This is a genomic window from Nonomuraea insulae, assembly GCF_042656245.1.
The window spans coordinates 158,523-216,193 of record NZ_JBHSPA010000073.1 but is presented as its reverse complement, the minus strand read 5'-3'; the positions used below and the strand labels follow the sequence as shown (position 1 = coordinate 216,193).

44 protein-coding genes (1 of these 44 only partly in view) are annotated in these 57,671 nt (G+C 72.2%); 28 read left to right on the top strand and 16 right to left on the bottom strand.

Annotated features, from left to right (window positions below; translation table 11 throughout):
* A protein-coding gene (locus tag ACFPZ3_RS50770) for an efflux RND transporter periplasmic adaptor subunit (protein ID WP_379521638.1) crosses the window boundary here: on the bottom strand, positions 1-859 show its 5' portion. It extends 284 nt beyond the left edge of the window; only the first 859 of its 1,143 coding nucleotides appear in the window; the start codon lies at positions 857-859; the stop codon falls past the left edge of the window.
* Positions 860-1,005: 146 nt separating this feature from the next.
* Here ACFPZ3_RS50770 and ACFPZ3_RS50765 point away from each other — a divergent pair, with 146 nt between their 5' ends.
* Positions 1,006-3,036 carry an efflux RND transporter periplasmic adaptor subunit gene (locus ACFPZ3_RS50765; protein ID WP_379521637.1) on the top strand — a complete coding sequence of 677 codons (2,031 nt, stop codon included), beginning with the start codon at positions 1,006-1,008 and terminating at the stop codon, positions 3,034-3,036.
* Between the two features lie 180 nt (positions 3,037-3,216).
* On the opposite strand, the gene ACFPZ3_RS50760 is transcribed toward ACFPZ3_RS50765, so the two are convergent.
* From ACFPZ3_RS50760 to ACFPZ3_RS50750, 3 genes are all read right to left on the bottom strand, one after another.
* Positions 3,217-4,770 (bottom strand): alkaline phosphatase D family protein, encoded by a 1,554-nt coding sequence (locus ACFPZ3_RS50760; RefSeq protein ID WP_379521636.1) that lies wholly within the window; start codon positions 4,768-4,770, stop codon positions 3,217-3,219.
* 89 nt (positions 4,771-4,859) lie between these two features.
* Positions 4,860-5,444 carry an HAD family hydrolase gene (locus tag ACFPZ3_RS50755; protein ID WP_379521635.1) on the bottom strand — a complete coding sequence of 195 codons (585 nt, stop codon included), beginning with the start codon at positions 5,442-5,444 and terminating at the stop codon, positions 4,860-4,862.
* Positions 5,441-6,271 carry a hypothetical protein gene (locus tag ACFPZ3_RS50750; protein WP_379521634.1) on the bottom strand — a complete coding sequence of 277 codons (831 nt, stop codon included), beginning with the start codon at positions 6,269-6,271 and terminating at the stop codon, positions 5,441-5,443. Before ACFPZ3_RS50750 ends, ACFPZ3_RS50755 begins: the two co-directional genes overlap by 4 nt.
* A 162-nt stretch (positions 6,272-6,433) precedes the next feature.
* On the opposite strand from ACFPZ3_RS50750, the gene arfB reads away from it, so the two are divergent.
* Positions 6,434-6,841 (top strand): alternative ribosome rescue aminoacyl-tRNA hydrolase ArfB, encoded by a 408-nt coding sequence (arfB, locus tag ACFPZ3_RS50745; RefSeq protein WP_379521633.1) that lies wholly within the window; start codon positions 6,434-6,436, stop codon positions 6,839-6,841.
* Between the two features lie 4 nt (positions 6,842-6,845).
* On the opposite strand, the gene ACFPZ3_RS50740 is transcribed toward arfB, so the two are convergent.
* Positions 6,846-7,286, bottom strand: coding sequence for an NUDIX hydrolase (locus ACFPZ3_RS50740; protein ID WP_379521632.1), 441 nt, complete (start codon positions 7,284-7,286; stop codon positions 6,846-6,848).
* A gap of 77 nt (positions 7,287-7,363) precedes the next feature.
* Here ACFPZ3_RS50740 and ACFPZ3_RS50735 point away from each other — a divergent pair, with 77 nt between their 5' ends.
* Both ACFPZ3_RS50735 and ACFPZ3_RS50730 read left to right on the top strand, forming a co-directional pair.
* Positions 7,364-8,293, top strand: a complete 930-nt coding sequence (locus tag ACFPZ3_RS50735; protein ID WP_379521631.1) for an acyl-ACP desaturase — start codon at positions 7,364-7,366, stop codon at positions 8,291-8,293.
* Positions 8,294-8,518: 225 nt separating this feature from the next.
* The gene (locus tag ACFPZ3_RS50730; RefSeq protein ID WP_379521630.1) at positions 8,519-9,061 is read left to right on the top strand and encodes an NADPH-dependent FMN reductase; all 543 of its coding nucleotides are present in this window, start codon (positions 8,519-8,521) and stop codon (positions 9,059-9,061) included.
* 84 nt (positions 9,062-9,145) lie between these two features.
* On the opposite strand, the gene ACFPZ3_RS50725 is transcribed toward ACFPZ3_RS50730, so the two are convergent.
* From ACFPZ3_RS50725 to ACFPZ3_RS50715, 3 genes are all read right to left on the bottom strand, one after another.
* A complete protein-coding gene (locus ACFPZ3_RS50725; protein ID WP_379521629.1) occupies positions 9,146-9,565 on the bottom strand; it encodes a hypothetical protein in 420 nt (139 codons plus the stop codon).
* Between the two features lie 187 nt (positions 9,566-9,752).
* Positions 9,753-10,436: a hypothetical protein gene (locus ACFPZ3_RS50720; protein WP_379521628.1), complete on the bottom strand. Its 684-nt coding sequence runs from the start codon at positions 10,434-10,436 to the stop codon at positions 9,753-9,755.
* 42 nt (positions 10,437-10,478) lie between these two features.
* Positions 10,479-11,258, bottom strand: coding sequence for an HAD-IIA family hydrolase (locus ACFPZ3_RS50715; RefSeq protein ID WP_379521627.1), 780 nt, complete (start codon positions 11,256-11,258; stop codon positions 10,479-10,481).
* 61 nt (positions 11,259-11,319) lie between these two features.
* Here ACFPZ3_RS50715 and ACFPZ3_RS50710 point away from each other — a divergent pair, with 61 nt between their 5' ends.
* The 8 genes from ACFPZ3_RS50710 to ACFPZ3_RS50675 all read left to right on the top strand — a co-directional run bounded on the left by ACFPZ3_RS50710 (position 11,320) and on the right by ACFPZ3_RS50675 (position 20,213).
* A complete protein-coding gene (locus tag ACFPZ3_RS50710) occupies positions 11,320-12,507 on the top strand; it encodes a M20 metallopeptidase family protein (RefSeq protein ID WP_379521626.1) in 1,188 nt (395 codons plus the stop codon).
* 1 nt (position 12,508) lies between these two features.
* Entirely contained in the window at positions 12,509-13,474 is a 966-nt protein-coding gene (locus tag ACFPZ3_RS50705; protein WP_379521625.1) for a zinc-dependent alcohol dehydrogenase family protein, read from the top strand.
* Between the two features lie 146 nt (positions 13,475-13,620).
* Positions 13,621-15,453 (top strand): ABC transporter substrate-binding protein, encoded by a 1,833-nt coding sequence (locus ACFPZ3_RS50700; RefSeq protein ID WP_379521624.1) that lies wholly within the window; start codon positions 13,621-13,623, stop codon positions 15,451-15,453.
* Between the two features lie 3 nt (positions 15,454-15,456).
* Complete coding sequence (locus ACFPZ3_RS50695; protein ID WP_379521623.1) at positions 15,457-16,464, top strand: ABC transporter permease; 1,008 nt, start codon at positions 15,457-15,459, stop codon at positions 16,462-16,464.
* Complete coding sequence (locus ACFPZ3_RS50690) at positions 16,461-17,366, top strand: ABC transporter permease (RefSeq protein ID WP_379521622.1); 906 nt, start codon at positions 16,461-16,463, stop codon at positions 17,364-17,366. Before ACFPZ3_RS50695 ends, ACFPZ3_RS50690 begins: the two co-directional genes overlap by 4 nt.
* 2 nt (positions 17,367-17,368) lie before the next feature.
* The gene (locus tag ACFPZ3_RS50685; RefSeq protein ID WP_379521621.1) at positions 17,369-18,355 is read left to right on the top strand and encodes an ABC transporter ATP-binding protein; all 987 of its coding nucleotides are present in this window, start codon (positions 17,369-17,371) and stop codon (positions 18,353-18,355) included.
* Complete coding sequence (locus ACFPZ3_RS50680; protein WP_379521620.1) at positions 18,352-19,362, top strand: ABC transporter ATP-binding protein; 1,011 nt, start codon at positions 18,352-18,354, stop codon at positions 19,360-19,362. The genes ACFPZ3_RS50685 and ACFPZ3_RS50680 overlap by 4 nt, the downstream gene beginning before the upstream one ends.
* A complete protein-coding gene (locus ACFPZ3_RS50675; RefSeq protein ID WP_379521619.1) occupies positions 19,362-20,213 on the top strand; it encodes a GNAT family N-acetyltransferase in 852 nt (283 codons plus the stop codon). The genes ACFPZ3_RS50680 and ACFPZ3_RS50675 overlap by 1 nt, the downstream gene beginning before the upstream one ends.
* Positions 20,214-20,215: 2 nt before the next feature.
* Here the strand turns inward: ACFPZ3_RS50675 and ACFPZ3_RS50670 are convergent, their stop codons facing one another.
* A complete protein-coding gene (locus ACFPZ3_RS50670) occupies positions 20,216-21,328 on the bottom strand; it encodes an exo-beta-N-acetylmuramidase NamZ family protein (RefSeq protein WP_379521618.1) in 1,113 nt (370 codons plus the stop codon).
* Between the two features lie 57 nt (positions 21,329-21,385).
* On the opposite strand from ACFPZ3_RS50670, the gene murQ reads away from it, so the two are divergent.
* From murQ to ACFPZ3_RS50610, 12 genes are all read left to right on the top strand, one after another.
* On the top strand, positions 21,386-22,285 hold the full coding sequence (murQ, locus tag ACFPZ3_RS50665; protein WP_379521617.1) for an N-acetylmuramic acid 6-phosphate etherase: 900 nt from the start codon (positions 21,386-21,388) through the stop codon (positions 22,283-22,285).
* Between the two features lie 22 nt (positions 22,286-22,307).
* A complete protein-coding gene (locus ACFPZ3_RS50660) occupies positions 22,308-23,396 on the top strand; it encodes a serine hydrolase domain-containing protein (protein ID WP_379521616.1) in 1,089 nt (362 codons plus the stop codon).
* A gap of 189 nt (positions 23,397-23,585) precedes the next feature.
* Positions 23,586-24,887 carry an MFS transporter gene (locus ACFPZ3_RS50655; protein ID WP_379521615.1) on the top strand — a complete coding sequence of 434 codons (1,302 nt, stop codon included), beginning with the start codon at positions 23,586-23,588 and terminating at the stop codon, positions 24,885-24,887.
* A 2-nt stretch (positions 24,888-24,889) separates the two neighbouring features.
* The gene (locus ACFPZ3_RS50650; RefSeq protein ID WP_379521614.1) at positions 24,890-25,090 is read left to right on the top strand and encodes an MbtH family protein; all 201 of its coding nucleotides are present in this window, start codon (positions 24,890-24,892) and stop codon (positions 25,088-25,090) included.
* A 2-nt stretch (positions 25,091-25,092) separates the two neighbouring features.
* On the top strand, positions 25,093-28,416 hold the full coding sequence (locus ACFPZ3_RS50645; RefSeq protein WP_379521733.1) for a condensation domain-containing protein: 3,324 nt from the start codon (positions 25,093-25,095) through the stop codon (positions 28,414-28,416).
* Between the two features lie 17 nt (positions 28,417-28,433).
* The gene (locus tag ACFPZ3_RS50640) at positions 28,434-29,474 is read left to right on the top strand and encodes a MupA/Atu3671 family FMN-dependent luciferase-like monooxygenase (protein ID WP_379521613.1); all 1,041 of its coding nucleotides are present in this window, start codon (positions 28,434-28,436) and stop codon (positions 29,472-29,474) included.
* Positions 29,471-34,444: an amino acid adenylation domain-containing protein gene (locus ACFPZ3_RS50635; RefSeq protein ID WP_379521612.1), complete on the top strand. Its 4,974-nt coding sequence runs from the start codon at positions 29,471-29,473 to the stop codon at positions 34,442-34,444. The genes ACFPZ3_RS50640 and ACFPZ3_RS50635 overlap by 4 nt, the downstream gene beginning before the upstream one ends.
* Positions 34,441-38,118 (top strand): amino acid adenylation domain-containing protein, encoded by a 3,678-nt coding sequence (locus ACFPZ3_RS50630; protein WP_379521611.1) that lies wholly within the window; start codon positions 34,441-34,443, stop codon positions 38,116-38,118. Before ACFPZ3_RS50635 ends, ACFPZ3_RS50630 begins: the two co-directional genes overlap by 4 nt.
* On the top strand, positions 38,118-41,567 hold the full coding sequence (locus ACFPZ3_RS50625; protein WP_379521610.1) for a non-ribosomal peptide synthetase: 3,450 nt from the start codon (positions 38,118-38,120) through the stop codon (positions 41,565-41,567). Before ACFPZ3_RS50630 ends, ACFPZ3_RS50625 begins: the two co-directional genes overlap by 1 nt.
* On the top strand, positions 41,564-43,609 hold the full coding sequence (locus tag ACFPZ3_RS50620; RefSeq protein WP_379521609.1) for a beta-ketoacyl synthase N-terminal-like domain-containing protein: 2,046 nt from the start codon (positions 41,564-41,566) through the stop codon (positions 43,607-43,609). The genes ACFPZ3_RS50625 and ACFPZ3_RS50620 overlap by 4 nt, the downstream gene beginning before the upstream one ends.
* Entirely contained in the window at positions 43,606-44,808 is a 1,203-nt protein-coding gene (locus ACFPZ3_RS50615; RefSeq protein ID WP_379521608.1) for a cytochrome P450, read from the top strand. Before ACFPZ3_RS50620 ends, ACFPZ3_RS50615 begins: the two co-directional genes overlap by 4 nt.
* Positions 44,809-44,822: 14 nt before the next feature.
* A complete protein-coding gene (locus ACFPZ3_RS50610; RefSeq protein ID WP_379521607.1) occupies positions 44,823-45,212 on the top strand; it encodes a VOC family protein in 390 nt (129 codons plus the stop codon).
* Here the strand turns inward: ACFPZ3_RS50610 and ACFPZ3_RS50605 are convergent.
* Positions 45,209-46,096 carry a TIGR03619 family F420-dependent LLM class oxidoreductase gene (locus ACFPZ3_RS50605; protein WP_379521606.1) on the bottom strand — a complete coding sequence of 296 codons (888 nt, stop codon included), beginning with the start codon at positions 46,094-46,096 and terminating at the stop codon, positions 45,209-45,211. The genes ACFPZ3_RS50610 and ACFPZ3_RS50605 overlap by 4 nt on opposite strands.
* A gap of 18 nt (positions 46,097-46,114) precedes the next feature.
* Between ACFPZ3_RS50605 and ACFPZ3_RS50600 the strand changes: the two genes are divergently transcribed.
* The 3 genes from ACFPZ3_RS50600 (at position 46,115) to ACFPZ3_RS50590 (ending at position 48,131) form a co-directional block, all read left to right on the top strand.
* Positions 46,115-46,969: a phosphotransferase gene (locus ACFPZ3_RS50600; RefSeq protein WP_379521605.1), complete on the top strand. Its 855-nt coding sequence runs from the start codon at positions 46,115-46,117 to the stop codon at positions 46,967-46,969.
* A 58-nt stretch (positions 46,970-47,027) separates the two neighbouring features.
* Positions 47,028-47,297 (top strand): TFIIB-type zinc ribbon-containing protein, encoded by a 270-nt coding sequence (locus ACFPZ3_RS50595; protein ID WP_379521604.1) that lies wholly within the window; start codon positions 47,028-47,030, stop codon positions 47,295-47,297.
* Between the two features lie 87 nt (positions 47,298-47,384).
* Positions 47,385-48,131 (top strand): class I SAM-dependent methyltransferase, encoded by a 747-nt coding sequence (locus tag ACFPZ3_RS50590; protein WP_379521603.1) that lies wholly within the window; start codon positions 47,385-47,387, stop codon positions 48,129-48,131.
* Positions 48,132-48,134: 3 nt separating this feature from the next.
* Here ACFPZ3_RS50590 and ACFPZ3_RS50585 read toward each other — a convergent pair whose 3' ends face one another.
* The 3 genes from ACFPZ3_RS50585 to ACFPZ3_RS50575 all read right to left on the bottom strand — a co-directional run bounded on the left by ACFPZ3_RS50585 (position 48,135) and on the right by ACFPZ3_RS50575 (position 51,544).
* Positions 48,135-49,127, bottom strand: coding sequence for a hypothetical protein (locus tag ACFPZ3_RS50585; protein ID WP_379521602.1), 993 nt, complete (start codon positions 49,125-49,127; stop codon positions 48,135-48,137).
* A gap of 37 nt (positions 49,128-49,164) precedes the next feature.
* Positions 49,165-50,778: an ABC-F family ATP-binding cassette domain-containing protein gene (locus tag ACFPZ3_RS50580; RefSeq protein WP_379521601.1), complete on the bottom strand. Its 1,614-nt coding sequence runs from the start codon at positions 50,776-50,778 to the stop codon at positions 49,165-49,167.
* Between the two features lie 244 nt (positions 50,779-51,022).
* Entirely contained in the window at positions 51,023-51,544 is a 522-nt protein-coding gene (locus tag ACFPZ3_RS50575; protein ID WP_379521600.1) for a CGNR zinc finger domain-containing protein, read from the bottom strand.
* A gap of 250 nt (positions 51,545-51,794) precedes the next feature.
* On the opposite strand from ACFPZ3_RS50575, the gene ACFPZ3_RS50570 reads away from it, so the two are divergent.
* Positions 51,795-53,546 carry an AMP-dependent synthetase/ligase gene (locus tag ACFPZ3_RS50570; protein WP_379521599.1) on the top strand — a complete coding sequence of 584 codons (1,752 nt, stop codon included), beginning with the start codon at positions 51,795-51,797 and terminating at the stop codon, positions 53,544-53,546.
* Positions 53,547-53,582: 36 nt separating this feature from the next.
* Here the strand turns inward: ACFPZ3_RS50570 and ACFPZ3_RS50565 are convergent, their stop codons facing one another.
* Genes ACFPZ3_RS50565 through ACFPZ3_RS50555 form a run of 3 tightly spaced genes read right to left on the bottom strand, consistent with a single transcriptional unit; the run spans position 53,583 to position 57,498 of the window.
* Entirely contained in the window at positions 53,583-54,662 is a 1,080-nt protein-coding gene (locus ACFPZ3_RS50565; RefSeq protein ID WP_379521598.1) for an acyltransferase family protein, read from the bottom strand.
* Positions 54,659-55,279: a TetR/AcrR family transcriptional regulator gene (locus ACFPZ3_RS50560; RefSeq protein ID WP_379521597.1), complete on the bottom strand. Its 621-nt coding sequence runs from the start codon at positions 55,277-55,279 to the stop codon at positions 54,659-54,661. The genes ACFPZ3_RS50565 and ACFPZ3_RS50560 overlap by 4 nt, the downstream gene beginning before the upstream one ends.
* A 44-nt stretch (positions 55,280-55,323) precedes the next feature.
* Positions 55,324-57,498 (bottom strand): CehA/McbA family metallohydrolase, encoded by a 2,175-nt coding sequence (locus ACFPZ3_RS50555; protein WP_379521596.1) that lies wholly within the window; start codon positions 57,496-57,498, stop codon positions 55,324-55,326.
* Between the last annotated feature and the right edge of the window lie 173 nt (positions 57,499-57,671).

Below are 57,671 nucleotides of genomic sequence, written 5' to 3'. Positions count from 1 at the left end.
CCTGGCCCACCACGACCTCGACCGTGGCGGTCTGGCCCAGCCTGACCTGGCTCGGGACCTTCTTGAAGGTGACCGTCACCGGGTACTGCACGACGTTGTTGCTGGTGGAGGCGACCGGCTCGATCTGGGTGACCTCACCGGTCGCGCTCACGCCCGGCAGCGCGTCGAAGGTGACCGTGGCGTCCTGGCCCTGCTTGAGCTTGCCGACGTCCGACTCGGTGAAGGTGCCGACGAGCTGCAGCTTGGTGGTGTCGGCCAGCTCGATGAAGCCGCTCGCGCTCGAAGTCGTGCTCGCCGTCGTGCTCTGCCCAGAGCCTTGGGTCGAACCCTGGCCGCCGCCGCCGGACCCCGAGCTCGTGCCGCCGACCGAGCCGTTCACCGCGGTGACCGTGCCCTTGAACGGCGCCTTCAGCACGGTGGCCGCGACCGTGCGCTGCGCCTCCCGGTAGGTGTTGCGGGCCTTGATGTAGGCGGCGTAGAGCTGGGCCGTGTCCGTCCCGTCGTCGAGCGCGCTCTGGTACGTGGCCTTGGCCGCCGACAGGCTCTCCTGGGCCGCGGCGTCGTCCAGCCGGGCCAGCAGGTCGCCCTTGGCCACCTTGTCGCCCGCCTTGACGTAGACCTTCTCCACGGTTCCGCTCGTACCGAACGAAAGCGCTCTGGACTGGGAGCTCTCGACCGCTCCCGATGCGGACACCGAGGCGGTCACGGAGCCGCGGCTCACGCTCACCGTGCGCACCGTGGTCTCCCCCGCGGCCTGGCCCGTGCCGAGCTGTGCGTAGGCGAGCCCGGCACCGCCCAGCAGGAGCACCGCGAGCACCCCGTTGGTAATCAGCGCTCTGCGCCTGATCGACACCTTCACGAGCGGTGACCCTCGCACACAATGCTGCGCCGCAGCCGCGAGCAAGCTGAACGTTACCTGTGTACTCGCGCGCGCTCCCGGACACACAGGTAACTCTGAGGATCTTGCCAGCCTGCCGCGACCCTGCTCGGCCATGATGGCCCCTCATGAGACCGACTTTCGCGCTGGGCGGGCTCGCCCTGGCCGTGCTCGTGGCCGGGACCGGCCTGGCACTGGCGCTGCGCGACGACGCCCCGACCATCGTTCAGGCCCGCCTGGCCGCCGCCCAGCGCGGTCAGGTGACGGCCTCGGTGAGCGCGGCGGGGAACACGGTGGACGGCTCGCGCAGGGACCTGGCGTTCGGCTCCTCGGGGACGCTGACGAAGGTGTACGTGAAGGTCGGCGCCAAGGTCAAGAAGGGGCAGGTGCTGGCCAGGATCGACGGGCGGGGGGCGCGGGAGGCGTACACGGCGGCCAAGGCGGACCTGGCTGCGGCCGAGGAAGCCGCCGAGGAGGCCACGTCCGCGTCCACGCCCTCTCCCTCGACAGGTGGTGGGGGCAGGACGACGGCGGCCTGCGTACCGGCCACCGGTACGACTCCGGCGACCGGCGCCACTCCGGCCCCGTCCGGCACCGCTCCCGTCCCGACCGGCAAAGCGACCGGCACCGCTCCCGTCCCGAGCGGCAAAGCGACCGGCACGTCCCGCAGCGCCGCTCCCACGCCCGGGAGCTCGGCGACCGGCACCCCAGGCGCGGTCAGCGGCACGACCGGGGGCGCGAGGAACGGCGCGACCGGCGGCCCGGTGAGCGGCGTTCCCGCAGGTGGCGTTGCCACTGCGCCCGCAGGGGCGCCGGCCACCCACGTATCGACCCCCACGCCGGGCGCTACCACGGCGAGAGTCGGTGCGGCCGGTGGCGTCTTCGGGCCGACGGCCGGGCCTGAGGGGAAGACCGGCTCGGACGCGGGCACGAGTTCCATGCCCAGCCTGACGCCGCACCCGACGGGCACGCCGACCTCCGAGCCCACCGGGCCCGACCCCACCGACCCTGAGCCCCAGCCCACGGTGACGGTCACCGTGACGGCCACCGCCACCGTCACGGCCGTCGTCACCAAGACCGTCACCGCCACCCCGACGGGCGGCGCGTCGAACGGCGGAACCGGCGGCACAGGCGGGACTGGCGGGAACGAGCAGGCCGGAGGACGTCCGTCCGCCACCGCCACCCCGTCCGCCACCTCCACCGCGAAACCGTCCGCCACGGCCAAGCCCACCACCAGCCGCAAGCCCACCACCGGTGCGAAGCCGTCGGCGAGCAAGAAGCCCACGGCCGGCACCGGCCGCCAGTCCCAGGGCTCCTGCGGGCAAACCGGAGGCACCGGTGCGACGCAGCAGACCGCCACCGGGACGGCTCAGCAGGCCGGGACCACGGCGCAAACCGGGACCGGGACGGCGCAGGCCGGGACCACCGCGCAGACTGGGACCGGGACGGCGCAGGCCGAGACCCCAGCGCAGGCCGGCACCGGGACGGGGCAGCAGTCCAAGGGCGGGGTCAGCGAGGAGCAGGCCGCCGCGAACGTGGACCGCGCGGAAGCCGCCGTCGAGGAGGCCGCCGACGCCGTACGGGCGACCCGGATCGTGGCCCCGGCGGCGGGCACGGTCCTGTCGGTCGCGGGCGGGACCGGCGACGCGGCGGGCACCAGCACGTTCATCAGCCTCGGCGACCTGAACGAGCTCCAGGTCCAGGCCATGGTCACCGAATCCGACGTGAACCGGCTCAAGCTCGGCCAGAAGGCGCAGATCACCCTGGCCACCCGGAGCGGCGAACGTTACGAGGGCACGGTGACGGCGATCGCGCCGACCGCGACCGTGGACGGTCAGCTCGTCCGCTACTCGGTCACCCTCGCCTTCGAGGAGCCGCCGACCGGGCTGATGCTCGGCCAGACCGCCTCGGTGACGGTCACCACGGACCAGGCGAAGGACACGGTCTTCGTTCCGGCCGCGGCGGTGCGCAGCAGGTCGGACGGCACCCAGGTGGTCACCGTGCGCTCCGGCGGCCGGGACGCCTCGAAGGTCGTACAGACCGGGGTGCGCGGCGACCAGTACGTCGAGGTCACCTCCGGGCTGAGCGCCAGCGACCAGGTGGTCATGTCGGGCGGCACGTCGGGGGAGTTCCCCGACGGAAGCTGGCCCGGCGCATGAGCTGACCGGTCCGGGCGGAAACCACCCGCCCGCCCGGGCCGGTCACCCCCGGCCGGACTCCGGCGAACCTGCCACCCCGGAGTCCGGCCGGACCTTCACCATGCGGCCGGACGGTTGAGCAGATCCTCAGCGGACTCCCAGCCAACCTTCAGCCAACGCGGAAAGGCGACACCCAGCCGTTCAGCCGATGCGAGGCGCCGCCTGGCCCGCGGCGGCCGCGGCGTCCGCGACGGACGGGATCGTGATGTGGTGGGCGGTCTTGGCCTTGGCCCCCTTGCGGGTGATGTAGTCCAGCGTCCTGAAGTCCACCGACAGCTCGTCCCGGTCCAGCCGCGCCACCAGGTACCCGCGCCGCTGGTCGATGTAGGAGATGTGCGGGTTCTCCTGCAGGGCCTCGGCGATCCACGTACGGTCCCGGTACCCGTCGCCGTCGCTGGCGATCGACGAGGCCACCAGTTCCCGAGCCACCACCGGCGAGTCCGGGTCGTCGAAGTCGGTCTTCAGCTCGGCCAGGTGGTGCATGTGCGCGTCGCCGGTCAGCACGACCGGGTTCTGCGTGCGGGCCAGGGAGCCGAGCAGGCGGGTGCGCTCGGCCGCGTACCCGTCCCAGGAGTCGAGGTTCACCTCACGCCCCGGGCCGATCTTGTAGTCGCGGTGGGCCATCATGATCTGCTGGCCGAGCAGGTTCCAGCGGGCGGTGGAGCCGTTCAGGCCGCTCTCCAGCCAGCGCCACTGGTCGTTGCCGAGCAGGGTGCGCTTGTCCGCCAGCCGGTCGTCACAGCCCGCCCGCACCCCGTCCAGGCACGCCTGGTCGTCGCGGAACTGCCGCGTGTCGAGCAGGTGGAAGCGCGCCAGCGTCCCCCAGGAGACGCGCCGGTTCACCCGGAGCACCGCCCCCTGGAGGCTGGCGCGGCGCAGCGGCATGTTCTCGTAGTACGCCCTGAACGCCTGCGCTCGCCGCTGTCCGAACCCCGGGGCCCCGGTGCTGGAGACCTGCCCGGCCCAGTTGTTCTCCACCTCGTGGTCGTCGAACGACACCAGCCACGGCGCCACCGCGTGGGCGGCCTGCAGATCGGGGTCGCTCTTGTACTGCGCGTGCCGCAGGCGGTAGTCGGCGAGGGTCTGGCACTTGCCCGGGGTGTGGGTGCGTACGCGGCCGGCCAGGGCGGTGTAGCCGCTGGGGCCGTACTCGTACATGTAGTCCCCGAGGAAGACCACCAGTTCGGGCTCCTGCTCGGCCAGGCGGCGGTAGGCGGTGTAGTAGCCGTGCTCGTAGTGCGCGCAGGCGGCCACCGCGAACCTGAGCGGCGTCTCCCCCGACGGCGCCGTCCTCGTGCGGGCGGCCGGTGAGAGCCGGCCCTGGCTCCTGAACCGGTAGAAGTAGTCGCGCCCCGGCTCCAGCCCCTTCAGCTCGACGTGGACGCTGTGGGCGTCGCGTGCGCGGGCGGTGGCCGTACCGGACTTGACTATCTTGGCGAAGCGGTCGTCCGTGGCGACCTGCCAGTCCACGTCCACGTCGCGGGAGGGCATGCCGCCGCGGCCGTCGCCGCCCATCGGGTCGACGGCCAGCCTGGTCCACAGGACGAAGCCGTCGGTGGAGGGGTCGCCGGAGGCCACGCCCAGCGTGAAGGGATCGGATCTGAGGGCTCGGGACGAGGAGGCCGCCGCCGGGGCGGCGGGCCGCGGGAGGAGGAGGCCGGCTGTCGCCGCTGTCAGGAAGGCTCTGCGGTCCACGTCATCAGGTATTGCCGCCCCCGCTGACTCCGCTGTGACGGCGGAGTCAAGCGTGGGTGAACAGCATCAGTCGTCCTGTGACGCCCGATTCATCCGGTAGCGGAAAGGATCTCGCGGAGGGCGGCGGCGTCGGTGAACCGCACGCCCGTCATGCCCGCGCGCTCGGCCCCCTCGACGTTCTCCTGGCGGTCGTCGATGAAGACGACCTCGGACGGGTCGGCGCCGAGCCCGCGGGCCAGCTCCTCGTAGATCTCCCGGTCGGGCTTCACCAGGCCCATCCTGCCGCTGTAGAAGCGGTGCCCGATCGCGGCGATCCACGGCAGCTCGTCCAGGCCCTCACCGACGCAGACCGGCGCGTTGGACAACATCGCCACGTCGCGCCCGGCCGCGAGCAGCTCGCCGAGCAGCGCGACCGTGCCCTCGTTGGGGTAGGCCCAGCTCGCGACATCCCTGGCGACCAGCCGCGCGACCTCGGTGTGGCTCGCGGGCCGCCCCAGCACCGCCGACCAGTACGCGTGCGGGCTCAGCCCCCGGTCGAACTCCAGCCGGTGCTCCCAATAACCGCGCTTGAACGCCTCAGGCTCGGCTCCCACGGCCCGCGCCATCGCCTCGGCGTCGGACTCCGGCTGGGGAAGGGACAGGACACCGCCATAGTCGAAGACAATCCACGTCATGCCAGGAATGGTCGCAGATGCGGGTCCAGTGCCGGGCAGCCCAGGTATTTCTCGGCGGTGTGGAAGTCGATCCAGTCGAGGTTGACCAGCTGCTCGACGTCCACGCCGGTGAAACTGGCGGTCAGGGCGGGCGGGATGGCGGCGATGTCGTCCTTGTCGGCGATGTTCACCCAGCGCCTGACGCCCTTGGGCCGTTCGCCGCGGCCGTTGATGGGGGCGGGCAGGAGGCGCTCGAAGATGACGTTGCGCATCCCGAGCGGGCTGCCCAGGGTGATCAGCAGGTCGACGTGGAGGTCCGGGTTCGCCCACAGGGCCTCGTACGCGACCACGCTGCCCAGCGAGTGGGCGATCACCACCTTCGGCCGGTTCCGCCTGATGACCTCCGCCACGGCCTGCCGGCACTTCTCGCGCCTGCCCTGGTCGGTGAGGTAGGCGGCCACCTCGGGCGCGAACAGCTTGGCGAACGCCGCCGACCTGCCGTCCAGCCGGTCCAGCAGCCACCCGGTGAACGACTTGAGCGCCTCCGTGACATGCTCGCCCACGCCCAGGTTCCGTGCCCACGCGACGAGCACCCGCTCGGCCTGGACCTCCATGGCGGCCGACGCCTTCGCGATCGCGTCGCCGTCGTCGCCGTCGTCGCCGTCGTGCAGGAGGTGGGAGAAGTAGGCGATCTCGGCGAAGTACGCCCGCGCCTCTCCCCCGAGGGCCGCGTGCAGGTAGCGGTCCCACTTCAGGCGCATGGCCGCCGCCGCCCCCGGCGCGGACCTGCCTGCCTGGAGGTAGTAGTTGTACTTGCCGATCCCGTGCACGCCGACGATGACGGCCACCGCGCCTCCCCAACCCCGTGATCTTTTCGCGCGATGGTGGCACACGAGAGTTGCAATCGGCCAGACGACTGCTTGTGGTGCGGAGAAATGCCGTTGCGGACGGCATATGCCGTCCATATACGGTGACATCCCATACAGGAACTGAGAACAGGAGCTCCACCCATGCCCGGCCCGCTGGTCGTCAACGACTCGATCGTCATCCCCGACATCGAGCTCGTCTGGCGTTTCTCCCGCTCGTCAGGTCCGGGCGGCCAGGGCGTCAACACCACGGACAGCCGGGTGGAGCTGACCTTCGACGTGGCGCAGAGCGTCGCGCTGCCGCCCGCGCTCAAGGCACGGGCCCTCGACCGCCTCGGTTCCGCCACGATCACGATCGCCGCCTCCGAATACCGCTCCCAGTTGCGCAACCGGGAGGCCGCCGCGCACCGGCTGGCCCAGCGGCTGCGCGAGGCCATCGCCCCGCCGCCGAAGCGGCGCCGCCCGACCAAGCCCAGCCGGGGCGCCGTCGAGCGCCGCATCGCCGCCAAGAAGCAGCGCTCGGACGTCAAGCGCCTGCGCCGCGACCCCTGAGGGATCAGCCGATGAGGCGGGGCAGGGCCGCGATGTTGGCCGACAGGTAGTCCGCCACGGCCTCGGGGATGAGGTTCCTGGCGGAGATCTCCGACTGGTCCAGTTCGACGCGCTCCACCTCGTACAGGCCGCGCGACGGGTCCTCGAACTCCGGCCCGTGCCGCAGCTCGGGATCCATGGACACGAGCCGGCAGCCGTAGACGTACTGCGTCTTCGTCTCGCCCTTCCACGGGTACGACACGGTCGTCAGCGGCGTCACCGCGAAGACGGTCGCGCCCAGCTCCTCCAGCAGTTCCCTGCGCAGGGTGTCCTCCAGCGTGCCGTCCTCCGGCTCCACGTGCCCGCCCGGCACTGACCAGTAGAGATCGCGCCCCGGCACCGTGCGCCGGAACAGGACCAGCCGTTCGTCATGATCGAGCAGGACACCACGGACACTAGGTCGCATACATCCACCCTATTTGACCGCTTTGTCCTTCGGGTAGCCTAACCTACGGTACCGTAACCTGAAGGAGAAGATCTTTTATGGCGATGACTCAGACGGAACTCCTGCACGAGCTCGAGCCCGTGGTCGCCGGGGAGCTCGAACGCCACGAGAAGATGGCGAAAGAGTGGTTCCCGCACGAGTACATCCCGTGGAGCCAGGGCCGGGACTTCGACGGCATCTACGGGGGCGAGGCATGGCAGGACGGCGACTCCAAAATCCCCGAAGCGGTACGCGTGTCGCTCATCGTCAACCTCCTCACGGAGGACAACCTCCCCAGCTACCACCACGAGATCGCCTCGACGTTCGGCCGCGACGGCGCCTGGGGCACCTGGGTGCACCGGTGGACGGCCGAGGAGGACCGCCACGGCACCGCCCTGCGCGACTACCTGACCGTCACCCGCGCCGTCGACCCGGTGGCGCTGGAGCGGGCCCGCATGGCCCACATGGCGAGCGGCTTCACCAGCGAGTACGGCACGATGTTGCAGCAGCTCGCGTACGTCTCCTTCCAGGAGCTCGCCACCCGCATCTCGCACCGCAACACCGGCACGGCCTCCGGCGACGAGGGCTGTGAGCGGCTGCTGGCCAGGATCGCCGCCGACGAGAACCTGCACATGCTCTTCTACCGCAACCTGCTCAAGGCGGCCTTCGAGCTCGAGCCGAGCCAGACCATGCGCGCGGTGACCGACGTGGTCACCACCTTCCAGATGCCCGGCCAGGGCATGGAGGGGTTCGCCCGCAAATCCCTGATCATCGCGAACGAGGGCATCTACGACCTGCGTCTGCACCTCGACGACGTGCTCATGCCGGTGCTGCGGCAGTGGTCGGTGTTCGACAAGACCGGGCTGGACGCCGAAGGCGAGAAGGCGCGCGAGGAGTTGTCCGCGTTCCTGGCCAAGACCGATGTCACGGCCTCCCGCTTCGTCGAGCGCCGGGAAGAGCGCCGCGTCCGCGCCGCCGCCCGCCGGTGACCGCACTCCCCCGATGACGCCCGGCCGGGCGCGCCCCTCCGCCCGGCCCGTGAACCCGCCTCCCGAACCAGCCTCCTGAACCAGCCTCCTGAACCAGTACGCGGCTCCACCAGCCTGTCCCCTCGTCCGGCAAAGACTGTGCGCCTCTTGACCGGGACGTGGTCTTGGACATCCGCGGCATCGGGCAGGTTTCCCGGTAACACCGGAACCCCTTGGGAGCAGAGGGTGAAAATCATCGGGATCGCCGCCAGTCTGCACGCGGGGTCATTCATCACCAAATTGCTGGACGCAGCGGGCGGCGAGCTGCCGGCAGGCGTGGGCTTCGAGGTGTGGCAGGGGCTGGGCGAGATCCCGCCGTACCGTTCCGGGCCCGTCCCGGCCTCGGTGTGCGAGCTGGTCACGCTGGTCGCGGGCGGGGACGCGCTGCTGCTGACCGCTCCCGAGCACAGTCTGCTGCCGGTGGAGCTGACGTACGCGCTGGACTGGATGTCGGCGCGGGAGGGCCTGTCGGGCAAGCACGTGGCGGTGATGAGCGCGAGCGCGCGGGCGTGCGGCGCCATGTGGGCGCAGGCGGAGCTGTACAAGCAACTGCTGGGCGCGGGGGCGGTCGTGATGGGCGCCGAACTGGTGATCTCGCCGGCCTGCCCGCAGCACTTCGGCGAGAACGGCCATCTGGTCGCTCCCGACCTGCGCGACCAGGTGCGGGGCGTGATCCGCCAGCTCTGCCCGTCCGAGCTGATGGAGCCGGCCCTGTCCGTCTCCGTCTGAGGGGCGCCGTCATCTGAGGCGCGCCGTCGTCTCAGATGCACCGTCGCCTGAGGGGCGCCGTCGTCTGAGGCGCGCCGTCCGCGTCTAAAGGTCGTCCGCGGGGGTTCGCTGCAGCAGCCGCTCCAGCTTGATGCCCAGGTCCAGGACCTCGGAGCGGAGGAAGTTGAACTCGTGCTCGATCTCCGACCGGATGGCGCCGAACTCGACGGCGATCTCCTCCCGGATGTCGAGCTTCTCCGCTCCCCCTGCCACGGGCCGGCCTGACACATCCCTCCTGACCCCGGCGACCTCCGTGCCGACCGCCGAGAACTCCTCCCTGATCTCCACCTGGGCGTGCGCCAGCTGTGCCTTCACCGCGGCGATCTCCGCCTGCAGCTTCCTGGAGCGGTCGACGATCTCGCGCAGGAGATCCTCCTGCCGGTCCAGCCCGGCGCTCTGCTCAGCGGTGGTCTCGAGATCCTCCACGCGCAGTTTCAAGTCGAGGATCTCCGCCCGTACGTCCACGCCACCCCGCCCTTTACCCGCCGCGCTCAGCTTCTGTCATGCCATCGTCGCAGGCGGTGAACGTCATCGGCGATCGGAAGGAGAGGCCGGGTGTGATTCTCTCCACCGGCATCGCGAGGAAAGAGGCAAAGACCCCCCTGGGCGGGTAGAGGATTTTCCCCCGGCTACCGCCAGTCATTTCCCCCGGCTACCGCCGGTCCTCGATCATTCCCCCGGCTCCCGCCGGTCCTCGATCATTCCCCCCCGGCTCCCGCCGGTCCTCGATCTCCCACAGATGATCGATGACGTGCCACGCGATGCGCCGTATCGCGTAGCGGGGTGGCCATTTCGTGCTCATCGGCGGCTCCCAGGGCCGCGACAGCACCTCGGTCAGCTCCGCCCGCATCGCCTCCCGGTCGCCGGGCTCCTTGAACGGCTTGTGCCGCACCCCGACCATCCTGGCGTAGGCGCGCTCGGCCTCCGTCACATGATTCACCATCTTGGTACGGTCGCGCCCGCCCCCGCGCGGCCCCTTGCGCAGCTCCTCCGGCGAGACGGCGGCAGTCTCCTCGAACAACTCCCACGCCGCCCGCACCAGGGCCACCCCGCGCTCGGCCTCCGCCGCGGGCAACGGCTCCAGGTCCAGGTCGGGCACCTCGTAGGGTGCCCCGAAGTCCGTCATCGCCGCCCCCCGCACCGTCGCCACCACCTCGGGCTCGCCCGGCTCGAACGCCAGCCCGGCCCGCTCGGCGATCACGCGGTAGCGGGGCGCGTAGTCGATGAGCCGGTCGATGGCCGCCTCCTCATCCTTGTCGATGCGGCACCAGCCGGGCCAGTCGAGCGAGCAGGCGAACACTTTCTTCTGGCCGGTTTCCAGGTAGAGACGGGTCATGCACCAAAGCCTGCCACGCGTACCTGTCAGATCCCGTCAGGTTCAGATCAGCTCGATGAGGTCGGCCACCGACTCGACGACCAGGGACGGCCGGTAGGGGAAGCGGTCGATCTCGTGGCGCTGGGTGACGCCGGTGAGGACGAGGATCGTGAACAGGCCGGCCTCCATGCCCGAGACGATGTCGGTGTCCATGCGGTCGCCGATCATGGCCGTGGTCTCGCTGTGGGCCTCGATCTCGTTGAGCGCGCTGCGCATCATGCGGGGGTTGGGCTTGCCGACGAAGTAGGGGGCGACCCCGGTGGCCTTGGTGATGAGGGCCGCCACGGCGCCGCAGGCCGGCAGGGAGCCCTCGGTGGAGGGGCCGATGGGGTCGGGGTTGGTGGCGATGAAGCGGGCGCCGCCCTCGATGAGCCTGATGGCGCGGGTGATCTGGGTGAAGCTGTAGGTGCGGGTCTCGCCGAGCACCACGTAGTCGGGGTCGAGGTCGGTCAGGATGTAGCCGACCTCGTGCAGCGCCGTGGTCAGGCCGGCCTCGCCGATCACGTAGGCGGAGCCGCCGGAGCGCTGGTCGTCGAGGAACTGGGCGGTGGCCAGCGCGGAGGTCCAGATGGACTCGGACGGCACGTCTAGGCCCGCGCCCGCCAGGCGTACCGACAGGTCGCGCGGCGTGTAGATCGAGTTGTTGGTCAGGACCCGGAACTTCTTGCCCGATTCGCTGAGCCTTTTGATGAATTCGTCCGCTCCGGGGACCGGTCGCCCCTCGTGGACGAGGACGCCGTCCATGTCGGACAACCAGGAATCGATCCGCTTACGCTGAGTCACGTGCCCATCGTACCGAGCGCGCCTTATCGACTTCCCGCCCGGCACGTGAACAATGTTCTTCATGTCGTTCACCGAATCCGCGCAGGACATGCGGGACCAGCTCGTACAGCTCAGGCACTCTTTGCACACCACTCCGGAGCTCGGCCTGCACCTGCCGCGCACCCAGGAGAAGGTACTGGCGGCCCTGGAGGGGCTGCCGCTGGAGATCAAGACGGGAAACGCGCTCAGCTCGGTGACCGCCGTGCTGCGGGGCGGCCGGCCGGGACCCGCGGTGTTGCTGCGGGGCGACATGGACGCGCTGCCCGTGACCGAGAAGAACGACCTGCCCTACGCCTCCCAGCTTCCCGGTCAGATGCACGCCTGCGGGCACGACCTGCACACGGCGATGCTGACCGGGGCGGCGCACCTGCTGAGCGCGCGGCGTGAGGAGCTGGCCGGAGACGTGATCTTCATGTTCCAGCCGGGCGAGGAGGGGCACGACGGCGCCAAGCACATGATCGGCGAGGGCGTGCTGGAGGCGGCGGGGGCGCGGCCCGTGGCGGCGTACGGCCTGCACGTGGTGTCGTCGGTGTTCCCGCGGGGGTTGTTCACCTCGCGGCCGGGGCCGCTGATGGCGGCGGCGGACACGTTCTGCGTGACGGTGAAGGGGCGCGGCGGGCACGGTTCGACCCCGCACAGGGCGCTGGACCCGATCCAGGCGGGGTGCGAGATGGTGACGGCGCTGCAGACGATGGTGACCAGGACCTTCGACGTGTTCGACCCGGTCGTGGTGACGGTCGGCAGCTTCCACGGCGGGGTGGCCGACAACGTGATCTCCGACGAGGCCAGGTTCGACGCGACGGTGCGGACCTTCAGCAAGGAGAACAGGACGCTGGTCAAGCGGCGGCTGGTGGAGGTCGTGCAGGGCATCGCGGCGGCGCACGGGCTGGAGGTGGAGGCGTCGTTCGGGATGGGCTATCCGGTGACGGTCAACGACCAGGGCGAGGCCGACTTCGCGGGCAGAACGGCCGACGAGCTGTTCGGTCCCGGGCGTTACTTCGTCACGCCGCAGCCGATCATGGGGTCCGAGGACTTCTCGTACGTGCTGGAGGCCGTCCCCGGCGCGTTCGTCTTCCTGGGGGCCTGCCCGCCGGACCGGGATCCGGCCACGGCGCCCTACAACCACTCGCCCGAGGCGGTGTTCGACGACTCGGTGTTGCCCGACGGAGCAGCGCTCTACGCCTCGCTGGCCTTCTCACGGCTGTCCTGACATGCGTGCCTGGGTGGTGGAGCGGCCGGGGCCGATGGCGTCCCGGCCGCTGGCGCTGATCGAGCGGGAGGTGCCCGAGCCGGGTCCCGGCGAGGTCCTGGTGCGGGTGGAGGCGTGCGGCGTGTGCCGTACGGACCTGCATCTGGCGGAGGGCGACCTGCCGCCGCATCGGCCCGGCACCTCCCCGGGCCACCAGGCGGTGGGCCGGGTGGAGGGCACGGGCGAGCGGGTGGGCGTGCCGTGGCTGCGCTCCACCTGCGGCCGGTGCCGCTACTGCCTGCGGGGTATGGAGAACCTGTGCCCCGACTCCACCTACACCGGGTGGGACGCGGACGGCGGGTACGCCGAATACGTCGTCGCGCCCGCCGATTACGTCTATCCCCTGCCCGGCGATCTGCCCGCCGAGTGGCTGGCGCCGCTCCTCTGCGCCGGGATCATCGGCTACCGGGCGCTGGCCCGGTGCGACCTGCCGCCGGGCGGCCGGCTGGGGATCTACGGGTTCGGGGCCTCGGCCCACCTGACGGCGCAGGCCGCCATCGCGCAGGGCGCGACCGTGCACGCGGTCAGCAGATCGGCCGATTCGAGGCGGCTGGCCCTGGAGCTAGGGGCGGCCTCGGCCGGGGACAGGCCGCCGGAGCCGCTGGACGCGGCCATCCTGTTCGCGCCGGTGGGCACGCTGGTGCCGCCCGCGCTGGAGGCCCTCGACCGGGGCGGGACGCTGGCCGTGGCCGGCATTCATCTCACCGATATTCCGTCGCTGAACTACGAGCGTCACCTGTTCCAGGAGCGCACGCTACGCAGCGTGACGGCCAACACCAGGGCCGACGGGCGGGCCTATCTGGAGCTGGCGCTGGCGCATCGTCCGCGGGTGACGACGACGCCCTATCCGTTCGAGGAGGCCGCCCGGGCACTGGCCGATCTGGCGGCGGACCGGGTCAACGGGGCCGCCGTCCTGGTGATGAGCTGACCGAAGACTTTGATGGAGCTTTGCGCCACTTCGTACACTGATGAAGGAAAGTTACATTAGCCTCACAACATCTGGAGATTATTGACGCTCGTCTGGCGCGATCGTAATGTCCGGTCATTCCCTAGAGACATCCCCCGGAGCGGCATATGAAGCGACTGGCAGCGGTAGTGGCGTTGCTGGGCCTTGCCACCGCGACAGCGGCGTGCAGCGGTGGTTCCACCAACAAGTCCGGCGGCACGGCCGGCGGTGGCGGCGGGCTGTTCACCACGATTGACGTGAACAGGCCGGGCCTCGAAGCATCGGCGCCGGCCAACCCGTACAACCCCAAGGGCAACTCCTTCCCCGGCTACAGCTCCATGAAGCTCGGCTGGGTCGTCAACCACCTGACAGACCCGAACAAGGCTCTGCCGGGTCTCGCGGCGAGCTGGGAGATCGCGCCTGACAACTCCTCCATCACGCTGAAGTTGCAGCCGAACGCCAAGTGGTCCGACGGCAAGCCGGTCACGGCCGAGGACGTCAAGATGTCCATCGGCATCGCCTACACGCAGGGCAGCACGGCCTTCTCGGTCACGCCGGGAGCGGCGGGCGCCGCCGCGGAGGTGACGGTCGTCGATCCGCAGACCCTGAAGATCACGCAGGACATGGCGAATCCCAGCCCGAAGTTCGCCCGAGGCGTGCTGGACACCACGATCCTGCCCTCGCACGTGTGGAGCAGCGTGCTCCCCGCGGACTTCTGGGACAAGCTCAAGGGCGCGCGCGGTGAGGGCGCCGAGGCCGACAAGGCCCGTGAGGAGATCACCGGCCTGGGCGAGAAGGTGATCGCCTTCGCCCCGCCGAAGGACGTCTCCGCCGGCCCGTTCGTGCTGGAGCGGGTCAACCCCTCCGAGGCGCTGCTGGTCAAGAACAAGTACTTCTTCAACGCCGCGAACGTCGCGCCGTCGCAGGTGAAGTTCCTCAACTACACCGGCAACGAGCAGATCTGGAACTACCTCACCGCTGGCAAGCTCGACCACGCCGGATTCACCGCCGCGCCGACGGACGTGATGAACCGGATCAAGGCCGGCTCCGGCAACGAGGTCATCAAGGGCTACTCGCCGGTGGCCGTGGGCATGGCCTTCAACCAGTCCAAGAAGCCGTACGACAATGTGCACGTGCGCAGGGGCCTGGCCTACCTGATCGACCGCGACCAGGTCACCAAGGTCGCCTCTCCCGAGGGCGGCACAGCCGCCGCCACGACCAGCGGCATCCACCAGAAGGCCGCGCAGGCGTGGATCCCGGACACGGTGCCGCAGCTCGAGCCGTACAAGGTGGACGCGGCCAAGGCCGAGGAGGAGTTCAAGCAGGCCGGCCTGGTCAAGAAGGACGGCAAGTGGACGCTGGCCGACGGCTCGCCGTGGAAGGTCTCCATGCACGCGCCCTCCGGCTTCTCCGACTGGCTGTCGGCCCAGGAGAACATCAAGGGCCAGCTCGTCAAGGCCGGCGTTGACGCCGAGGTCGTGACGACCGCCGACTACCCGCTCTACCTGGAGGAACTGGCGGCCGGCAAGTACGACGTCGGCTTCTGGCTGATGGCGCTCGGCCCCGCGCCGTACGACATCTTCCAGCGCCTCTACGGCGCCTCCAACGGCTGGACCAACGTCGCGGGCAAGGTCAAGCACGCCGACGCGGGCAAGGGCGGCAACTGGATGGGCGGCCCCGAGCAGATCGAGGTCGACGGCGAGAAGGTCAACCCCGGCGAGCTGACAGGCGAGCTGAACTCGGCCGACGAGAACGCCGCCAAGCCGATCATGGCGAAGCTGGCCAAGGCCGCCAACCAGGACCTGCCCGTCATCCAGCTCTGGGACTACGTCAACACGCAGTTCGTCAACAACAACCGTTTCACCGGCTGGCCTCACGACGACGAGGTCCTGCGGATGGGCACCGGCGTGCTGCCCTCCGGCGTGTGGATCCAGCAAGGTCTGATCAAGGCGAAGCAGTAGCCTATGACGCTCATCACACGACGACTCGCGGGCCACCTGGCCCGCGGGTTCGTCATGATCCTCGTTGTCGCGACGATCAGCTTCTTCATCGTCAACAACATCCCGGGCGACCCCATGGCCGCCCGCTACGAGAAGCTGATCGAGCAGGGCATGGCCCCCGAGGCGGCCCAGCAGGCCGTGAAGGTGCTGTACGGCTTCCAGCCGGACGGCACGCTCTGGCAGCAGTACAGCGACTACATCTTCGGTCTGCTCCACCTCGACCTCGGCGTCTCCGTCACCAGGCCGGGCGTGCCCGTCCTCGACGTGCTGACCGACGCGGCCAAGTGGACCGTTCTACCGGTGCTGGCCGGCACCCTGCTGAGCTTCCTCGTCGGGATCATCCTCGGCGTGTACGCGGCCATCAAGCGCACCGGCAAGCTCGGCGACGCCCTGTCCATCTCGGGCTCGCTGCTGCACGGCATCCCGCAGTACGTGCTGGCGATGTTGCTCGTGGTGATCTTCGCCACGCTCATCCCCATCCTGCCCGCCGACGGGTCCGTGGACATCCTGTTCGAGCCCGGGTTCAACGCCGGCTACATCGGCTCGCTCGTCGAGCACGCGGTGCTGCCGGTGCTCACGTACGCGCTGTCGGCGTACGGCGGGTGGATCCTGGCGATGAAGTCGAGCGTCGTCACCGTACTCGGCGACGACTTCATCCTGGCCTCCGAGCTGCGCGGGATGAAGCGCTCGATCGTGTTCCGCTACATCGCGCGCAACGCGATCCTGCCGCTGTTCACCATGCTCGCCCTGTCACTGGGGCTGCTGCTCGGCGGCGCGGTCTTCATCGAGAAGATCTTCAACTATCCGGGGCTCGGCTGGTTGCTCATCAGCAGCGTCACGGACCGCGACTACGCCCTGATGGGCGGCGCGTTCCTGCTGATCACCGCCGGCACCATCATCGCCAACATCGTGGCCGACCTGTTCTACACCGTCATCGACCCGCGCGTGCGCAGCGGAGAGGAGGCGTCGTGAGCACCACGCTCATTCCTGAGGCGGGTTCCGCCGCCTCGGCCATGCGCCGCAACTTCTGGCACGGCGTGTGGCGGGTGATGCGGCGCAAGCCCAGCCGCATGGTCGGCGTCGTCATCATCGCGGGTTTCATCATCATGGCCGTCATCGGGCCGATGGTGCTGCCCGCGAACCTGCCGGGCGACACCAGCGCGATCACCCAGCCGCCGAGCTGGGCGCACTGGTTCGGCACGGACCCGCAGGGCCGTGACGTGACCGCGCTGGTCATCAAGGGCTCGCGCTACGTGCTGCTCACGGCCGCGGTGACCGCGCTCATCACGGTCGTGCTGGGCACGGGGATAGGCCTGTTCTCCGGCTTCAGGCGGGGCCGCTGGGACACCGTGCTCATGCGGATCACCGACATGAAGCTCACCATCCCCGGCCTGCCGCTGCTGCTGGTGCTGGCGACCGTGTGGCAGTTCGGCAGCCCGATCCAGATGGGCCTGGTGCTCGGCCTGCTCGGCTGGGGCGGCGTGGCGCGGGCGGTGCGCTCGCAGACGTTGTCGCTGCGTGAGCGCGGGTTCATCGAGGCGGCGCGCGGGCTGGGCCTGTCCACGACGCACATCATCGGCAAGGAGTTGTTGCCGAGCATGGCGCCGTACATCGCGATGAACATGCTCATCTCGGTCACCGGCGCGGTCTACTCGCAGGTGGGTCTGTTCTTCCTCGGTGTGCTGCCGTACGAGTCGGACAACTGGGGCGTGATGCTCAACCTGGCGGTGTTCCAGGCGGGCGCCATGATCACGCCGAACGCGCTGGGCTACCTGATGGCGCCGCTGCTGGCGATCCTGCTGCTCACGCTCGGCATCGTGCTCGTGGTGGACGCCATGGACGAGATCTTCAACCCCCGGCTGCGCGAGGAGTGACCGTGACGGAAAAAGCGCCGGGAGTGCGCATCGGCGGCCTCACGGTCGTCTACAAGACCCCCGCGGGCGAGCTGCCCGCCGTCCGGGACGTCAGCCTGACGCTGGAGCCCGGGTCGATCACCGGCATCGTCGGCGAGTCCGGCTCCGGCAAGTCCACGCTGGCCCTGTCGCTGCTCAACGCCGTCCAGCCGCCCGGCAGGATCGCGGCGGGCAGCGTCGAGATCGACGGCCTGGGCGACGTGGTGGGGCTGGCGGGCGAGCAGCTGCGCAAGGCCCGCGGCAAGCACATCGGGTACGTCTTCCAGGCCGCCCAGAACAGCCTCAACCCGCTCAAGACCGTCGGCAAGCAACTCCTCGACCTGGGGCGCTCGCACGGCGTGCAGGACCTGCGCGGCCTCGTGCGCGAGGCCAGGGAACTGCTGGGCCGGATGGGGCTGGACGGCGCGCGGGTGCTCGACTCGCACCAGCACGAGTTGTCCGGCGGCATGCGCCAGCGGGTCGGCATCATGCTGGCGCTGGTGCTCAACGCCCACCTGGTGGTGCTGGACGAGCCGACGACCGCCCTGGACATGATCACCCAGGCGAACATCCTGAAGATCGTCCGTGAGGTGCACGCGGAGCGCGGCCTGACGACGCTGGTCATCACGCACGACATCGGCGTGGTGGCCGAGGTCGCCGACCGGCTGGCCGTCATGTACGGCGGCCGCCTGGTCGAGCAGGGCCCCACCAGGGAGGTCCTGGCCGCTCCTCGGCATCCGTACACCAAGGGCCTGATCCAGGCCATCCCCCGGCTCGTGGGCGACATCGACGAGGCCCAGGCGCTGCCCGGACGGCCGCCGACGCTGGTCACCGTGCCGAAGCAGGGCTGCGTGTTCAGGGAGCGGTGCCCGCTGCGCATGGACGTGTGCGACGAGGTGGACCCGGAGGCCGTCGCGATCGGGCCCAGGACCGTGGCCTGTCACGCCGTGACCGTGAAGGAGCACGCATGATCACCGGAACCGGCGTCGTCAAGACGTTCAAGCAGCGCGGCAAGGTGCTCGGGGCCCGTGAGGTGCGGGCGCTGCGGGGGGTGGACTTCGCGATCCCCAAGGGCGGCGCGGCCTCGTTCATCGGTGAGTCCGGGTGCGGGAAGACCACGCTGGGGCGGATCATCGCGGGGCTGGAGACGTACGACGAGGGCGAGATCGAGATCGGCGGCGTCCCCATGTCGCCGCTCAAGCTCAAGCAGCGCCAGCCGCACTTCCGCAAGATCCAGATGATCCACCAGGACCCCTACTCGGCCCTGAATCCGACCAGGACCATCCACCAGACGCTGCACGCGCCGCTGAGCCTGCGGGCCCGGCAGACGGGGCGTTCGCGGGCGTGGATGGAGGAGCGGGCGGCCGAGGTGCTGTCGCTGGTGGGGCTGGACCCGGGCACGGTGTTGGCGCGCTATCCGCACCAGCTCTCCGGCGGCATGCGGCAGCGGGTGGTCATCGCCCGCGCGCTGACCGTGGACCCGGAGATGCTCGTCGCCGACGAGGCCGTCTCCATGATCGACGTGTCGCTCCGGCTGGGCATCCTGGCGCTGCTGAAGGACCTGCGCGACCGCCTCGGGGTGAGCGTGCTGTTCATCACGCACGACGTGGCCACGGCCCGCTACATCGGCGGCGACGGCGAGCTGTACGTCATCTACCGCGGCCAGGTCATCGAGCACGGCCCGGTGGACACGATCATCGCCGATCCCGTGCACCCGTACACGCAGTCGTTGTTGTCGGCCATCCCCGTGCTGCACGGTCTGGAGCAGCCGGGCGAGAACCCCGTGGTGCCGCTGGAGTCGCTGGACGAGAGCCAGTCCGACGAGGGCTGCCTGTTCGCCCGCCGCTGCCCGTTCCGCGGGGAGCGGTGCGCGAGCGAGCGGCCGCTCCTCCAGGTCACCGAGGGCGTCCCGCAGGAGCACGCGTGCTTCTACCCCGAGCGGCGTGACGTGATCGCCCGGCCGATGAGCGAGGTGTGATGACGCACGCCGTACGGGCCGCGGAGCCCGAGGAGGCGGCGCGGGTCGCCGCGGCCGCGCTGACGCTGGACGCCGGGGAGGCCGCCGGCCTGGCCGGGCACCTGTCACGGCCCCCGGCCGGCCGCCAGTGGACGGCGCTGGGCACCGAGGGCGGCGTGGTGATGGCCTCGCTGTCCGCCAAGGACCCCTCCGTCGGGCACATCGACCTGCTCGCCGTGGATCCCCCCGCCCAGGGCGAGGGGCGCGGGCGGGCGCTGGTGCGCACGGCCGAGGAGTGGCTGCGGGGACAGGGCGCGCGGCAGGCCCGCTTCGCCGGGAACCCGCCGTGCTACGCCTGGCCGGGCATCGACGTCCGCTACACCGCCGCCGCCTGCCTGGCCGAGAGCCTCGGGTACGAGCGCTACCACGCCGCCTGGAACATGACCGCCGGCCTCCTGGACGCGGACCTGTCCGTGCAGGAGGACCTGGCACGGCTGGAGAAGTCCGGCGTGTCGGTGGGAGCGGGGGACCGCGAGCGGGTGGCCGCGTTCGTCGAGGAGCACTGGAACGAGCGCTGGGCCTGGGAGGCCGTCCACGCGACCGGGCTGCACCACGCCGAGCGCGATGGGCGGATCCTGGGCTTCGCGGCCTGGGGGGCGCGGCCGGCCTGGTTCGGGCCCATGGGCACCGCGCCGGACGCGCGCGGCCTCGGCCTGGGACGGGTGCTGCTGCGCCGATGCCTGGCCGAGCAGCGGGCCGCCGGCCAGGCCGAGGCCCAGATCGGCTGGGTAGGGCCGTTGCGGTTCTACTCGCGCGCGGTCGGCGCGCGAGCGGAACGCGTCTTCTGGCTCTATCGGCGCGACCTGGCGTGATGTCACGAATAGAGCAGATGGCCCTCTGGGCGGCCCGGCGGCGGGCACAGGTCGCGGGGGTCCCCGCCTGCCTCCAGGCACCGGGTGAGGGTGTCGGACCCCCACAGGTGGTCCAGGAACAGCTCGGGTCCCCACCAGCGCAGGTCGTCCGGGTAGAGGGTGCGGGCCACGTGCAACATCGACAGGCCCGTCAGCACCGGTCTGAAGGCTCCCCGGTCGTGCACGTGGAGCTGCACCCCGCGTACGGAGGTGCCGGCGTGCTTGTGGAACGTGGGCGTGAACCACGTCTCCCTGAACCGCACCCCCGGCAGGTCGAGTGCGGCCAGCGCCCTGACGAAGCCGGCGTCCGTGTACGGGGCTCCGATCAGCTCGAACGGCCTGGTCGTGCCGCGCCCCTCGGAGAAGTTGGTGCCCTCGAACAACCCGGTTCCCGGGTAGACCAGGGCGGTGTCCGGGGTCGGCATGTTGACCGACGGCATCACCCAGGGCAGGCCGGTCTCGGCGTACGTCATGTCCCGCCGCCAGCCCTCCATCCGCACGACGGTCAGGTCCACGTCGAACCCGAACAGCCCAGCCAGCTCCCCCGCCGTCCTGCCGTGCCGCAGCGGCAGCGGGAAGCGGCCGACGAAGCTCGCGAACGCCGGGTCGAGCAGGGGGCCCTCCTCGACAGCTCCGCCCAGCGGGTTCGGCCGGTCGAGCACCACGAAGCGCACGCCGAGCCGGGCGGCCGACTCCAGCAGGTCGTACATGGTCCAGACGTAGGTGTAGAAGCGCGACCCCACGTCGGCGATGTCGAAGACCAGGGTGTCCACGCCGGAGGCGGCCACCACGCGGTCGAGGGACTCGCCGGAGAGCTTGTGCGTGTCGTACACCGGCAGCCCCGTCAGCTCGTCGACGGAGTCCGCCTCGCTGCCCGCCGCCTGCGCGGTGCCCCGCATGCCGTGTTCGGGGCCGAACAGGGCGGTCAGGGGCACGCCTGCGGTCAGCAGGGCGGGTGGGGTGGGGGTCAGGTCGGGCAGGACGCCGGTCGGGTTGGTGATCAGGCCAAGGCGGGCGCCGCCGGCGAGGGCGGGATCCGTGGCCAGCCGTTCGGCTCCGGTTCTCACATGCTGCATGAACCCATTGTCTGAAAGATATTTACAAGAGAGAAGTAGAGGGTGGAAATTAGCGACATGATTGATCCGCTACCCGAGCTGTCCACCGAGCAGAGCGACCCCCGCTACAGCCAGATCGACCGGCTGCCGACGGAGGAGATCGCCCGATTGATGAACCAGGCCGACACCGCCGTGCCCGCCGCCGTGGCGACGGTCATCCCGGCGATCTCGGCGGTCATCGACGCGATCTCCGCCAGGATGGCCGAGGGCGGCCGGCTCCTGTACGTGGGCGCCGGCACGTCGGGACGGCTGGCGGTGCTCGACGCCAGCGAGTGCCCGCCCACGTTCGGCACCGATCCCTCGCTGGTGCAGGGCGTCATCGCCGGTGGTCCCGACGCGCTGACCCGGTCCGTCGAGGGGGCGGAGGACGACGCGGAGGCGGGCGCGGCCGCGCTGAAGGACCTGGAGGTGGGCCCGCTCGACTCGGTGGTGGGCGTGTCGGCCAGCGGGCGGGCCCCTTTCGTGCTGGGTGCGCTGGCCGAGGCCGCGGGCCGGGGCGCGCTGACGGCCGCTCTGTCGTGCAACGCGGGCGCGCCGCTGTCGGCCGCCGCCGAGCACGCCATCGAGGTGGTCGTGGGGCCCGAGGTGGTGACCGGCTCGACCCGGCTGAAGGCGGGCACGGCGCAGAAGCTCGTCCTGAACATGATCTCGACGATCTCGATGGTGCGGCTCGGCCGTACGTATGGAAACGAGATGATCGAGATGTCGGCCATGAACAGCAAGCTCGCCGGGCGGGCGCTGCGCATGGTCAGGGACATCACCGGGGCCGATCCCGAGACGGCCGGCGCGGCGCTGGACGCGGCGGGCGGGCAGGCGAAGATCGCGGTGCTGATGATCCAGCACGGTCTCGACGCCGCCGGGGCCCGCGCCCTGCTGGAGTCCCACGGAGAGCGCCTCAGCGACGCGCTCAGCGGCTGATCCGGCACCCGGGGGGATGCAGATGTCCGATCGGCTGGAGGCGATCCTGGCGGGGGCGGTGCCGCGCGTGTGCTCGGCCGCCGTCGCGCTGATCGCCGTGGACGGCTCCGTGGTGGTCGCAGGCGCCGCCGGGGAGCTCGTACGGTACGCCGGCTCTCACGGGAACGAGGCCGGCTCTCACGGGGACCAGGCCGACGCTCACGGGAGGCTGGCCGGCGAGCGTCCGGCCGCGCGCCGGGACTCGATCTTCGACCTGGCGTCGATCAGCAAGCTGTTCACCACGGTCGTGCTGCTCTCGCTGACCGAGGAGGGCCGGGTGGGCCTCGACGAGCCGGTGGCCGCCTGGATCCCCGGCGCCGACCCCGGGATCACCCCGCGCCGCCTGCTCACCCACACGGCGGGCCTGCCCCCGACCCGCCGCATCGATCTGGAGCTGCCGGAGGCGGACGCCGGCGCGCGGATGGCCGCCATGGTGCGCACGCCGGTCATCCACCCGGCCGGCGGCCCGTACCTTTACAGCGACGTCGGCATGGTCATGGCCGGCCGCCTGGCCGAACTGGCCGGAGGCGCGCCCCTGGACGCGCTGGTCCACGCGAGGGTAACCGGCCCGCTGGGGCTGGCCGACACCGGCTACCGCCCGGAGGCCGTGGAACGGATCGCCGCGACCGAGTGGAAACCCGAGCGTCCCGGGCCCGGCTGCGTACGGGGCGAGGTGCACGACGAGACCGCGTACGCGCTGGGCGGCGTGGCAGGTCACGCGGGCCTGTTCGCCACGGCCGGGGACCTGCTGGCCTTCGGCGAGCGGCTGCGGCGCGGCGGCGAGCCCGTGCTGCGGCGGGAGAGCGTGGCCGAGATGACCCGCGACCAGGGGGCCGAGGGCGCGCCGTTCCGTCATGGGCTGGGCGTGCGGATCGGCGACCCGGCCGTCACGGGCCCGCTGAGCGGCGCGTACGGCCATTCGGGCTTCACCGGCACCTCACTGGTGGTCGACCCCGCCCGCCGCCTGACCGTGGTCCTGCTGACGAACGCCGTCCATCCGGTACGGGGCCGCGACGGCATACGGGAATTGCGGCACGCGGTGGCCAATGAGGCTTTTGACCTCGCCCTTTGACGGCAAGTAATTGCCAGACCACAAATAGCTTATTGCCCGGTCCCGAAACTGTGTGTGAAGGTGACTGAGGCGCCCGGGGAACGACGGGGTGGGCGCCGCAAAAGGTTCCTTTCACCAGAAGGGCCTAGGGCACACATGGGTCAACCTCCATCGTCCCAACCAATGAGATTTATCCAGCGATTTGCTGGAATGGGCAGATTCAGCCTTGTCTGGTCCGGCCAGGTCGTCACGCTCGTCGGAAATTCCGTACTCCGCTTTTCCCTGGTCATTCAGGCGTGGACCGTCGAGCATCAGGTCACGCAGGTCGTGGCGCTGTCTTTGTGCGCGCTGCTGCCCCAGATGTTGCTGAGCCCCACGGCGGGCGCCATCGTGGACCGGTGCCGCAAGCGCACCGCGCTGCAACTGGCCGACCTCGGCGGGCTCGTGGCCGTGGGCGCCATGGCGGCGACCTACTTCCTCGGCGACCTGCACCTGTGGCAGGTCTACCTGACCGTGGCGCTGCTCGGCGCCGCCGCCGCCTTCCAGTTTCCCGCGCTGTCGTCGGCCGTGCCCATGCTGGTGGGCAAGGATCAGCTCCAGCGCGCCAACGGGCTGCTGGCCACCGCCAAGAGCGTCGCCGACGTGGGCGGTCCCGCCCTGGCCGGGCTGCTCGTGGTGACCGGCGGGCTCGGCATGGTGCTCTGGATCGACCTGGTCAGCTTCGCCGTCGCGCTGGCCACCGTACGGCTGGTGCGCATGGACGGCGACAAGGCCGGCGAGGCGGGCACGCGCAAGCGGCTCGGCGCCGACTCCCTGGAGGGGCTGCGTTACCTGTTCGCCCAGCCCAGCCTGCGCGGCCTGATCCTGGTGTTCTTCACGGTCAACCTGGTCATGGTGTTCGGGTTCGCCGTGGTGCAGCCCATGATCCTGGCCAGGACCGGCAGCGACGTCTCCGTCCTGGCCACTGTGAGCGCCGGCATCGGGGCCGGCGGCATCGCGGGCGGGCTGCTGCTGGCCGCCTGGGGCGGGCCCAGGAACCGGGTGCGCGGCATGATGCTCGGCGTCGTCGGCATGTGCGCGAGCGCGCAGATCGTCATGGCCATGGTGAACGGCGTCGTCGCCTGGACCGCCGCCATGCTCGTCGGCGCGCTGATCATGCCGATCGTGAACGGCTCGATGCAGTCGATCATCCAGACCAAGGTGCCGGAGGAGCGGCAGGGACGGGTGTTCGGGGCGGTCATGTTCGTCTCGCAGATCTCCTCACCGGTGGCGATGGCCTGCTCGGGGCCGCTCGCCGACCATGTCTTCGAACCCCAGGCCGCGGCCGGGACCGGACTGCCGGGGCTGCTGCGGCCCCTGGTCGGTGACGGGCCGGGCAGCGGCATGGCGGCGATGTTGCTGATCGCCGGCCTGCTCGGCGCGGGAGCCGCCCTCTGGGGGCTGGCCCGCCGCGCCGTGCGGCACATCGACGTGCTGACGCCCGACCTCGAGAAGCAACCCGCGGGAGGCTGACCATGTCCACCAACCCCTTCGAAGACGAGAACGGCGCCTATCTGGTGCTGGTCAACGACGAGAACCAGCATTCGCTCTGGCCGGCGGACATCGACGTGCCCGCGGGCTGGCGGGTGGCGCTGGAGTCGAGCCCGCGGGCGTCGTGCCTGGCCTACATCGAGACGCACTGGACGGACATGCGCCCGGCGAGCCTGCGCGCGTGACCATGGGCAGGGCGAATCCCGGGCCACATCTGGTGCACGAGGCCTTCGCGGCGCAGGCCGCGCGTACCCCTGACAGGACGGCGCTGGTCTGCGGCGCAGAGCGGCTGACCTACGCCGAGCTGGACGCGCGCGCCTCCGAGCGGGCGGCCGGGCTCGGCGTGCCGGCCGGGAGCCTGGTCGGGGTGCGCATGGAGCGCGGCGTCGAGCTCGTCGTGGCGCTGCTGGCCGTGCTGAAGGCCGGGGCCGGGTACATGGTGCTCGATCCCGCCTTTCCCGGGGAGCGGCTGCGCGGCATGGCGGACGGCGCCGCCGCCGTCCTGTCCCCCGGCGGCGTCGAGCGCCTCCCCCGGGCGGGGCGGCACGACGGCGTCGCGTGCGTGATGTTCACCTCGGGCTCCACCGGGCGGCCCAAGGGGGTCGCCGCGCCGCACCGGGCGATCACGGCCACGGTGACGGGGCAGGAGTACGCGCCGTTCGACGCCGTGTGGCTGCAGTGCTCGCCGACGTCGTGGGACGCCTTCGCGCTGGAGTTGTGGGGGCCGCTGCTGTCCGGTGGGACGTGCGTGTTGTATCCGGGACGGCGGCCCGATCCGCTCGTGCTGGCGCGGCTGGTCGCCGAGCACCGGGTGAGCGCCATGTACCTGTCGAGCAGCCTGTTCAACGTGATCGTGGACGAGTGCCCCGACGCGCTCACCGGGCTGCGCCACCTGATCGTCGGCGGCGAGGCGCTGTCACCCGCCCACGTCGGGCTGGCTCTGGAACGGCATCCCGGGCTGCTGCTGCGCAACGGCTACGGCCCCGTCGAAGGCATGATCTTCCTGACCACCCATCCGGTGACCGCCGTGGACGGGCCCGTTCCCATCGGGACGCCGCTGCGGGGCAAGCGGTTACGCGTGCTGGACGCCCTGCTGCGGCCCGTCGCGGACGGGGAGGTCGGGGAGTTGTACGCGGCCGGGGACGGGCTGGCCCTGGGCTACCTCGGGCGGCCTGAGGCCACGGCCGAGCGGTTCGTGGCCGATCCCTTCGGGGCACCTGGTGAGCGGATGTACCGGACTGGGGACCTGGTGCGGGCCTCCTCCGGCGGGGTGCTGGAGTTCGTGGGGCGGGCGGACGAGCAGGTGAAGGTCCGCGGGTTCCGGATCGAGCCCGCCGAGGTGGAGGCGGCGCTGGCCGGGCATCCGACGGTGGAGCGGGCTCGTGTGGTGGTCCGTGAGGACGTGCCCGGTGAGCGGCGGCTGGTCGCGTACGTGGTGCCGTCCTCGGTCGACGGGGAGGAGTTACGGGCCCATGCGGCGGCGGTCCTGCCCGAGTTCATGGTGCCGTCGGCGTTCGTGGCGCTGGAGGCGTTGCCGCTGACCGGCAGCGGCAAGCTGGACCGTGCGGCGCTGCCCGCGCCCACGTACGGATCCGGGTCCGGGTCGCCGCGGAACGACGTGGAGAAGGCGCTGTGCGGGCTGTTCGCCGAGGTGCTGAAGGTGGCGCGGGTCGGCGTGCACGACGACTTCTTCGCCCTGGGCGGCGACTCGCTGACCGTGGCCAGGCTGCTCAGCAGGATCCACGCCGAGCTGGGGGCGGAGGTGGGCGTCAGGGCTTTGTTCGAGACGCCCAGCGTGGCGGGCGTCGCCGTCCACATCGGCGAGCTCGCCGCTCCCGTGGAAGAGCCCGCGCCCCTGGCCGGGCCGGACGCGCTGCCGCTGTCGGCGGCGCAGCGCCGCCTGTGGTTCCTCGACCGGATCGACGCGGGCGTGGCCTACAACATGCCCATGCTCGTACGGCTGCGCGGCCCCGTGGACGTGGCGGCGCTCCGGGCCGCGCTGGAGGACGTGGTGGCCAGGCACGAGCCGCTGCGAACGGTGTTCACCGTGCACGACGGCGAGCCCGCCCAGCGGGTGCTGCCCGATGGGGTGCCCGGGTTCAGCCAGGTGCGGGTCACCGCGGAGGAGCTGGACGGGCGGGTGGCCGAGGCGGCGCGGCACCGGTTCGACCTCGGGGCCGAGCTGCCGATCCACTCCGTGTTGTTCACCACGGGGGCGCGAGAGCACGCGCTGCTGCTGGTCATGCATCACATCGCCACCGACGGGTGGTCGCTGCCGCCGTTCATGCGCGACCTGTCGCAGGCCTACCGGGCCCGGCTGGACGGCGGGCCACCCACGTGGCCGCCCCTTCCCGCCACCTACGCCGAGTACGCCGTGCGGCACCGCGAACGCGTGGACGCCATCGCCTCCGCCCAGCTCGCCTACTGGCGGGAGACCCTGAAGGGGCTGCCCGAGCCGCTCGCGCTGCCGCGCGCCCCCGGCGCTCCCGGTGATGCGGCGGCGCGGACGGTGGCCGGGCAGGTCCCGCCCGGACTGCACGCGCGGCTCGTCGAGCTGGGCAGGCGGCGCGGGGCCACGCTGTTCATGGTGTTGCAGGCGGGGCTGGCCGTGGTGCTGGAGCGGGCGGGCGCGGGCACGGACCTGCCCATCGGGGCGCCGGTCGCCGGGCGGTCCACCGGTTCGGTGGACGGGCTCGTCGGGTTCTTCGTCAATCTCCTCGTGCTCCGTACGGACCTGACGGGCGATCCGGCGGCCGGTGACCTGGTGTCGCGGGTGCGGGAGCTCGACCTGGAGGCGTTCTCGCACCAGGAGGTGCCGTTCGAGCGGGTCGTCCAGGATCTGAACCCTTCGCGGCTTCCCGGGCGGCATCCGCTGGTTGACGTGGTGCTGGCCCTGCAGAACAACGCGCGGGCCGAGCTGTCGCTGCCCGGGGTGGAGTCGCGGGTCGAGGTGGTCAGGACGGGGGCGGCCCGGTTCGAGCTGCTGGTGGACGTGACGGACTCCTACGGGCCGGGGGGTGTGCCCGAGGGGATCGCGGTGACGGTCGAGTACCGGGCCGCCTCGTTCGAGCGGGCCTTCATGGAGTGGCTGGCCGAGTCCTTCGTCCGGGTGCTGGAGGGCATGGCCGACGCGCCGGACAGGCCCGTCTCGGGGATCGTGCTGCCGGATCCGCCGGAACCGGCGGCAGGCGACGCGCCACGTCGGGAAAGCGCCGCGTCACCGGGTCCTGGCGCCCCCGAGCTGGAGCGGCGGATCGCCGCCGTCTGGGCCGAGGTGCTGGGGGTCTCGCGGGTCGGGCCCGACGACGGGTTCTTCGCGCTCGGCGGGAACTCGCTCAGCGCCGTGCGGGTCGCGGCGCGCCTGACCGGCCAGGGCCTGCCCGCCACCACCGCCCAGCTCTTCTCCTCCCCCACCGTCGCCGCGCTCGCGCGGGCCCTGGCCCACACGGAGACGGCCCGTACCGGACCCGCCATCGCCCGCCTGCCCAGAACCCCGCGCACCCGTCCTTGATGAGAGGGAGCACGTCCATGGACCTCAGCGTGATGTTCTTCGGCGCCGACGACGCCGGTGCCCACGCCGCGAAATACGACGACATCCTGACCATCACCCGCGCCGCCGACCGGCTCGGCTTCACCGCCGTCTGGACCCCGGAGAGGCACTTCCAGCAGGTCGGGCAGGTCTTCCCGAACCCGGCCCTGCTCAGCGCCGCCCTGGCCACCGTCACCGAACGCATCCACCTGCGCGCGGGGAGCCTGGTCCTGCCCCTGCACCACCCGCTGCGCGTCGCCGAGGACTGGGCCGTCGTGGACAACCTGTCGCACGGCCGGGTCGGCGTGTCGGTGGCCACGGGCTGGCACTCCAAGGACTTCGTGCTCGCCCCGGACGCCTACGACGACCGCAGGGAACGCGCCTTCCGCGACCTGGCCGTGCTGCGGCGGTTGTGGGCGGGCCAGGCCGTGGAGTTCACCGACGGCGCGGGCGAGCGGGTCGCGGTGACCTCCCAGCCGAGGCCGTACTCCGCCGTCCTGCCCCTGTGGACCACCACCTCGGGCAACCCGCGGACGTGGGAGGCGGCCGGGCGGATGCGGACGAACATCCTCGGCGCCACCATCGGCCAGACCCGCGAGGAGCTGGCCGGGAAGATCGGCGCCTACCGGGACGCCTACGCCGCCGCCCCCGAGCAGCCGGGCACCCCGCCCAGGGGCACCGTCACGCTCATGGCCCACACCTATGTGGGCCGCTCCGACGAGGAGGCCAGGCAGCGGGCCGGCGGGCCGCTCAAGGCGTACCTGAGGTCGTACGTGGCGCAGACCGCCACCGACAAGGGCGCCGGGGACCAGGCGGCGGCGCTGAGCGAGGCGCAGCTCGGGACGCTGACGGAGTTCGCCTTCCGGCGGTACCTGGCCTGGGGCAGCCTGCTGGGCTCGCCCGAGACGTGCCGCAAGAGCCTGGCGGACCTGGCCGAGCTGGGGTGCGACGAGGTGGCCTGCTTCGTGGACTTCGGGCTCGGCGGGGACGAGGTCCTGGCGGGCCTGGAGCGGCTGGCCGAGCTGCGGGAGGAGATGTGAGCACGCCCGACCGGCGCTCCTCGCGGAGCACGCCCGCCCCCGTGAGCGCCGCCGATCGGTTCGCGGCGCTGAGCGGCGAGCGCCGGGTGGTTCTGCTGCGCCGTCTCGTCGAGGCGGGCAGGCTGGAGGCGATCCCGGACGTCGTGCCCCCGCGCGATGCCGCCCTCCCCGTACGGCTCGGCCCCGCGCAGGAGGACCTGTGGGTGTACGAGTCGCTCTATCCGGACACGGCCGCGCTCAACCTGTGCTGCTCGTACCACTTCGACACCCCCGTGGCCCCCGCCGACCTGGAGGCCGCGCTGACCGTCGTGCAGGGGCTCCACGACGGCCTGCGGATGCGGATCACCGGTGAGGTGGGCGGCCTGAAGGTGGAGTTCGCGCCGGCGGAGCCGTTCAAGCTGGAGCGGCTCGACCTGCGCGGTACCGGAGTCAGCCTGCCCGAGGCGCTGCACGCCTTCAGCCGCCGCACGTTCGACCTGGACGGCGGGCCGCTGATCAGGGGCCAGTTCATCACCGCGGACGACACGCGGGCCACGCTGGTGCTGGCGCTGCACCACATCGCCACCGACTGGTGGTCGTTCGACGTGCTGCACGGCGAGCTGGCCGAGGCCTACCGCGCCGTGCGCGACCGCGCCGAGCCCGCTCTGCGGCGCCCCGCCATCCAGTACGCCGACTTCGCCGGATGGCAGCGGGAGCTGGAGGCGGCCGGGGTGTTCGACGCCCAGCTCGCCTGGTGGCGCCGCTACCTGGCGGACCCGCCCAAGCCGCTCACCGTCGGCCCGGCCACGCCTGGCGGGGCCTTCGGGTCCTTCGGCGTGGAGCAGATCACCTTCCGCATCGACGCCCGCACCGAGGCCGCCGTGCGCGCGCTGGCCAGGGAGCGCGGGGCCACCGTGTACGGGGTGCTGATGACGGCCTTCGCGGTGTTCGCCCACCGGCTGACCGGCGAACCCGACCTGATCACCGGCACCCCCATGGCCAACAGGTCCGCCAAAGGCCTGGACCGCGTCATCGGGTACGTCATGAACTCCCTGCCCGTCCGCTGGCGCCTCGACGGCGGCACGACGTTCGCGGCGTTGCTGGCCCGCTTCACCGCCGAGTTCCCCCAGGTGCTGGCCAACGCCGACGTCCCCGTCGGGCGGATCGTGCGGGCTCTGGACCCGGAGCGGGTGGCCGGGCGCTCGCCGCTGTTCCAGTGGGTGTTCATGCACCTGCCGCGCCAGGAGAGCGTGGCCAGGCTGCGGGAGATCGCCGACCCGGAGCGGGTGCACACCGGCGGGGAGCACGACCTGATCGGGATCGTCAGGGACGGGGACGACGGGTTCGAGGCGAGCCTGGAGTTCCGTACGGATCTGTACGAGCCCGAGGTGGTGCGGGGCTGGGCCGGCAGCTTCACGGCACTGCTCGGGGCGCTGGTGGCCGAGCCGGACCTCCCCGTGTCCCGGGCCCCGCTGGTGGCGGAGCCGGAGAGGCGGCGGCTGCTGTACACGCTCAACGAGAGCGCCGCCGTCCCGCCCGCGACGAGCCTGCCGGGCATGGTGGCGCGGCAGGCCTCGCGCACGCCTGACGCTGTGGCCGTGGAGTCCGGCACCGAGCGGCTCACCTACCGGGAGTTGCTGGAGCGGGCCGACGGGCTGGCCGGGGCGCTGCTGGAGCGCGGGGTGGGGCCCGAGACGGTGGTGGCGCTGGGGCTGGGGCGGTCGGTGGCCATGGTGGTGGCGATCCTGGCGGTGCAGCGGGCGGGCGGGGCTTACCTGCCGCTCGATCCCGATCATCCTGGGGAGCGGCTGGCGTACCAGGTGGCGGACGCCGGGGCGGCGCTGGTCGTCGCCGAGCCCGGGGTGCTGCCGCCGGGGCTGGGCGTGGAACGCGTCGGACCCAAAATTTCACACGTTAATGCGAAATTTCATGACATCGACCCTCGAAGTGCCGCCTACGTGATCTACACCTCGGGCTCCACCGGCCGCCCCAAGGGCGTCGTGGTCTCCCACGAGGGCGTCGCCGCACTGACCCACTCCCTCGTGACCTCCTTCGGCCTCTCGGGGACCAGCCGGATCCTGCAGCTCGGATCGCCGGCGTTCGACATCTCGGTGGCCGAGCTGTGCATGGCCTTCGGCTCCGGCGGCACCCTCGTCATCCCGCCCGGCGGCCCGCTGGTGGGAGCGGAGCTGGGACAGCTCCTGCGGGATCGGCGGGTCACCGCCGCCATCATCCCGCCGACGGTCCTGGCCACCGTCCCGCCCGGCGACCATCCCGACCTGCGCGCGCTGGCCTCGGGGGCGGACGTGTGCCCGCCTGAGCTGGTGGCGGCATGGACGGGCAGGCGGTTCATGAACGCGTACGGGCCGACGGAGACCACGGTCGCCGCCACCGTGAGCGACCCCCTCCACCCGGACGGGACCCTTCCCCCGATCGGCCGCCCGATCACCGGCACCCGCCTGTACGTCCTGGACGCCCGCCTGCGCCCGGTGCCGGTGGGCGTCCCCGGCGAGCTGTACGTCGGTGGCCCCGGAGTGGCCCGAGGCTACCTGGGCCGCCCCGGCCTCACGTCCGAACGTTTCGTCGGGGACCCGCACGGGACACCCGGCGATCGGATGTACCGCACCGGCGACCTCGTCCACCGGCGCGCGGACGGCCAGCTCCAGTTCCTCGGCCGCGCCGACGACCAGGTGAAGGTACGCGGCTTCCGCATCGAACCGGCCGAGATCGAGGCGGCGCTGGCAAGCCACCCCACGATCGCCCAGGCCGCCGTGGCCCTCCACGACGGCCGCCTGATCGCCTACCTCATCCCCCAGCCCTCACCCGGACGGACCCACACCCTCCCGCACACCGACCCCAACACGCCCGCCACCCGCACACAGACCGGATACGACGGGCCCGCACAGACCCGACCCAACGCGACCAAAACGCCCGCACACACCGAACCCGACACGGCCGGCGTCCCCGCACAGACCCGACCCGACCCGCTCGACACGCCCGAGACGGCCAGCGTGCTCCCACAGACCGGACCCGACATGGCCGGTGTGCTCGCGCACGCTGTCGCGGTGTTGCCCGTGCACATGGTGCCGAGCGAGTTCGTGGTGCTGGAGGCGCTGCCGCTCACGCCGCAGGGCAAGCTCGACCGGGCCGCCCTGCCCGCACCGGACACCGCGCCCACCGCGTCGCGCAAGCCGGTCACCGATCGGGAGTCCGCCCTGTGCGCGCTCTTCTCCGACCTCCTCGACCTGCCGGAGGTGGGCGCCGAGGACGACTTCTTCCGGCTCGGCGGCGACAGCGTCACGGCGATCCAGCTCGTCAGCCGGGCCAGAGCGCAGGGCCTCGGTCTCACGCCGCGCGAGGTGTTCGTCGCCAGGACCCCGGCCGCGCTGGCGGTGCTGGCCCGGCTGGCGCCGCTCACCGTCACGGACACCCCGGTCGGCAGGTTCCCGATCACGCCGATCATGCACTGGTGGCGCGAGCATGGCGGCCCGCTGGACACCTTCACCCAGTCCCTGGCCGTGCCCGTGCCCGAGGGCTGCGACGAGGAACGCATCAGAGCGGCCCTGCGCACGCTGACGACCCGGCACGCCGCACTGCGCACGCGCCTCCTGCGCCATTCGCCCGACGACTGGGAGCTGGAGGTCCCACCCCCGGAGGAGGCGGCGGAGGTCCCGTTCAGCCGGTTTGAGAAGCCGGAGACGGAGACGGGCACGAACCCGGACACGAACCCGAAGCCGGACCCGGACCCGGGCTCGGACACGAAGCCGGACCCGGGCTCGGACACGAAGCCGGACCCGGAGCGGGGGCAGATGATCGCCGCCGCCTGGACCGCCCCCGACCGGCTCCTGCTCACCGCGCACCACCTCGCCGTGGACGGCGTCTCCTGGCGCGCTCTCGGCCCGGAGCTCATCGCCCTCCTCCACGACCCCGCTGCACCCTCGCCCGCCCAGGGGACGTCGTTCGCCCGCTGGTCCCACCTCCTGGCCGCCGAGGCGGCGCGCCCGGAGCGGGTGGCGGCCGAGATGCCACTGTGGGAGGCCATGGCGGCGGACGGTGAGCCCCTTCTGGCCCCGCGTGGCCAGGACAACCCGACCTCCACCCACAACCCGAGCACGGCCCACAGCCCGAGCACGGCCCACGACCGGACCGCCACCCACAGCCCGAGCACCACCCACAACCCGAGCACGGCCCACGGCCCGATCGCCACCCACAACCCGCGGGCCACCCACGGCCCGAGCACGAGCCACGGCCCGCGCGCCGGCCAGGCTGGACGGCGCGCCCCGCGCTCCACCCTCACCACGACGCTCCCGCCCGATCTCACCGACCAGGCAATCACCCACCTCCCCGCCGCCTTCCGCTGCGGCCCCAACGAGGTGCTGCTGACCGCCCTGGCCATCGCCGTGACGAGGTGGCGCGGGGGGAAGAGCGTGCTGGTGGACGTCGAGGGCCACGGACGGGAGCCGTTCACGGACGACACCGACATCTCGGGCACGGTCGGCTGGTTCACCACCCAGTACCCCGTCTGCCTCGACCCCGCAGGCACCCCCGCGGAAGCGCTCAAACGCGTGAAGGAGCGGCTGCGCACCATCCCCTCGGGAGGTCTCGGTCACGGCCTGCTCCGCTACCTCAATCCGGACACCGCACCCAAGCTGGCCGCCCTCCCCACTCCCGACCTGCGCTTCAACTACCTGGGCAGGTTCGACGGCGAGCTGCTCGGCATGCCGGACACCCCGATGGCGTACGCGGTGGAGCTGGACGCGGTGGCCAGGCCGGGGCCGGACGGTCCACGGCTGGTGGCGAGCTGGTCCCACGACGCCGAGGCCGTCTCCCACGACCAGGTCGCGGCCCTCGCGGAGCTCTGGACGGCGGCGCTGGCAGAGCTGGCGGAGCAGCGGGACGAGGGCGGCGCGACCAGCTCCGACTTCCCGCTGGTCGAGCTGACGCAGGGCCAGATCGAGGCTCTTGAGGCGGACCTGGACGGCGACTGGTGAGCGGCAGGCTGGCCGACGTGCTGCCGCTCTCCCCCGCCCAGGAGGGCCTGCTCTTCCACGCCCTGTACGGCGGCGACGACGCGTACGTCATCCAGGCCCGCTTCACCATCGACGGCGAGGCCCATCCGGAACGCCTCCGCGAGGCGCTGGAGGCGCTGCTGGCCCGCCACCCGAACCTGCGCGCCTGCTTCCGCCACAAGGGCCTCGACCGCCCGGTCCAGCTCGTCCCCCACCGCGTACGCCTGCCCTGGACCGAGGTGGACCCGCCGTCGGAGGCCGACCTGGAGCGCATGCTGGAGGCCGACCGGCTACGCCCGTTCGACGTGACCCGGCCGCCGCTGGTGCGCGCCACGCTGGTGGGGCGGCGGGAGCTGGTGCTGACGATGCACCACCTCCTGGTGGACGGCTGGTCGATGCCGATCCTGGCCGGCGACCTGGCGGCTCTTTACGCGGGTGCGGAGCTGCCGCCCGCGCCCCCATACCGGGACTATCTGGCCTGGCTGCACGCCCAGGACCGCGAGCTGGCGTTGCGGGCCTGGCGGGAGGCGCTCGCGGACCTGCCGGGGCCGACGCTGCTCAGGCCGGGGGCGGGGGCGGAGAGCAGGCGGCGGGAGACGGTGGAGTTCGAGCTGTCCGCGGAGCTGAGCGGGTCCGTGCGGCGGCGGGCCAGGGAGGCGGGGGTGACGGTCAACACGCTGGTCCAGGCGGCGTGGGGGCTGGTGCTGGCGCGCATGACCGGGCGCGAGGACGTGGTGTTCGGCGCGGTGGTGTCCGGCCGGCCGCCGGAGGTCGCGGGCGTGGAGTCGATGGTGGGGCTGTTCATCAACACCCTGCCGGTACGGGTGCGTACCGGCGAACCCGGCCTCCTGCGCCGCCTGCAGGACGAGCAGGCCCGGTTGACGCCGTTCCATCATGTACGGCTGGCGGACGTGCGCCGTGGCACCGGCGGCGAGCTGTTCGACACCCTGCTCGCCTTCGAGAACTATCCCCGCTCCGGCCTGGACACCTCCGGCCTGCGCCTGACCGGGGTCGACGACGCCACCCACTACCCGCTCACGGTCACGGTGGTGGGGGGCGAGCGGCTCTGGGTGCGCCTGGGCCACCGGGCCGACCTGGTAAGCCGCGCCGAGGCCGAGGCCGTGGCCGCCCGCCTCACCCAGGCTTTGGAGACCGGAGCCCTGGAGAAGGCCGACGTGCTGCCGGCCGCGGAGTACCGGCTCCTGAGGTCCTGGAACGACACGGCGCGGACGCAGAGCGGCGGGTCGGTGCCTGAGCGGTTCGCCGCGCAGGTGGCGCGGGCGCCGGACGCCGTGGCCGTCGAGCACGGCGGGCGGGCGCTCACCTACGCCGAGCTGGACGCCCGCTCGGACCGGGTGGCCGCGCGGCTGAACATCGAGCCGGAGACTCCGGTCGCGCTGCTCATGGAGCGCTCCCCCGACCTGGTGGTGGCCCAGCTCGCGGTGCTCAAGGCGGGCGGCTGCTACGTGCCGCTGGATCCGGGGCAGCCGGGGGCCCGGCTGGCGTGGCTGCTGGAGGACAGCGGCGCCCGTGTCGTGCTGACCGAGCCGGACGAGGGCGAAACGGGTTTCCTCCCGAAGCCGATCCACCGGGAGGCCGCCGCGTACGTCATGTACACCTCGGGCTCCACCGGCACCCCCAAGGGCGTCGTCGTCACCCACGCGAACATCCTGGAACTCGCCTCCGACCAGCGTTTCACGAGCCACCGCCGGGTGCTGCTGCACAGTCCGCACACCTTCGACGCGGCCACGTACGAGCTGTGGGCCCCGCTCCTGAACGGCGGCACCGTCGTCATCGCCCCACCGGGCCCCCTCCACCCGGACACCGTCGAGCAGTCCGGACTCAGCGCGGTGTGGCTGACGGCCGAGCTGTTCCGCACCCTGGCCGACCTGGCGCCCGGCGCGCTCGCCCGCGTGCCGGAGGTGTGGGCGGGCGGCGACGTGGTGCCGCAGGACGCGGTGCGGCGGCTGGCGCGGCGCGGCGTCCAGGTCGTCAACGGGTACGGGCCCACGGAGACGACCACGTTCGCCACGAGCCACCACGTCGCCCCAGAACCGGCTCCCGGGCCCGTCCCGATCGGCCGGCCGCTCGACAACACCCGCGTGCACGTCCTGGACGCCCGCCTCCGCCCCGCCCCGATCGGCACGACCGGGGAGTTGTACATCGCGGGCACGGGGCTGGCCCGCGGCTACCTCGGCCGCCCAGGACAGACGGCCGAGCGGTTCGTGGCGGACCCGTTCGCGGCGGGCGAGCGGATGTACCGGACCGGGGACCTGGCGCGGTGGACGTTCGGCGGGGACCTGGAGTTCGCGGGCCGGGCGGACGGCCAGGTCAAGATCCGCGGGTTCCGGATCGAGCCAGGGGAGGTGGAGGCCGCGCTGGAGACCTGCCCGGACGTGCTGCGCGCCGTCGTCACCGCCCAGGCCGGTCCGCCGGGCAGGCGGCTGGTCGCCTACGTCGTGCCGGCCGGGGACGGGGCACCACTGGAACGGATACGGGACCACGCCGCCGCCCGCCTGCCCAAACACCTGCTCCCTTCCGAGTACGTCACTCTCGCCCACCTCCCGCTCACCCCGCACGGCAAGGTGGACCGCGCCGCCCTGCCCACCCCGCCCCCCGGCACGCATCCGGCCGCCGCCGAACCCAGGACCCCGCGGGAGAAGGAGTTGTGCGGACTGTTCGCCGAGGTGCTCGCGCTGCCGGGCGCGGGCCCTGACACCGACTTCTTCGAGTCAGGCGGCGACTCCCTCATGGCGATGCGCCTGGCGGCCGCGATCGAGTCCGGCCTGGGCATCCGCACCTCCATAGCCGCCCTGTTCGAGGCCCCCACCCCGGCCGGGCTCGCCGTCCGCCTCGACCGGGCGGCGCCGGAACTGGACCTCTCCCCGCTGCTGACGCTCCGGCGGGAGGGCGACGGGCCGCCGCTGTTCTGTGTGCATCCCGGCCGGGGCATCGGCTGGTCCTACACCGCCCTCCTGCCCCACCTGACCCACCAGGTCCATGCCCTGCAGTCGCCGGTGCTCCAGGATCCCGCCTACAGGCTGCCGGACACCATGCGGGAGCTGGCCGAGGACTATCTGGCACGCGTGCGGGCCGTCCGTCCAGAAGGGCCCTACCTGCTGCTCGGGCACTCCTTCGGCGGGCTGCTGGCGTACGAGATGGCCGCCCTGCTGCGCGCCGGCGGGCAGGACGTGGGGCTGGTCGCCTCGCTGGACGCGGTCCCCTGGCCGCCGGGGACGGAGGCGGACCCGGCGGACGCCGAGCAGGAGGCGCTGACCATCCTGCTGCGCACCCGCACCCTGCACCCCTACGCGCGGCCGGGACCGCTGGCGCGGGCGCGGGTGTTCGCGGCGGTGCGCGGCAGCGAGGGGCCGCTGTCGGGGCTGGACGACGATCACCTGTCGGCCGTGGCGGACACGGTGGCCGGGCATCTCCGGCTGGCCGTCACCTACCGGCCGCCCCCGTACGACGGCACGGTGCTGCTCTTCTCGGCCACCGCCCAGCCCGGCGGCCTGACCTCGGCGGCCAAGGCCGGGCGGTGGGCCCCCGCCCGCCCGCGGGTCCACGACCTCGACTGCGGCCACAGCGACCTGCTCAGGCCAGGCCCCGCCGCGCAGATCGCCGAAGTCCTCGAACCGATTCTGAGGGAGTTGTGATGGCGCCGGTTGAGTACGAGTTCCCCGTGTCGCCCGCGCAGGCCAGGATGCTGGTGCTCGACCAGCTCAACCCGGGCACCGCCCAGTACAACGTGCCTGTGGCCTTCGCCGTGCGCGGGCCCTTCGACGTGGCGGCCTTCCAGGCGAGCCTGGACGCCTCGGTGGCCCGCCACGAGGCGCTGCGCACGGTGTTCCGCCCGCACGACGGCCAGTACCTCCAGGTCGTCGCGGAGCAGGCGAAGGCGGCGGTGCGCGTGGTGCGCGACGTCCCCGCCGGTGACGCGCGGGCGCTGCTGGCGGCCGAGGCGGCCAGGCCGTTCGACGTCGAGGCGGGGCCGCTGCTGCGATGCGTTGTCTACGCCCTCGACGACGGCCACCACCTCGTCCTGCTCACGGCCCATCATCTGGTCTGCGACGGCTGGTCCCTGCGGCTCCTCCTGCAGGAACTCGGCGACGCCTACGCGCTCTCGGACGCCCCGCAGTCCCCCGGCTACTCCGCCTCGCCCTCGGACGCCCCGCAGTACCCCTCCTCGTCCTCGGACGCCCTGCAAGACCCCTCCTCGCCCCCGGACGCCCCGCAAGACCCCTCCTCGCCCCCGGACACCCCGCAAGACCCCTCCTCGCCCCCAGACGCCCTGCAGTACCCCGACTACGCGGTCTGGCAGCGCGAACGCCTCGCCTCGCACGCCCTCGACGAGGCGATCGCGTACTGGACGGACGAGCTCAGGGACGTCCCCCGGACGCTGGCCCTGCCCACCGATCGCCCCCGCCCGGCCGTCCAGTCCACCTCCGGCGGGGTGTGCCGCCTCGACCTGGCTCCGGACACCCGGGAGCGCCTGGCCAAGGTCGCCGCCGAGCGGAGCGCGACACCGTTCGCCGCCATGTTCGCCGCCTTCGCCGCGTTCCTGACCCGCGTCACCGGCCAGCGCGACTTCGTGGTGGGCGTGCCGGTGTCGGGCCGCGACCACCCGGAGCTGCAGGGCCTCATCGGCCTGCTGGCGAACACGCTGGCCGTCCGCGCCGACGTGACCGGCGAGCCGTCCTACCTCGACCTCGTCACCCGTGTACGCGACCGCCTCCGCACCGCCCACCCCCACCAGGAGGCCCCGTTCGAGGCCGTGGTCGAGGCCCTCGCCCCGGGCAGGGAGCTCAGCCACGACCCCCTCGTCCAGGTCATGCTGGCCTACGACGACGACACCCGGCTCACCCTCGGCCTCCCACCGGGCACCACGGCACAGCGCCTCGAACTCCTCCTGGACGACGCCAAGTTCGACCTGCTCTTGAGCGTGCAACGGGACGGGGACGACCTGGCCGCCCACCTGGTGTACCGGACCGACCTTTTCGAGCCGGGCACGATCCGCCACTGGGCGCGGGCGTTCGAGACGCTGCTCGACGGCCTGCTCGACCGCCCCGACCTGCCCGTGAGCGCCGTTGACCTGCTCCCGCCCGAGGAACGCCGCCGCATCCTGTACGACTGGAACCGCACCGCCGCCCCCGCCCCCGCCCGCCTCGTCCCCGACCTGGTGGCCGAGCGCGCCGCGGCGTGCCCTGACGCGACGGCGCTGGTCCACGGCACGACGAGGCTCACCTACCGGGAGTTGCTGGAGCGCGCCGACCACCTGGCCGACCGGCTGCGGGCGGCGGGCGTGGGCCCGGGGGTGCCGGTGGGGCTCTGCCTGCCCAGAGGCGCCGAGATGGCGGTGGCCGCGCTGGGAGTGTTGCGCGCGGGCGGCGCGTACGTCCCCCTCGACCCCGGCCACCCCGAGGCCCGCCTGAGGTTCATGATCGCCGACTCCGGCGCCCGCCTGCTGATCGCCGACGGGCCGAGGGATCTCGGAGTGCCGGTGGCCACGTTCGGCGAGGGGCGGATCCCGGCCGTAGGTCCCGTGCCGGCCGCGCCGCCCGGCCCGGCCGACCTCGCGTACATCCTTTACACCTCCGGCTCCACGGGCACCCCCAAGGGCGTCGCCGTCGAGCACCGCGCCCTACTGAACCTGGCCACCGCCGTACGCCCCCAGTTCCCCGTCACCGGCGAGGACCGCGTGCTGCAGTACGTGTCGTTCGGGTTCGACGTGGCCGTGTCCGACCTGTTCTTCGCCTTCGTGGCCGGGGCGGAGCTGCACGTGGCGGCCGAGGGGGAACGGCTCGGCGACGACCTGTACGCCCGTCTGCGCGACTCCCGCATCACCTACGCCTTCCTGCCCCCGTCCGCCGCCATGTCGTTGCCGTGCCCGCCGGACGCGCTGCCCGACCTGCGCACGCTGGCCGTCGGCGGCGAGGCGTGCCCGCCCGAGCTGGTGGAACGCTGGGCGGGTCCCGGGCGGCGGGTGGTGGACGCGTACGGGCCGAGCGAGACCACCGTGTACGCCACCACGGCCGACCTCGTACCCGGCCGTCCCGTGGTGATCGGCCGCCCGGTGGCGGGGGCCCGCGCGTACGTCCTGGACGAACGCCTGCGCCCTGTTCCCGTCGGGGTGACGGGCGAGATCTACCTGGCGGGCTCGGGCATGGCCCGCGGGTACGCCAACCGCCCGGGGATGACGGCCGAGCGCTTCGCCGCCGACCCGTTCGGGCCGCCGGGCGAGCGCATGTACCGTACCGGCGACCTCGGCCGCTACGACGCCGACGGCGTGCTGTCCTACCTCGGGCGCGTGGACACCCAGGTCAAGCTGCGCGGCTTCCGCGTCGAGCTGGGCGAGATCGAAACGGTGCTGGCCGCGCACCCGAGGGTCTCGGTCGCCGCGGCGACCGTCCGCGAAGACCGCCTGGCCGTGTACGCGGTCCTGGCCCGCGACCCCGGACCGGGAAACGGCGGGCAACTCACGAACGACACCGGGCCGGGAAACGGCGGAGAACCCGCGAGCGACACCGGATCCGGGAACGGCGAAGAACCCGCGAGTGGCGCGGAGGAGGCGGACGGCGGGAGGCGGGGGCGTGGGGAGCCGTGGGGGGCGGCGGAGGTGCGGGCGTGGCTGGGCGCGCGGCTGCCCGGTTACATGGTGCCCGACCTGGTCGTCTTCCTGGAGGAGCTGCCGGTCAACGCCTCGGGCAAGGTGGACAGGGCCAGGCTGCCTGAGCCGCCGCTCACCCGCCCCGACCTGGCGGCCCCGTACACGGCCCCGGCCACCCCCGCGGAACGGCGGCTGGCGGGGGTGTGGGCGGAGGTGCTCGGCCTGGCCCAGGTCGGCCTGCACGACAACTTCTTCGACCTGGGCGGCAACTCGATCCGGCTCCTCGCCGTACTGGCGGCGCTGCGCGAACGCGGGCAGGACGGCGGGCTCAAGCTGGTGGACCTGTTCCGCCACCCCACGGTCGCCACGCTCGCCACCCGCCTGGACGGCGCCGGTCCGGACGACCACGGCGAGGCGCGGGGCAGGGGACAGGACAGACGTGAACGCCTGGCCGCCCGCAGAACCACCAGGAACGTACAGAGAGGCGGCACGCAATGACGACCGACGTACCGGCGGTGGCCATCGTGGGGATGAGCGGACGCTTCCCCGGGGCCCGCGACCTGGGTGAGTTCTGGCGGAACCTGCGCGAGGGCGTCTGCTCGATCACCGACTTCACCGATGAGGAGCTGCTGGCGGCCGGGGTGGACGCCGCCGAGTCGCGCGGCCCCGGGTACGTGGCCTCGAAGGGGTTCCTGGCGGAGGCCGACCGGTTCGAGCACGAACTGTTCGGGTTCAACGCCACGGAGGCGGCGGCGCTGGACCCGCAACATCGGCAGTTGCTGGAAACGGCGTGGTCGGCGCTGGAGGACGCCGGGTACGACCCGCGCCGCCCGCCCGGCAGGACCGGCGTGTACGTGGGCGGCGGGCCCACGGAGCACGCGGTCGCGGCCCAGGTGGACGGCCGGCTGCGGGCCAGGCTCGGGCCCATGCACGTGCGGGTGTTCACCGATCGGGAGTTCCTGGCGGGCTGGCTGTCGTACCGGCTGGGCCTGACAGGACCGAGCCTCACCGTGCAGACGGGCTGCTCGACCTCGCTCGCCACCGTGCACGTGGCCGTGCAGGCGCTGCTGGTCGGGGAGTGCGACACGGCGCTGGCGGGCGGGGTGTCCATCGACTCGCCGTACGCCCGCGGCTACCTGTACGAGCCCGGCGGCATCTCCTCCCCCGACGGCCGCTGCCGGCCCTTCGACGAGAAGGCGGCGGGCACGGTCGGCGGCAACGGCGTCGGGCTGGTGGTGCTCAGGCGCCTGGAGGACGCGGTGGCCGACGGCGACCCGATCCACGCCGTCATACGCGGCACGGCGGCCTCCAACGACGGCCCCGGCCGGGTGGGGTTCACCGCGCCCGGGGTGGAGGGGCAGATCTCGGCCATCGTGGAGGCGTGGGCGGCGGCGGGGCTGGACCCGGCGGACGCGCAGTTCCTGGAGGCGCACGGGACGGGCACGGACCTCGGCGACCGCATCGAGGTCACCGCCGCGGCGGCGGCGTTCGACGGGGCGCGGTGCGCGATCGGCTCGGTGAAGTCCAACGTCGGGCATCTCAACGCGGCGGCGGGCGTGGCTGGGCTGATCAAGGTGGCGCTGATGCTCCGCCACCGCACGATGGTCCCCACGGTCAACGTCACCCGCCCGCACCCCGACCTGGCCCTGCACACCACACCGTTCGATCTCCTCACCCACACCTCGGACTGGGAACGCCCGGCCGGGGGAACCCGCCTGGCCGGTCTCTCGTCATTGGGCATCGGCGGCACGAACGTGCACGTCGTCCTGGAGGAGCCCCCAGGTGACGCGCCCACGCCGTCGGCGGAGGGCCAGGCCCAGGCCGCCGCAGCACTCCCGGCGCAGGGCCAGGCCGCCGTAGCGCTGCCCGCCACGCCCTTGGTGGAGGGCCAGGCCGCCGTGGTGCTGCCGCTGTCCGCCAGGACCGAAGATCAGCTCGCCACCGCCGCCCGCCGCCTGGCCACCGCCCTGCGTGCCCCCGGCGCGCGCCCGCTGGCCGACGTCGCCCACACCCTCGCCCATGGCCGAGCCGCCCTGGACGCCCGCGCCTACGTGGTGGCCACGACCCGCGAACAGGCCGCCACGGCCCTGGACGCGCTGAACTGGGGCCGGGACGACCCGCTGGGCGAGGCGTGGGCAGCGGGGCAGGACGTCGTGTGGCCCGGAGGCCGGCGCGTCCGCCTGCCCACCTACCCCTTCGCGGGACCCCACCACGGCGCCCTCACCCTGGGCGTCGCCCCGGCGCCCCCGCAAGAAGACAGGGAGGACGACCGGCCCGGCACGGCCTCGGCGGTGACCGAGCTGTTCATGACCACCCTGGCCCTGACCTCCCCTGACGACCTGGCGCGCACGTACTTCGCCGTGGGCGGCGACTCGCTGACCGCCGTCTTCCTGGTCAGCGAGCTGCGCGACCGCTTCGCCCTGGAAGTCCCCATCGAGCTGTTCCTCACCGAGCTGCCCCTCCGCGACCTCGTCGAGCGCGCCGTACGCGGCGAGGAGGACGACCTGCTCGGCGACCTCCTCGACGAGCTCGAACAATGAGCCGCCCCCAGCCGGACCCGGCCGCGCTGGACGACCTGGACCTCCTGGACCCGCAGGTGCACGCCGCCCACGACCTCACCCCGCTCTGGCGCCGGCTGCGCGCCCACGACCCGGTGCGCAGGCACGACCGCTTCTGGAGCGTCACCCGCCACGCCGACGTCCTGCGCGTCGTACGCGACCCGGACACCTTCACCTCCCTCCAGGGCAACATGCTCCGCACCCTGCTGCGCGGTCACGACCCGGGGGCGGGCAAGATGATCGTGGTCACGGACGGCCCCAAACACGCCGGCCTGCGCCGCCTGCTCACGCCCGGCTTCGGCCCCCGTACGCTCGGCCCCGTCACCCGCTCGATCACGGAGGCCACCCGCGACCTGCTCGCCGCCCTGGTACGCCGGGGCGGCGGCGACTTCGTGGCCGAGGTGGCCGCCCAGGTGCCGCTGCGCGCGATCTGCGACCTGCTCGGTGTCCCCGAACACGACCGCCTGCGCGTGCTGGAACTGACGGGCGAGGCCATGCTGGGCGAAACCCCTGCCACCAGTGACATGGCCGTCAGGATCGCCCAGAGCGAGATCCTGCTCTACTACACCCGCCTGGCCGCCGAACGCAGAACGGCCCCCGGCGACGACATCATCAGCCTGCTCGTCTCCGGCGAGGCGGAACTCACGGAGGAGGAGGTGCTGCTCAACTGCTACAACCTCATCATCGGCGGCGACGAGACCGCCCGCCTGGCGATGGCCGGCGGGCTGCTGGCGCTGGCCACGTACGAGGAGGAGTGGGCGCGCCTGCGCGCGGACCCCTCGCTCGTCGAGACCGCCACCGAGGAGATCCTGCGCTGGACCACCCCGGCCGCCCACGTGGGCAGGATGGCCGTGCGGGAGGCCGAGATCGGTGGCAGGCGGATCGGGAAGGGCGAGGTGGTGGCGTTGTGGACGGCGTCGGCCAACCGCGACGAGGCGGTGTTCGACGAGCCCGACCGGTTCGACGTGGGCAGGCGGCCGAACAAGCACCTGACCTTCGGCTACGGCCCGCACTTCTGCCTGGGCGCCCAGCTCGCCCGCGCCGAGATCCGGGCCCTGCTGTCCGAACTGCGCCGCACGGTGTCGGCCGTCGAGGTGACAGGACCGGTGACCTGGCTGCCGTCGAATTTCGTCAACGGCGTCGCGACACTGCCCGTCGCACTCTCGGCAGGAGCCCTCTGACATAGCCTGCAGGTATGTCCGTCCAACTGAACCACACGATCGTGCCGGCCAGGGACAGAGACGCGACGGCGGCCTTCTTCGTCGAGGTACTCGGCCTGAAGCCGGCGCCGGTCTACGGGCCGTTCCGCGTCGTCTCGCTCGGCAACGACGTCTCGCTCGACGTCGTGCAGGCGGGCGACGACCTGCCGTCCCAGCATTACGCGTTCCTGGTCGGCGAGGACGAGTTCGACCAGATCTGGGGCCGGATCAAGGAGCGCGGCCTGACATACTACGCCGATCCGCACCACCAGCGGCGGGGGCAGATCAACACCAACGACGGCGGGCGCGGCCTCTACTGGTCCGACCCCAACGGGCACAACCTGGAGATCCTCACGGTCCCGTACGGCGGCTGGAAACAGGGCTAGGGCGCCAGCGCCTCGAGCGCCTCCTCGGCCCGGCGCATCGCCTCCTTGGCATCGGCCGCGGGGATCTCGCGGTCGAAGTTCAGGTCGTGGAAGACGTCCGTCACGCCGCGGGCGGCCAGTTCGTCCACGTCGCGGCGGATCTTGTCGTACGTGCCGGTCAGCGGACGCTCGCCGTCGACGGCCCTGACCTGCGTGGCGCCGCGGCACACGAACCTGAAGTCGTTCACGTCCCGCCCGGCCCCGGCCAGCTCCGCCTTGATCAGCTCGACCCGCCCGGCGATCGCGGACAGGTCCTCCCTGCTGGAGCTGACCCACCCGCCGGCCAGCCGGGCGGCGCGGCGCAGCGCGACCTCGGCCGTGCCGCCGAGCAGGATCCGCGGCGGCCCCGGCACCGGCTTGGGGTCGATGTAGGAGGGCGGCACGCGGTAGAACTCGCCCGTGTGCTCCACCACGTCGTCGGTCCACGCCTTGCGCAGCACCTCGACGAACTCCTCGCCCCTGCGCCCGCGCCCCGCCATGTCCACGCCGGTCGCCTCGAACTCCTCCGGCACCCAGCCCAGCCCGATCCCGGCGGTGACCCGGCCGCCCGAGAGCGTCTGCAGCGTGGCGAGCTGCTTGGCCAGCACGACCGGCTGCACGTAGGCGTTGATCACCGCCACGCCCAGCCCGATGCGGCTCGTCACGGCCGAGACGTGGGCCAGCGTGATGAGCGGATCCTGCACGGAGCGGTAGGTGGGCCCCATGGTGTGCCCGACCGGGTACAACACCCGCTGGAACGTCCAGAGCTCGGAATAGCCGAGCTCCTCGGCCCTGGTGGCGATGCGACGCATGTTCTCCGGCGTGGCCCACGGCCCTGACTGGGGTACGGCGAAACCGACTCTCATGCCCCCTAGTCTGTACGAGTGGGTCTGGAGGCGGAACTGGCGGGTATCGCCGCGGCGTACGGCGGCACGGGCGCGCCCGTGTTACATCCGACACGCACGGATGTCGTGGTGTTACGCAGGGGCGAGGTCGTGGTCAAGGCCCACTCGGCACGCGACGACGCCGAGGCGCTGCGGCCGAGGTTGCGGGCGGCGGCGTCGGCCGCGGTGAGCGGGATGATGCTGGCCCCGCTGGAGCCCGAGGTGTTGTCGGCGGCCGGGCGGGCGGTGACGGTGTGGCCGGCGGGCCGCCCCGTGTCGCAGGACGACCCCGATTCCGCGCCGTGGGAGGAGGGCGCCCGGATGCTGGCCAGGCTGCACGCCGTCCCCCTCACCCTGCTGCCGGAGCTGCCCCCCGCCGGAGGTCCCGCGAGGGCCGCCCGCGCGGTGGCCCGCATGCCCGGCGACGGCCCCGTGGAGCAGCTCGTCAGGCGGACGTTCAAGGAGCTGCCTGAGCCGGAGCCGCTGCCCGGCCTGCTCACTCATGGTGACTGGCATCTGGGCCAGCTCGTGCACCGCGACCGCTGGCTGCTGATCGACGTGGACGACCTCGGCATCGGCGACCCGGCATGGGACCTGGCCAGGCCGGCCGCCTGGTATGCCGCGGGGCTGCTGGAGCCGGCCGTGTGGGAGCGGTTCCTGGGGGCGTACCTGGCCTCCGGCGGACCGGCCCTGGGCCAGGGCGACGACCCGTGGCGGCGGCTCGACGCGCCGGCCCGGGCGCTCACCGTTCAGCTCGCCGCGGTGGCCGTGGTCAACGCCGGGCGCGAGGCACGGGAACTGGATGAGGTCGAGCACTCGTTAATCGAGGCGTGCGACAGAATCGTCCGATCGTGACGAGGTCGCGCGCGGTAGGTTTCACCCTGAGACCTCGAAGCCAAGGAGAGCGACTGAGATGCAGTGCCCTAAGTGCCGCGGGAGCATGCGGACCTATGAGCGCAACGGCGTCCACATCGAGCAGTGCGACAACTGCCGGGGGATCTTCCTCGACTACGGCGAGCTTGAGACGCTGACCCGGATGGAGACGCAGTATCACGCGGCTCCCCCGCCCCCCGCCCCCGGTCCCGGTCCGGCCTGGGGTGCCCCGCAACATCACGGTGGCGGCCACTACGGCGGCCATCACCGTGGGCAGCGCAGCTGGGTGGGCATGCTGTTCTCGACCTGATCGCAGAGGCCGCGCACCACGCGTCGGTGCGCGGCCTGCCCCGTAATTCCGTTGGCTTCGTACCGTAGATCCGGGTCCAATGGCCCCATGGATCATGTGAAGCTGAACCGGCGTTATTGGGACGACGAGGCGGCCGGATACCACGGGCCGCTCGCCCGCGCCGCGTGGGCGCGGCCTGAGCCGTGCTGGGGTCTGTGGGCGACTCCGGAGTCAGAGATTTCGGCGCTGCCCGATGACGTGGCCGGGATGGCGTCCGTCGAGCTGGGTTGCGGGACGGCCTACGTGTCGGCCTGGTTGTCCAGGGCGGGCGCCCGCCCGGTCGGCGTCGACATCTCGCGCGAGCAGCTCGCCACCGCCCGCGCCATGCAGGCCGAGTTCGGGCTCGGCTTCCCGTTGCTGCTCGGCGACGCCGAGCGCGTCCCGTGCGGTGACGGCCTCTTCGACCTGGCGATCAGCGAATACGGGGCCTCGCTCTGGTGCGACCCCTACCGCTGGATCCCCGAGGCCGCCCGGCTGCTGCGGCCCGGCGGCCGGCTGATGTTCCTGTACCGCTCACCGCTGTTCGCGATGTGCGTTCCGTCCGCGGGCCAGGCGTCGGACACCCTGCTCCGCCCGCAGTTCGGCCTGCGCCGGCTGACGTCGGGCACCGCCACGGAGTTCACGCTGCCGCACGGCGAGATGATCAGGTTGCTGCGCTCCTGCGGCTTCGTGGTCGAGGATCTGATCGAGATCCAGGCGCCCAAGCCCGCGCACCGCGACTACGGGGAGGTCTCCGCGGACTGGGCGCACGACTGGCCCAGCGAGGAGATCTGGAAGGCCCGGCTGAGCGGTTGAGGGTCAGCCGGGGAAGTCGTCCGGGTCCACGGGCGCGGTCTTGGCGTTGCCGCCGGAGATGGCGTGCAGCGTGATCCGCCAGTCGTGCCAGAGGATCTGCGTGGAGGTGAACGTCGTCTTGAACTTCACCGTCTTCTCGAACCGCTCGAAGCTGCAGTCGCGGGTGAAGGCTTTGCTCTTGCCCTCCCAGTCGGCGCCGTGCGTGAAGTAGATCTTGTAGCCGCCGTCGCGCACGCCCTTGACCTTGAACTTCGTCTTTCTGCGCACGTAGACGCTGAACTGCTTGCTGCCGCCCTTGACGACGGTGACGACCGCGTCGAGGCTGCCGCCGTTGTCGATCTCCAGGGAGCTGCGGCCGTTGAGCGCGCTGCCCTTGCTGATGAACGCGCCGTTGCGCAGCCGCCTGGTCTGCCGGTCGGCGGCCTTCACGGCCACCACGTCGGCCGGGTAGTCGCCGGCGCTCTGCAGGGCCTGGCCGGCCTCGTCGAGGGCGGCCAGCTTGTCGTCGAGGTCGGTGAGCACGGCCGAGGAGGTGCACAGGTCCCGCGCGCCGACCTTGCCCGCCGTGGAGCCCAGGCCGGTGGCGAACTCGCGCAGGCTGGCGACGTAGGTCTCGTGCTGGGCGCGTACGGCCTCGGGCGGGGCTAGGGCGGACAGGGCGTCGGCGGCGCCGGTCAGCGCCTCCTCGGCCCGCCCCACGCGCTGGTCCAGCGCCTTGAGGCCGCGCGCCCCCGCCATCGAGCCGATCGCGGCGGTCATCGGCTTGCGCCGGCTCTCAAGCTCGCTCTTGTACGCCTCGGGCGTCATCGCGGCCGCGCTCTGGCCGCCGCCCGCGGTGCCGCCACTGGTGGCGGGAACCGCGCCGTTGCCCCCCGCGACACCCGTGACCTTCGCCTCGCCGCCGGTCGGCGACGAGCCGGTGCCCGAGGAGCACGCGCCGACGGTGGTGACGGTCGCCAGAGCGAGAACACAGGAGATCAACCGGGGTGTAGCCACCTGCCACACTATCGCCGGGTTGATCCCCAACCGTCAATCACGATTCGGACAGTCCCTCCTCCCGGTCCTGCCGCAACCAGCGGGTCATCCCCAGCGTCTCCAGGAAGGGGAGGTCGTGGCTGGCCACGACGAGCGCCCCCCGGTAGGCCGCCAGCGCCTGGGCGAGCTCCCTGACGCTGGCCATGTCCAGGTTGTTGGTGGGCTCGTCGAGCAGGAGGAGCTGCGGCGGCGGCTCGGCCGACAGCAGCGCGGCGAGCGTGGCGCGGAAACGTTCGCCGCCCGACAGCGTGCCCACGGCCTGGTTGGCCCGCTCCCCGCGGAACAGGAACCGGGCCAGGCGGGCGCGTACGTCGTTCACCGAGGCGGAGGGGGCCATGGCGCGCACGTTGTCCACCACGCTCAGCGCGTCGTCCAGCAGGTCGAGCCGCTGCGGCAGGTAGCGGACCGGCACGTGGGCGCCGTGCTCGGCGATGCGCTTGAGCAGCGTGGTCTTGCCCGAGCCGTTGGGGCCGAGCAGCGCGATCCGCTCGGGCCCGCGGACGACGAGTGTCTCCAGCACGGCCACCTGGGCCTCCCCGTCAGACGGCCCGTCAGACGGCCCGTCAGGAAGACGCGGCTCCAGCGAGAGACTCAGGACCGTGCGGCCCGCGGGCACCTCGGTGCCGGGGAGCTCGATGCGGATCTCCGCGTCGTCGCGCACGGCCAGCTCGGCCTCGGTCAGCCGGTCACGGGCCTCCTCCAGCTTCTCCTGGTGCAGGCCGCGCTGCTTGCCCGCGCTCACCTGGGCCTTGCGTTTGAGCCCGTTCGCGACGATCTTGGGCACCTTCTTGTTCTCGAACGCCTTCCTGCCGGTGCGCAGACCCCGGTCGATCCTGATCCTGGCCTCGATGAGCTCGCGCTGCTGACGGCGGATCTCGCCCTCCGCGGTGCGCACGCCGCGCTCGGCCGCCTCCTGTTCGGCGGCGACCTGCTCCTCGTAGGAGGTGAGGTTGCCGCCGTACATGCGTACGGAGCCCTCGCGCAGCTCGGCGATCTGGTCGAGGAGTTCGAGCAGCGCCCGGTCGTGGCTGACCACCAGCAGCACCCCCTGCCAGGCGGCGACGGCGGCGTAGAGCCGGCGGCGCGCGTCCAGGTCGAGGTTGTTGGTGGGCTCGTCGAGCAGCAGCACGTCGGGCCGCTTCAGCAGTTGCGCGGCCAGCGCGACCATGATGGTCTCGCCGCCGGACAACGTGCCGACCGTGCGGTCGAGCCCGACGTGGTCCAGCCCGAGCCGGTCCAGCTCGGCCCTGGCGCGCTCCTCGACGTCCCAGTCGTCCCCGACCGCGGTGAAGTGCTCCTCCGCGACGTCACCACCCTCGATGGCGTGCAGCGCGGCCCGCGTGGCGCTGATCTCCAGCAGGTCCGACACGGTACGGCCGGCGCCCAGCGGCACGTTCTGCGGCAGATAGCCCACCACGCCCGGGACGGACACCGACCCGGAGCGCGGGACCAGCTCGCGGGCGATGAGCTTGAGCAGGGTCGACTTGCCCGACCCGTTGAGCCCGATGAGCCCGGTACGCCCCGCGGGAAACGCTGCGTCGAGCCCGTTGAGCACGGTGGTGCCGTCCGGCCAGCCGAAGGACACATGATCGACCACGATAGAAAAATGCATAAGGCGGCTCCCATCACAAAACTCGATATTTCGTGACTTGGCGGGAATCACCGCAAATACGCGCAACACAGGGGGAACTCGGAATCGGAGTCCGCGACAGGGGCGAGGATGTCCTCGAGGTCCAGGTGATGCGCGCATGCCCAGGACAGGGCGGAACGGCGCGGTGCCCGCGACCTCAGACCCTCACGTCAACTGCCCCCACGGTTCGGCGATAAGACGTCCGGCACTATATGCGACACCAGGCTCAGCCGTCAACCTTCCTGGCCCGGTGCGCCGCCACGTTGACCCGGTTCGCGCAGGCCAGGGAGCAGAACCGGCGCCGCCCGTTACGCGAGGTGTCGACGTAGACGACCGCGCACCCCTCCCGGTCGCACCGCCCCAGCCGCCGCCCTCCGGCGAATGACAACGCCATGGCCAGCCCGCCCGCCGTGGTGTCCCTGGCCCTGGCGACGATGTCGGCGTCGATGGAGAAGAAGTGCAGGTGGGGCTCGCGGCCGTCGTGGGCGCTGACGTACGGCCTGGCCGCGGTCTCGTCGAGCAGGGCGTTGACCAGCTTGATCTGCGTCTCCTGGTCGGTCTCCCCGAACACCGGGGCGAGCCTGGCCGCCCACGCCCGCAGCTCCGCGGCCTGGGCGGGGGTGACGGCGGCACGCAGCAGGCGGTGCTCGGTCAGCATCGCCTCCACGGCCGGAGGGCTGAAGTCTGTGGCGCTGACCAGCGCCGCGGCGAGGGCCGCCCCGTTGCCGCCGTAAGCGTTGAAATGCACAAGCTCATTACATCAGGTTGGAAGCATGCACTCCAGAGACCTGCACGATCCGCTCGCCATGACCGTCGTGTCGTCGCATCGCACGTCGGAGGGTGTGGTGTCGTACTTACGGTGTGCGTGCGGAGCGTGGGAGGTGCGAACGGCGGGGCTGGTCGGGACCGCCAGGCCAGGTCCGCGATCGGCCCGGACCATCGACTGACACGGCGCCGTCGTCCTAGAGTCGGGGCCAACACCCCCCAGGAGGTCAGGCATGTCCAGCATTCCCTCCCTGCTACGCGACCGGATCGCGGCGACCCCCGACGCGGAGGCCTACCGTGTGCCCGCCGACGGAGGATGGGCCTCGTTGTCATGGCGGGAGGTGGGCGAGCGGGTCCGCGGGCTGGCACTGGGCCTGGCCGGGCTGGGCTCGCGGCCGGGCACCCGCGTGTCGATCCTCTGCTCGACCCGCCTCGAGTGGATCCTCTGCGACCTGGCGGTGCTCTCGACCGGCGCGGCCACGACCACGATCTACCCGTCCAACACCGCCGCCGAGTCCGCGTTCGTGATCACCGACTCGGGCAGCACGATCGTCATCGCCGAGAACGACGACCAGGTCGCCAAGCTCAGGTCGGTGCAGAAGGAACTGCCCGACGTCACGCACGTGGTGGTCATCGACGGCTCCCCCAGCGACGACGGCTGGGTGGTCCCGCTCGACAGTGTGACCGGCGAGGGCGACTACGACGCGATGGTGGACGCCATCGCCCAGGACGACCTCGCCACCCTCATCTACACCTCGGGCACGACCGGCCGCCCCAAGGGCGTGGAGCTGACCCACGACAACTGGCTCTACGCGGCCGGAGCGGTCCGCGAGATCGACCTCATCTCCCCCACCGACCTGCACTTCCTGTGGCTGCCGCTGTCGCACTCGTTCGGCAAGCTGCTGGAGGTCGTGATGATCGGCATCGGCGTGCCGACCGCGATCGACGGCCGCCTCGACAAGATCGCCGAGAACCTCGGCGTGCTGAGACCGACGGTCATGGCCGCCGCGCCGCGCATCTTCGAGAAGATCCACAACACGGTCGTGGCGAACATGCGCAACGACGGCGGCCTCAAGCTGCGCATCTTCACCTGGGCGCGGCGCACCGGCCTCCGCGTCACCCGGGCCCGCCAGCGCGGCGCCGCGATCCCGTTCACCACCCGCGCCGAATACGCCCTGGCCGACCGCCTGGTCTTCGCCAAGCTCCGCGAGCGGTTCGGCGGCCGGATCCGCTTCTTCATCTCCGGCGCCGCCCCGCTGTCCCAGGACATCGCCGAGTTCTTCGACGCGGCGGGCCTGACCATCCTGGAGGGGTACGGCCTGACGGAGTCGTCGGCGGGCAGCTTCCTCAACCGCCCGGAGTCGGTGCGGTTCGGCACCGTCGGCCTGCCGTTCCCCGGCACCGAGGTGCGCATCGCCGACGACGGGGAGATCCTGATCGGCGGGCGCGGCATCATGCGCGGCTACCACGGGCTGCCGCAGGAGAGCGCCGAGGCGCTGGAGGACGGCTGGCTGCACACCGGCGACATCGGCGAACTGGACGAGGCCGGGCGGCTGCGCATCACCGACCGCAAGAAGGAGCTGATCAAGACCTCCGGCGGCAAGTACGTCGCACCGACCTACCTGGAGGGCCGGATCAAGGCGGCCTGCCCGTACGCCTCGCACGTGTTCGTCCACGGCGACCTGCGCAACTACGTCACGGCGCTGGTCACCCTCGACATGGAGGTGGTGGGGCCGTGGGCGCGGGCGGAGTCGCTGCCCACAGACCCCGGGGAGCTGCGCGAGCACCCGCGCGTGCGCGAGGAGGTCGAGAAGGCGATCGACCAGGTCAACGCGGGTGAGGCCGGCTACGCCACGGTCAAGAAGTTCGCGATCCTGGCCGAGGACTTCACGGTGGAGACGGGCGAGCTGACGCCCAGCCTCAAGATCAAGCGCAAGGCCGTCGAGGAGCGCCACCGCGCCGTCCTCGACGCCTTCTACGCCTGACCGGCCCCGCGGCCGGGGGTCAGGCGGGTGCGCCCCTCAGAGCACCCGCTTGGCCCCCGGCAACGAGCGCACCAGGTAGGCCACCCACCAGCACAGCGGCAGCGCCAGGAGCAGCAGGACCGCGAACTTCACGATCGCGATCGCGTCCAGCCAGCGCAGGGCCCAGCCCAGGCCGACCAGCACGAGCGGGTGGATGATGTAGACGGTGAAGGAGTGCTCGGCCAGGAACCGGCCGCGCGGCCCCTGCGTGTTGAACCGCTCCCTGAACACCACCGTCAGCCCGATGATCATGCTGACGGCGAAGACGGACTGCCACAGCGCCATCAGCGCCGTGGACACGGCACCGCTGGTCAGGATCATCGGTGGCAGCAGCACCGCGCTCGACACGCCCGCCGTGACCAGCCCGAGCCGCCCCGCCCGCGCGGGCAGCGCCTCGAACCAGCCGCGCCGGTAGGCGACGCATCCGAGCACGAACATGGAGACGTACTGCGGCAGGAAGTCCGGCGTCGGCAGCCCGAGCACCGGCACGTAGCTGCCGGTCGGCACCGGGATCCGCCACAGGAACGTGACGAGCGCCAGCCCCAGCACGAACGCCGCGATCCACGCGAACCCCGGCGCCTCGGTGCGCTCCCCCATCGGCCGGCGCCGGCTGCGCCACACCGCGTAGGCCAGCGCGAACACGATCAGCACCTCGGCGAACCACATGGGCCCCGGGTCCCAGGAGAGGAAGTAGTACTGCCAGTACGAGAGGCCGTCCGCGCCGAGGAAGCCGGTGAAGTTGCTCAACGGCCGGAGCAGCACGAGGAAGACGAGCAGCGGGATGCCCAGCCGGACCAGCCGGTCGCGCACGAAGGCGCGCCCGCCCTTGCGGTCGTGGGAGCCCGGGGTGAAGAAGCCGGAGATCAGGAAGAAGAACCCCATGAAGAACGCCTGGTTGAACATGACCAGAATGTCCAGCAGTCCGCCCGAGGGGTCCTTGGCGGGCTCGACGTAGAACCAGAGCGGGATGTTCCCGTACGTGACCGCGACGTGGTGGGCGACCACCAGCACGGTCAGCACGATCCGCAGGTTGTCGATGGCGTAGAGCCTGGTTCTGGTGCTCGGTTCCACCTTCATGCCCGGCATGCCCTTTCGAAGAGGTCGGCGAGTTCCCTGGCGTGCGCGTCCAGGTCGTGGTCGGGGTTGGCGACCCAGTAGGCGAACATGTTGTCGACGGCCGAGGAGTGGGTGATGGCCATGACCCGCGTGTCGAAGTCCCTGAACTCCCCGTTGCGCTGGCCCAGGCGGTAGATCTCCTCCTGGGCGCGGTAGAGGTCCTCGTTCGCGTTGATCCCGTAGCGGGGCTGCCCGTCGGCGGTCCTGAGGTTGTAGAAGATCTCCCCCAGCGCCCTGAGCTGTGTGCGGTGGCCGCGCATGTGCTCGGCGACGGCCAGGATGTGCGTCCTGAGCAGGCCGGTGGCCGTGGTCAGGCCCTCCATCTTGGCCACCACGTGCTCGGCGATGGCCCCGTAGGTGCGGTTGACCACCTCCTCCATCAACTCCTCCTTACCGGCGAAGTGATAGGAGATGACGCCCTTGCTGATGGCCGCGTGCTGAGCGATCCGCGCCAGCGAGGCATGGGCGAACCCGGCCTCGGCGATGACCTCGATGGCGGAGGCCACGATCTGGGCCCGCCTGGCCTCCTCGATGAATGAGCGGGCCTTCTGGCCCTCTGGCTCATTTTCTGACCGCATGGCCAAAATTTAACACAACTGGCCTGAAACCGCGCGCCCCGGGGTCAGCTCAGCCGGGCCTGGTAGATCGTGCGGGCCTGCTGCAGCAGGGAGACGTGGTCGCCGAACTGGTACGGGCTGGCCAGCCGGCCGTGCTGTCTGATCAGCTCCTCCAGCAGGTCCAGCCACTCCAGGCACCAGAGCACGTCCTCGCGCCTGGCGACCTGCCTGCCGTCCACGTCCACGTAGACGGGGCTGGTCAGGGCGTACCCGGTGGCGGTCAGGGTGCGCGGGTGCTGCTCGCACAGGACCTCGGCCACCACGTACGTGGGCCCGTCCACGCGCAGTTCGGCCGTCGCGGTCAGCCGTTCCTCGCTCTGCCGCCGGTAGTCGGCCGGCAGCCGCTCCGCCCCCGCCCACACCCCGTCCGCGGTGCGGATCCGCACGGCCGCCACCTCCGGGCCGACGGCGGTGGCCGTGACGCGGACGCGGTCGCCCCCGCGGGCGTTGATCACGTGGCCGGGGCCGTGACCGTCCACCGACAGCTCCAGCCAGGGACCGGTGGTGGCGAACGTACGGCCCGCGCGTACGGCCGCCGCGAACGAGCGGGCGGTCAGCTCCCCCTCGATCTGGGCGTAGACGCGGGCCCAGCCGGGCGGGTTGGACTGGTTGTCGGAGCGGGTGAAGGAGATCATCGCGTCCGTGCCCGCCGTCACGGCCAGCCGGTTGCCCGCGCCGATCAGCCGCCGGTACACCGCCGCCGTCGCCGGGATCGAGGCGTGGGTGAGCACGTCGAGGCTGTCCACGAGCCCGAGCGCGGCGTCGGCGACCAGCTCGCGGGCGGCGCAGTTGCGCGGCACGGGCGTGACGACGCCCTTGGGCGGGTCGCCGTCGCCGATGGGCGTGCGAAAAGGGTGGCTGTAGCCGACCAGCGCACCGAGCCCGCGCAGCTCCCGCAGCCCGTCGGCGTTGGGCGGCCAGTCGGCGTCGCCCGCGAAGCCGGTGTGGTAGCGGCCGGGGGCCGCGCGCGGGGCGAAGGCGTAGATGTGGCCGAGCAGGTCGTTGCGGTACTCGACGCCCATCCTGGCCACGTGCGTGCCGTCGGACCACGGCAGGTCCCTGTCCGTCCAGTGCTCCAGGGCCTCGCGGTCATAGACGCGCCGGCCCGAGACGTTGCCGGCCAGCAGGTTGAGCACGTGCAGGTCCTCGCCGTGCTGCGCGGCGGCGGCGTCGGCGGGCACGGCCACCAGGTCGCCGGCCCAGTTGAGGTGCACGTGCATGTCGCCGCCGTACCAGCCCCGGGAAGCCGCGTCGTACAGGCGGGCGGGGGTCAGCTCGACCAGGTGCTCCCTGCCGGGCCGCGGGGTGAGCCGCAGCTCCGCCTCGTCGTACTCCATGCCCCTGGCCACCCTGACCGTCAGCGCCAGGCACGGGACCTCCAGGACGAGCCCGTCGCCGTGGAAGTAGGGGCGGCCGTGGTAGTCGTAGCGGTTGGGGGTGTCGGGCGGGAACCAGCCGCTGCCGTCGGCGGCCACCACGCTCCACCGGCAGGCCATCCCGGCCGCCAGGCGGAGCGTGGCCGACGGGATGGGCCGCAGGAGGGTGTCCAGGCGGACGCGGGCGCCGTCCACGACGACGATGCTGTCCTGGTCCACCTCGACCAGCCAGGCGCCGCGCGGGTCCAGGAGCCGCTGGGTCTCATCCACGCTCACCAGGCAGGGCTCGTTCCTGTGGGAGTCGATGAGCAGGGAGATCCGTTCCTCGCCGCGCCCCGGCAGCGGCACGGACGGGGCCTTCCAGAGCGGTGGCCCGGGCCTGCGCGCGCCGGCCGGCCGCACGATGAACGACAGGTCCCCCACCGGACGCCGCCCCTCGGCGGGCAGCAGGACCGTGCGCGGCTCGCCTTCCAACCGGACGCCGCCGGCCTCGACGCGCACGGCGACGAGGTGACCGGGCAACTCGCCGTCGAGGGTGTCACGGAGCACGCGGTCGTAGTCCGGCTCGGCCAGCCTGGCGGCGAGCTGTTCGCGCGGCTCGTCGGGATGGCTCTCCGCGACCGCCTTGAACACCAGCCCCCAGAACCGCTCGAACAACCTGGGTGGCAGCACCCTGCGCCTGGCGAAGAACTTCACATAGTGGATCTCCGGTTCGCCCCAGGTGATGCCGTGCTCGTCGAGGAGGCGGCCGTACTCCTCCAAGGCGTCGTTCACGCTTCCGGGCAGCATCGGTTCCGCACTCATCTGGCGCCACTCCCCACGTCGGTTGCGCGACATCGTGACACGGATCACGCGGCCCTTCCGGGCGGCGCCGAGCAGGGGGAGGGGGAAACTTCAACCTCGGGAGAGGTATCTCCACCCGGGGGATTCCGATGCTGCTCCGGCCTCGGATCGGCGGTTGCCCAAAGGTGCACGAA

What these genes read in the sequence shown, in the direction of transcription:
- ACFPZ3_RS50765 (WP_379521637.1), top strand. Translation starts at nt 1,006, where the DNA reads ATGAGACCGACTTTCGCGCTGGGCGGGCTCGCCCTGGCCGTGCTCGTG.
- ACFPZ3_RS50755 (WP_379521635.1), bottom strand. Translation starts at nt 5,444, where the DNA reads ATGACGTGGATTGTCTTCGACTATGGCGGTGTCCTGTCCCTTCCCCAG.
- arfB (WP_379521633.1), top strand. Translation starts at nt 6,434, where the DNA reads ATGCCCGGCCCGCTGGTCGTCAACGACTCGATCGTCATCCCCGACATC.
- ACFPZ3_RS50740 (WP_379521632.1), bottom strand. Translation starts at nt 7,286, where the DNA reads ATGCGACCTAGTGTCCGTGGTGTCCTGCTCGATCATGACGAACGGCTG.
- ACFPZ3_RS50735 (WP_379521631.1), top strand. Translation starts at nt 7,364, where the DNA reads ATGGCGATGACTCAGACGGAACTCCTGCACGAGCTCGAGCCCGTGGTC.
- ACFPZ3_RS50720 (WP_379521628.1), bottom strand. Translation starts at nt 10,436, where the DNA reads ATGACCCGTCTCTACCTGGAAACCGGCCAGAAGAAAGTGTTCGCCTGC.
- ACFPZ3_RS50710 (WP_379521626.1), top strand. Translation starts at nt 11,320, where the DNA reads ATGTCGTTCACCGAATCCGCGCAGGACATGCGGGACCAGCTCGTACAG.
- ACFPZ3_RS50705 (WP_379521625.1), top strand. Translation starts at nt 12,509, where the DNA reads ATGCGTGCCTGGGTGGTGGAGCGGCCGGGGCCGATGGCGTCCCGGCCG.
- ACFPZ3_RS50700 (WP_379521624.1), top strand. Translation starts at nt 13,621, where the DNA reads ATGAAGCGACTGGCAGCGGTAGTGGCGTTGCTGGGCCTTGCCACCGCG.
- ACFPZ3_RS50695 (WP_379521623.1), top strand. Translation starts at nt 15,457, where the DNA reads ATGACGCTCATCACACGACGACTCGCGGGCCACCTGGCCCGCGGGTTC.
- ACFPZ3_RS50680 (WP_379521620.1), top strand. Translation starts at nt 18,352, where the DNA reads ATGATCACCGGAACCGGCGTCGTCAAGACGTTCAAGCAGCGCGGCAAG.
- ACFPZ3_RS50675 (WP_379521619.1), top strand. Translation starts at nt 19,362, where the DNA reads ATGACGCACGCCGTACGGGCCGCGGAGCCCGAGGAGGCGGCGCGGGTC.
- ACFPZ3_RS50670 (WP_379521618.1), bottom strand. Translation starts at nt 21,328, where the DNA reads ATGCAGCATGTGAGAACCGGAGCCGAACGGCTGGCCACGGATCCCGCC.
- murQ (WP_379521617.1), top strand. Translation starts at nt 21,386, where the DNA reads ATGATTGATCCGCTACCCGAGCTGTCCACCGAGCAGAGCGACCCCCGC.
- ACFPZ3_RS50660 (WP_379521616.1), top strand. Translation starts at nt 22,308, where the DNA reads ATGTCCGATCGGCTGGAGGCGATCCTGGCGGGGGCGGTGCCGCGCGTG.
- ACFPZ3_RS50655 (WP_379521615.1), top strand. Translation starts at nt 23,586, where the DNA reads ATGGGCAGATTCAGCCTTGTCTGGTCCGGCCAGGTCGTCACGCTCGTC.
- ACFPZ3_RS50650 (WP_379521614.1), top strand. Translation starts at nt 24,890, where the DNA reads ATGTCCACCAACCCCTTCGAAGACGAGAACGGCGCCTATCTGGTGCTG.
- ACFPZ3_RS50645 (WP_379521733.1), top strand. Translation starts at nt 25,093, where the DNA reads ATGGGCAGGGCGAATCCCGGGCCACATCTGGTGCACGAGGCCTTCGCG.
- ACFPZ3_RS50640 (WP_379521613.1), top strand. Translation starts at nt 28,434, where the DNA reads ATGGACCTCAGCGTGATGTTCTTCGGCGCCGACGACGCCGGTGCCCAC.
- ACFPZ3_RS50625 (WP_379521610.1), top strand. Translation starts at nt 38,118, where the DNA reads ATGGCGCCGGTTGAGTACGAGTTCCCCGTGTCGCCCGCGCAGGCCAGG.
- ACFPZ3_RS50620 (WP_379521609.1), top strand. Translation starts at nt 41,564, where the DNA reads ATGACGACCGACGTACCGGCGGTGGCCATCGTGGGGATGAGCGGACGC.
- ACFPZ3_RS50615 (WP_379521608.1), top strand. Translation starts at nt 43,606, where the DNA reads ATGAGCCGCCCCCAGCCGGACCCGGCCGCGCTGGACGACCTGGACCTC.
- ACFPZ3_RS50610 (WP_379521607.1), top strand. Translation starts at nt 44,823, where the DNA reads ATGTCCGTCCAACTGAACCACACGATCGTGCCGGCCAGGGACAGAGAC.
- ACFPZ3_RS50605 (WP_379521606.1), bottom strand. Translation starts at nt 46,096, where the DNA reads ATGAGAGTCGGTTTCGCCGTACCCCAGTCAGGGCCGTGGGCCACGCCG.
- ACFPZ3_RS50595 (WP_379521604.1), top strand. Translation starts at nt 47,028, where the DNA reads ATGCAGTGCCCTAAGTGCCGCGGGAGCATGCGGACCTATGAGCGCAAC.
- ACFPZ3_RS50590 (WP_379521603.1), top strand. Translation starts at nt 47,385, where the DNA reads ATGGATCATGTGAAGCTGAACCGGCGTTATTGGGACGACGAGGCGGCC.
- ACFPZ3_RS50580 (WP_379521601.1), bottom strand. Translation starts at nt 50,778, where the DNA reads ATGCATTTTTCTATCGTGGTCGATCATGTGTCCTTCGGCTGGCCGGAC.
- ACFPZ3_RS50570 (WP_379521599.1), top strand. Translation starts at nt 51,795, where the DNA reads ATGTCCAGCATTCCCTCCCTGCTACGCGACCGGATCGCGGCGACCCCC.
- ACFPZ3_RS50565 (WP_379521598.1), bottom strand. Translation starts at nt 54,662, where the DNA reads ATGAAGGTGGAACCGAGCACCAGAACCAGGCTCTACGCCATCGACAAC.
- ACFPZ3_RS50560 (WP_379521597.1), bottom strand. Translation starts at nt 55,279, where the DNA reads ATGCGGTCAGAAAATGAGCCAGAGGGCCAGAAGGCCCGCTCATTCATC.
- ACFPZ3_RS50555 (WP_379521596.1), bottom strand. Translation starts at nt 57,498, where the DNA reads ATGAGTGCGGAACCGATGCTGCCCGGAAGCGTGAACGACGCCTTGGAG.